Raw genomic sequence first — 57,671 nt, forward strand, 5'->3', positions numbered from 1 at the left:
TTACCGTCCCCTTTTTCTGGCGTGCTGCGCTCAATGGCGAAAGGTTTGGCCACATCAGCGGCAGGTTTTTCTGGTAATAGCTCAATCAGTTTTTCAAGGGATTCGTTAAGCTCACCCACCAAGCTTAGATCTGCTTTTGCACGGGCAGCCGCATTTGGATCTGAGGTTAGCTGCATCACCTTAATATCTGGATTGGTTAATACGGCGGCACCCCCTTCAACGTGGAAGGTAAATACTGGTGCACCAGCCACGACAACCAAGTCGTGACGCTCAAGCATTTTTGATAGATTTTCTGGAATAGCCGGTAAGAAGCCACCAAATTGTGGATGATCTTCAGGGAAAGCTGCTGCTGCTACTACTGGTGCAACATATGCGGTTGCGCCTGTGCGCTCTGCAAGCTTCACTGCATTATCATACGCATCAAAAATATCGATTTCAGTGCCCACGACTAACGCCGGACGTTTTGCTTTAGAGAGTGCCTCTGCAACGCGTTGAAGACCCTGTTGACGTGCTGGACCAAAGCCAATGGCATCGACGACTTTAACAGGGTCACAAGGCTTGTCCCAATCATCATTAGGTACAGAGATAAAGGTGGGACCATAGGGAGGCTGCATCGCAATCTCAAAGCAGCGTGCCAATGCTGCTGGTACATCTTGTGCAGTGGCCGGCTCTACAGACCACTTAACATAAGGCTTAGGGAAGCTTGCTGCATCGTCTGCAGCAAGATACGCCTCTGATGATAATAATGAGCGGCCTTGCTGACCTGCCATCACCACCATAGGCACTTGGTTTTTATAGGCGGTAAATAAGTTACCTAAACTATTACCAAGACCTGCGGCTGAATGCACGTTAACGAATGTCGGACGACCTGTGGCTCGTGCCATACCATCAGCCATACCAACGGCGGACGCTTCTTGCAGACCCAGCACATATTCAAAATCTTCTGGCCAATCGCCCAAAAAGGCAAGTTCTGTTGATCCAGGGTTACCAAATACCGTCTTAACCCCTAAATCACGTAATACCTGAATAACAACATCTCGAACTGTTAATTGATTAGATGACATAAATTTATCCTATTAGTTATTTTAACTCTATGTTTAGATTTTATTAAAAAAATAAATGGTGGGATCTGAAAACTCTTATGCGTCACTTCAGGTGCGTCAGTTTCTTACTAAATCAATATAAAACCGCTGTTGACAGGCACTACCGCATCTTAGTGATGAAAACTATACAACAATCTGTAAAAAACTGGATGACATTTTTTGTAATGAAAAAGTAATTTTCGTTACCGACTATTTTATTTTTTAATGTAATATTTACTTAACAATAATCAATAAACAGCAATAAGCTAAAATAAGCAGATGGTCTACACAGACAGCGGTTTTTAAAGCATTGATGACGAAAAGCAATGTCAGAAACTCTGATAGCCCTCAACCCTCACCTTGGTTACAATTTTTTAAAGTATGTCTATATGGTTAGTAACAGTGAGATGCTACTTTTAGCCCTAAGATAACCAAAGACCATAATCAATAACCATAAAATAAGGAGATAATCATGAATAAAATACTAAGTGCGGATGCCATGATGAAGGTATTGAACGATTGGGGAGTTAAGCGGGTATATGGCTTACCTGGCGGCTCTCTTGACTCAACCATGAATGCCATTTATAACTGGCGAGATAAGATTAAATATATCGGTGTTCGTCACGAAGAGGTCGGTGGTCTGGCCGCGGTGGCTGAGGCAAAGTGGACCGGTAAAATTGCAGTTATGCTAGGCTCTGCAGGCCCAGGTGCTGCCCATTTATTAAACCCGCTACATGATGCCGCTCTGGATAATATTCCAGTATTGGCCATTGTCGGTCAGGTACCAAGCGATAAGATGAATACTGACTACTTCCAAGAAATGCCCGAAAATCCTATGTTTGCAAGTTCTGCTGTCTATAACCGCACGGTAATGACCTCAGAGCAATTGCCAGAAATCATCGATACTGCCATTCGCAAAGCTTATGAGCTTAAAGGTCCGGCGGTGATTGTTATCCCTAAAGATTTTGGCTGGGTGGAGATTGAGGACAATTACGTCTCTTCTGCACAAAAATACAGCACACCGCAGTGGCAACTGCCTGCCAATGAGGAGGATGTCGAAAAGGTATTGGATTTACTTGAGCAGTCAAGTCGCCCTATTGTCTATTTTGGCCGCGGCGCCCAAGGTGCAGCCGATGAGCTGCGTGAGCTTGCTGCTTTATTGAAACTGCCAATGGTATCTAGCTATTTAGCAAAAGGCATTTTAGAGGGCGATGAAGAGTTTTATATGCTCTCTACTGGCCGCGTGGCGACCAAACCTGGGGTTGATGTTGCCCGTGCTGCAGACTTTGTGCTCTTTACTGGTACCAATTTTGAATTCCCCATGTTCTCAGAAGAGGCAACCTTTGTGGATGTCAACCTCAACCCTTCTGTCATTGGCGCCAGACACCAGACTAAGCTTGGTATCTTAGCCGACGTCCCGACATTTTTGCGTCAATTGCTTAACGCCGCAAAAAAACGTTATGGCGAAGACGGCGCAAACTATGCGTCTGCCCGAGCCCGTCAGCAAGATAGTGATTATCAGGCTTGGTACGCCGCGGCAGTAGAAGACAAAAAACAATGGGATGCATGGCTTGCAAAACGTGCTGAGCGCAACACCAATCCTGTTGGCTTTGAAAGCGTATACAAAGTCATTAACAAAATGGCGGCGAAAGATGCACTGTTTGGTGTGGATGTGGGTAATGTTAATATTGCCGTTGCTCGTCTACTCAGCTTAGGTGGCGGACGTCGTCAGGTGACTTCCCCGCTGTATGCCACCATGGGCTTTGGTATGCCAGCCGCCATTGCCGCAGCGCTAGAGTACCCTGATCGTGAGGTCTGGAGCTTATCAGGAGATGGCGGCTTGGCGATGGTGGTACCCGATCTAATCACCCAAGCAGAGCATGAGCTACCCATTATGAACTTGGTATTTACCAATGAGTCTTTGGGTTATATCGAGGCCGAACAAGATGATACCCATCAGCCGCATTCGGGTATTAAACTACAAAATGTTGACTTTGCAAAAGTCGCAGAAGGCTTCCAAGTGACTGGCTTTACCGTACACAAAGCTGAGGAGCTTGAATCTGTGTTACAACAAGCTCAGCAAGTCACCCGCAGCGGCAAACCGGTACTGGTAGATATAAAAATCACCAATGAGCGATTACTGCCTGTTGAACAGTTCCCGCATCGCCGCTCTGGTGAGCCAGATGTGATTGCTGATTTTGATAAATTTATTAAGCATTTTGAAGCAGAAGCACTTGAGCCATTTGGTGAGATATTAGATCGTCATGGCGTAACAAGCTTTTAGAAGCACCGCTCATCACATCTTTAACATCACAGCTGAAGCTGAAAATACCCTACTCAACATCAGCTGCTATAGAAGATACAACCTGTAAAACATGGAGCAAAATAGAGAACGGAGCAAAATAGACAACATAGTTGGCCACAATAGAAATAGGCCAGAACACGCACAAAAAAAAGCAGCTAATTATTAGCTGCTTTGATGTGGTTCAATCTGAGTTAACAAAGGGTAGCCTTCTTTTCGAGCGGTCTGGTTGACCTTTTTGGCTTTAGTCTCTGCAATATCTTTTGGATAAATACCGGCAATACCACGGCCTTGATTGTGGATATTGAGCATAATCTCAACCGCTTTGTCCATATTATGGCGAAATTCAGACTGCAACACATACACCACAAATTCCATAGGCGTATAGTCATCGTTATACATGACTACCGCATACATGGGCGGCTCAGTAATCTCAGGTTCTGCTACCAAAACCTCAACTTCACCCTCTTCTTGTGTATGCTCATCGATAAGCTTCAAAGGACGAGCAATTGGCAGCGTTGCTGGGTGATGCCAGTCTGCTGACCCACCCTTATGACTTATGACCATAAACGTCTTATTTTGTTTCATAGTGGCTTGATAATCTTTGAGTTTGCGGCAAATAAAACCTATTTACTTGCCTGGGTGTTGCCTTTGCCTTCATTAACAGGGCGTTGGTCGGTTTCTGGCACTTCAGATAACGACATAGGCATTTTTTCTACCGGGGCTGACAACTGCCAATTGTAGATTTGTTCTACTTTTTGACCGTTGGATTCTAGATTTAACTTGGCTTGCTTAGGTTTAAAGCCACTTGGCATCACAAAACGACCTCTGATACGCGAAATGCCTTTAATATCATAGGTACTAGGCTCTAGTGGTACTTCCACCAAGCTGTCTTCGTCTAACAAGGTTAAAGTGGGCTTTAAGCGGTGCTGCAGGCCGTCTTTGGCCAACATAGCAACATCAAAGCGGTATTCAAAGGCATTCTCAGGTAACGGCTCCATCTTGGCGCCAACTACTTGTAGCGGCAAGCCACCTTGCTGAACCAAGCTTTGAGCATAGACATCGTTTACTTGGATAAGCTGCATATTTTTAACTTCCAAATCTTGGATGTCTTGGCGCATCTGACCTAAGTTATTTAGGCTGATGTCACGCTCTTGCTTGGCGGTATTGACCTGTTTGGTTAACGACTCTACATTCAGCTTAAGTTTTTTAATATCCTCAGCGGTCAGCTGCTGAGCATCACCTTTAAGCTTGGCTTCATTTTGCGAAGCCTGATAACCTCGGTAATAACCAAATTTATGGCCAAAAGCAGTGGCAATCACGCCTGTTAACAAGACTGCACTCGCAAATAAGACCAATATCAGCGGACTCATCACACCAGAGGATGATCGCTTCACAATTTTTGGAGTGGATTTGCTGATTTCGGTGGGCATGTGTTCTAGGCTCGTATCTTATGAATCGGCAATTAGTTAAGCAGCCAAAGTTAAAGGCCATTTTAAGGCAAGGTATTATACCTAACTCTTAAAGCAATAACTAACATCAGATTAGCTTCAATAACATATTTCTATCATCAATCTGTTATAAAGCATAAACTATTCGGCAAATATATCGCTATCAAATCTGTACCAAATGGGTTTAGTTTATACATAACTGACGACTAATCAAGAGATTATCGTAAGCGGTCTGACTCAAAAAACCCTAAGTAACAGACCGAATGCTGCAATATCTATTTAAAAAACATACGTTTAAGACAACCCTTATCCTATAAAGTATCACCTAAGGCACGACGGGCACATGATTAAGTCCTAACGACTCCTCGAAGCCAAACATCACGTTCATACACTGAACTGCTTGCCCTGCTGCACCTTTGACCAAGTTATCTTGCACCACTAAAATTGTGGCTTCTTTGTTACTGTTGTTTTGATGTACGGCGATACGTAGACGGTTACTGGCTCTTACGCTACGGGTATCGGGAAATTCACCCGCCGGCAACACATCGATAAAGGGCTCATCTTTATAGGCCTGCTCATAAATTGCTTGCAAATCAAGCTGACAGCCGGCCTCGGTTAATCCCAGATGAATTGTACTAAACATACCACGAATCATAGGCACCAGATGCGGTACAAATCGAATATTTTGGGTGAACTTGCTTTGTAATAACACATGCACGCCCTGCTCAATCTCTGGCAAATGACGATGCCCTGCTACGCCATAGGCACTAAAGTTATCTGTGGTTTCTGCATAATTTAGTGACAGCTTGGCTTGACGGCCAGCCCCTGATACCCCCGACTTGGCATCAATAATAATGCGCGGCTCAATTAAAGCGTCACTCGCTAAGTTTTGGGCCTCGATAACTGGCTTTAGACCCAAAATAGCTGTGGTTGGGTAACAGCCAGGGTTGCCAATCACACTGGCAGACTTGATCGCGTCACGGTTAATTTCAGGCAAACCATAAGCCGCCTGCTTGAGCAAATCTGGGCAAGCATGCTTATGCTTGTACCAGTGCTCGAAGTCTTGTAACGACTGCAACCTAAAGTCAGCTGCCAAGTCAATCACTTTGACCCCAGCCGCTACTAGAGCTTCAGCTTGCTGCATAGCCACACCATGGGGGGTAGCAAAAAACACCACATCACATTGTGTCAGTGCCGATAACGTATCTTCACCCAAATCACTGTAGGTGAGCTCAGAGATGCCTCTTAAGCTTGGAAAAATGCTTGCCACAGGTTTTCCGGCCTCTGATCGTGAAGTTAACCATTTGATGTTCACTTTTGGGTGCGAAGATAACAATCTAATAAGCTCAACGCCGGTATATCCGGTACCTCCCACTATGGCTATTTGTAACATATCCTATCCTACTGTTTTGAAAGTCAATTAAATAAAATCCATCTTATGCTTAATCAATCTCACTTTGAGATCTATATTTATAAACTAGACGCTGGGCTGTCCCTGTTGGTTTTAGCATAGCCACTGAGTACTGAGTGTAAAATAGGCTTATCTAAATAAGCCTATTTTATAGTGTAAATGTTTTAATTTATCACTGTAATGCTGTGATGTTACAGCTTGTACTCATGCACGGCATCCACAAAGACCCCTGCATTTTTTGGGTCTACCCACTGAGTAATGCCATGGCCTAAGTTCGCAATATAGCCTGTCTTCTCACCACCGGCATAGGCATCATCTAGCATGGCATTGACTGACTGTCTGATTAACTCAGGTGAACCGTATAAAGTGGCCGGATCTAGGTTACCTTGGACAGCAATCTTGCGTTTGCCAGTAGCTAAAATAGCACGGGCTTTATCTAGTGGCATACTCCAATCTAAGCCCAAGCAGTCCGCTTCGCTGTCCATCTGAACATCAAGCCATAAGCCGCCGCCCTTGGTGAAGACCACCACAGGCACTTCAGGATGACGCTGTTTTAGCTCGGCCACCACACGCTTATTATACTTATGTGAGAACTCAGCAAATTGACGGTGTGCAAGCGCACCACCCCAGCTATCGAATAGCTGAACAATTTGGGCACCGGCCACAATTTGGGCGTCTAAATAATCGATAATCGCTGTGGTGATATGGTCTAGAATTTGATGCAAAAATTCAGGTTTGCTGTACAGCAAGCCTTTGGTATAGCGATAATCTTTAGAGCTGCCGCCTTCAATCATGTAAGTGGCCAAGGTCCAAGCACTGCCTGAAAAACCAAACAAAGGCACTTTGCCATTAAGCTCTTTACGAATACTGGTTACCGCATCCATAACATAGCTTAGTGAGTCTGCTGCATTAAAGGCTTCTAACTGATTAAAGTCGGCCTCTGTGCGTAACGTGCGCTTAAACTTCGGTCCCTCACCTGTTTCAAAATATAACCCTAGACCCATAGCATCAGGAATGGTCAAGATATCGCTGAACAAAATGGCGGCATCTAACTCATAACGTCTTAAAGGCTGCATGGTGACTTCTGTGGCACGCGCTGTGTCTTTGCACAAGCTCATGAAGTCGCCGGCTTCCGCTCGCGTGGCTTTATACTCAGGTAAATAACGACCCGCTTGGCGCATCATCCATACTGGCGTGGTGTCGATGGGCTCAAAGCGTAAGGCTTTTAATAAGCGATCGTTTTTTAAAGGAGCAAAATTGTGAGTATTTTCAACAGAATCAGAATTCATTATAGACATTAGTATCTCTTTAAAGTCCTAAATTATAATCAAAATGGCCATGTTAACGGACGTACTGCCTTACAATGGTAGCAGGTTATGCCACCCTCGGCACCTTTTAGGCGCTTTTATTTATTACGCCATGTGTTTTAGCTCATTGGCCACTATTTATTTAATATGGCCATGTCATCGCGATGAATCATAACCACGCGCTCCTCTGAACCCCCTAATATTTTATCAAAGTTATGGGTTCTATTACGCGCCACACGCTGCGCATCCTCTGAGGAGAAATTGACTTGACCCACGGCAATACGCTCTTTGGTCGTCTCATCCACCACAGCCACCACGTCGCCTTCATCAAAGTCGCCTTGGATATCTACCACGCCTACAGGTAATAAGCTCTTGCCTTGTACGGTAATGGCATGTACCGCACCGGCATCGATATACAACGTGCCTGCCATACGCAAATGCGCAGCGAGCCACTGCTTACGGGCAATAATCTTATCGGCCTGATTGGTTTTTAATAAAGTGCCCACCGACTCACCCTCAACCACTCGGGTAATGACTTTATCGATACTGCCATTGGCAATCACAGTCGGGCAACCACCCATCGCAGCCAATCGACCCGCCCGAATTTTGGTGAGCATACCACCACTACCGAGTTTGCCGCCCTCTCCTGCAATGTCAAACAAGTAATCTGCCATTGCTCGCTCTTGACGAATCATTTTGGCATCGGGATTTTCGCGTGGATTATCGGTAAACACCCCATCTTGATCGGTTAAGATGATGTACAAATCGGCGCTGACCATAGCCGCTGCCATAGCGCCTAGGGTATCATTATCACCAAACTTAATTTCATCGACAGTAATGGTGTCATTTTCGTTAATAACAGGGATCACTCGCCAAGACAGCAGCTTATCTAAAGTATTGGCGGTATTTAGATAACGCTGCCGGTTGGATAAATCATCATGGGTCAATAGAATTTGAGCACTACGCACCCCACTTTGAATCAAGGCTGAAGACCAAGTTTCAATCAGCCCCATTTGACCAATAGCAGCACATGCTTGTAGCGCCTCAAGCTTTTTGGGACGCTCATCAAGACCCATTCTTACCAAACCTTCTGCCACAGCACCCGAGGAAACCAAAATTACCTCTTTGCCTTGATTGTGTAGCTTGGCAATTTGACTGGCCCACTCATAAATGGCGGTGCGGTCAAGTCCTTTACCATTATTGGTAAGCAGTGAAGAGCCAATTTTTACAATAATCCGCTGCAAATCAAATGATCGATCTTCTGTAGCAAACCGGTCGTCATCTAAAGCGGTGGGCTTAGGGATACTTGGCTTTACGGTGTGTAAATTTTTCGGTTTCTTCTTAGCACTCATAATTCTTCCCAAAATTGATGAATAGAATAGTTATATGCTGGTTAACACAGTGATCTATCATTGATTGATGGTCGATACGATATCATTGGTGTTGGCGATACTAAGCAAGGCTTTATAGGCGAAAGCTTAGCTCACCACTAAAGGATTAATTAAGGCGCGTATACCACTTCCACGCCATCGTCATCATCGTCATCTAGCTCATTATTAAAGGCCGCTTCACGCGCTGCACGACGCGCAGCGCGATAAGCCTCTTTTTGTTCTTCTGTGTTGAGGCGAACTTCCGCTTCTAGACGCTCAAATCTCTCTTTTTGCGCTTGAGCAAACATCGGATCTTCTTCTTCACGCTCTTGCTCACGCTCAATTTCATTCATTAAGTGATATTTGACATCATCGACGCCTGCACCGGTTAAGGTAGAGGTTCTAAATACCGCGCCTGTCCAGCCAAGTTCAGCGACAATATGCAGACACAGCTCATTTAACTCATCTGCGTCCGGCACCTGATCGATCTTATTTAAAATCAAGATTTGCGGTAAGTTAGCAAGCTCAGGTGAGAAGCGCTCAAGCTCATTAAGAATAACTCTACCATTCTCAACCGGGTCACTACCATCAATGGGCTTGATATCTAAAATGTGCAGTAAGCGGCGGGTACGTGCCACATGCTTTAAGAAGCGAATTCCTAAGCCGGCCCCTTCTGAGGCACCCTCAATAAGACCTGGAATATCCGCCATCACAAATGAGCGGTGCACACCCACATCCACCACCCCTAAGTTCGGTACTAAGGTGGTAAAGGGATAATCGGCTACTTTTGGCTTGGCTGAGGAGACTTGACGGATAAAAGTAGATTTACCAGCGTTGGGTAGGCCAATTAGGCCGACATCTGCCACAACTTTTAACTCAAACTTTAGCTCTTTTAGCTCACCCTCGAAGCCAGAGGTGGCCTTACGAGGTGCTTGGTTGGTTGAGCTTTTAAAATGGGTGTTACCCAGACCGCCATCACCGCCTTTGGCAATTAGCAGCTCTTGACCGATTTCTGTTAAGTCACCGATCACCTCACCGGTCTCATTATTCACAATGGTGGTACCAATAGGCACCCGCAGATAGATATTATCCGCCCCCTTACCAGAGCAGTTTTTGCTGTGACCATTTTCACCACGGCCTGCATCATAGCGGCGGGTGTAACGATAATCTACTAAGGTATTGGTGTTGTCATCGGCCACAACAAATACGTCGCCGCCTTTACCGCCGTCACCGCCATCTGGCCCGCCGCGGGGTACATATTTCTCCCGGCGAAAGCTCACAATGCCGTTACCACCATCCCCTGCTTTGACAGTAACAATTGCTTCATCAATAAATCGCATTGGTCTTGCTCCCTTAAGTTCTCTTAAATTGGTGTATCTTAATGGACTAACGACAGGCCGCTTAACTTAGTTTGACGTCACGTCAAAATACGTCAATGGCCTGCTTAGCAGAATAATAATATCTTATAGAACGGTTTTCTAAAAAATAAAGTTAAAAATCATAACGCCGTATTCTACAGCATTATCAATCAAAACGAATAATAAAAAAGATACCCGATAACCTTAACGATTATCGGGTACCGTTGCAAATCGTGCCAGTCACTAGTTTAGTTGACTTTTATACATCCAATGCTTTACAACAAACTTAACAGATACTAGGCCATTAAGCGCTGATGTTGGTGTAATGCACGCCTGCCATCTGTGCGGCTACTCTTAATACTTGAGTGCTGTAGCCTACTTCGTTGTCATACCAGATATATACTGTGGCATGGTTGTCGGTCACGATAGTGGCTTGCGCATCAACAATACCCACTTGCTTGGTGCCCACAAAATCTGAAGACACGGCTTCAGTTGAGTCGGTATAAGCAATTTGAGACTGCCAAGCATCGCTTTGAGAAACTTGCTTGAAGAAAGCATTTAATGCTTCAGCGCTCTCTGGTGCTTTTTCTAAGTTTAGGTTTAAAATAGCCATACTTACGTTTGGCGTTGGTACACGGATAGCATTACCTGTCAGCTTACCGTTTAACTCAGGTAGTGCTTTACCTACTGCCTTGGCCGCACCTGTACTGGTGATAACCATGTTTAATACCGCACTGCGGCCACGGCGATCGGCTTTGTGGTAGTTATCAATTAGGTTTTGATCGTTAGTAAAGGCGTGGATAGTTTCTACGTGACCATTTACGATACCATACTCATCGTTAAGTACTTTTAGTGATGGGGTAATCGCGTTGGTGGTACAACTGGCGGCACTGACGATAGTGTCATCGCCAATCGTGTTGTTGTTGACACCATAGACGACGTTTTTGATATCGCCTTTTGAAGGGGCCGTTAGCAATACTTTTTTCACGCCTTTGGCTTGAAGATGCTTACCAAGACCTGCTTCATCTTTCCAGATACCGGTGTTGTCAATTACGATAGCGTCATTGATACCATAGCTGGTGTAATCAATTTCGCTTGGATCATTGGCATAGATAACCTGTACAAAACGGCCATTGACGATAAGGCCTTGGTTGGCTTCATCTACTACCACTGAGCCTGCGAAAGTGCCATGTACTGAGTCGCGCTCAAGTAATGAGGCACGCTTCGCTAAGTCACCCTCTTTACCAGGACGTACAACGAAAGCTTTTAGCTGTAAGCCTTTATCAGTTGCGGCCTCTTCAAGCAATAAGCGAGTTAGGATACGACCAATACGGCCAAAGCCATATAACACAACGTCAGTAGCTTCACTGGCAGCAGGGGTCGATTTGTCCGCTTTTGCAAAGGCATCGGCCACACTGACTTTATTTTTTACCAATTGACCAGCATCAACTACTGCCGTCGTAATGTCTTGACTGTCTGCCACTTCTTTTACAGTAGTAACGATGTCATCAATACTAAGCGCAGTACCGTCATTGCGGGTAGCGGTCTGTTGAACTTTAGTTAATAAGTCCGCTGTTGATAAACCGTTAAGTGTTTCACCAAATAAATTAACTTTTACATCTTTATTAATATAAAGGTTATGTAATTGTTGGGCCAGCTCATAAGCTTGAGTTTGTTGTTGTTGGTAGGTGGCTAAATGAACTTGGTGTAACTCACGGCGCGTATTAGCATTACTCACAATAGTCATCCTTTGGGTAAATGAAGTGAAGGGGTAAATGAAGTGAAAATGGGTACTCATCGATCTGTGCTGCTCGCCATTTTAAGTTACGACTTAGCCTCAGAGCTTAGTAACCAAATATAAGATTTTGATGGCTTTGTCTGAGTTTTAACGACAAATATCCTTAAAATGAGCAGCAGCTTTATTATTCTGGGTAATTTTAAATCATCTTGCCGATTTTAGCCAGTCAGATACCGTCAATTCATACCGGCTTAGTAAGATTTGCAGGGGCTTTTAGCCACAAGCAGCGTGTTGATGACAACATGAGGAGTAGCCAATAGCTTAGCACAAGGCCATCACTGACAGCAGCAATGGCCAAAAAGAGGACTACTGTGTTACCGTTTGCGCCGCTCCACTGTGTGAGGTAATTTCAAGTTTACTCACATCATAGCCTTGGATTTTTGCCGTATTTACATACTTATCATAAGTGCTTTGCGATAAGGTGGGTGTACGTGACAAGATCCACAGATACTTATTATCTGGCGTGCCCACTAACGCACTCTTATAATCTTCATCAAGTGCTAATACCCAATAATTCGCTTTACCCACCGGCAGCCATCTAAGCCAGCTGGGTAAAAAAGTCACCTTGAGCTGGCTACCGGATTCATTGGCTGGCTTAGCAATTCCCGTAGCACTCATCATTGAGCCATCTGCTTTTTTACACTGATTAATCACATCCACAGACTCAATCTTGCCAGCGTCTGTTTGATTAAGATTATAAGTGGCGGTCACATCTGAGGCACAGTTGCGTTGAAAATACATAGGCAGGCGTGCAATCTCATACCACTGACCTGCGTATTTATTTAAATCAACACTGGGCACAGAGTGCGGGGTGCTCGCGGCCGTCGCTGGCGTGACCATATTGCCTGTTTCGGCATGTGAAAACGTAGAATAGGCCGCTAAGGGAACCAACAATGCCAAAGCTATACCTGTATGCTTGAGTAACGCTTTCATAAAGGCTCTTTCTGAGACGTCATGATGATATTTATTCATAAGGGTATCTGTTATCTATTAATTTGAAAAATGAGAGTTTTTGACTTAAAAATGTCATAATAATCTTCTATTATTTTGGCAAGCCATCCACTGTTTTTACGTTTAACTTGTCTTTTACTTCAGTTCAGTACTTGTCTTTAACTTGGCTGATTTATTCATCTTCATCTACAGTGCCGCTCTTTGCCATAACAACATTCTAGGGTTGCCCCTTGCGATTTACTATCCCCAAAATGTAGTAATACGCTACGGTTTGTAAACTGCCTATACTGTTTTAAATCTTTTGGTGTTCTTGCGTTAAAAATTGGCGTATTCCTGCTACTTTATCTCCATTATTGCGCCTTACTGTCGCCAAATCTTGGGGCGCCAGTCCGCCTAGAGCAATCACAGGTACTTCACAGTGCTCAGCCAATATTGCAAACTGCTCCCAGCCCAAACAGGGTTGCTCTGGGTGGGTCTGTGTGGGCTGAACAGGAGATAAATACGCACCAATCACAGGCGCCAGCTTATGATTGAGCTGATATTGCGCCAGTGTATTGACTGCCTGTATCTGATACTGACTGTGACAGCTTACGGTGATGGGTAAGCTTAGCTGTGATATGGAGGTGTTTTTGCCATGCTGTAGTTGCTGTAGTTGGTGCTCTAGCATGGCTTGTGTTAGGTGCTGGGCGATAACTTGCACAGGCAGCTTATTGGTCTGTGATAGATAATCTGCTAAAGGCTGCTGGATGATTACGTTTAAGTCTGTACGCCTAGCACACAGCTTAAGTACAACACGTGCCTGCTGCTTTAAGCTGCTGGACGCCAAACGCACATAGACCGTCGCTGACTGCGGTAGGCTTTGATGGTGATACTCAAGCCACTGTACTAGGCTTTGTTCAGTGACTGCATCTAACCCTTGGGTGTCATTAAAGGATAACTGATTGGTAATACAGATCACATCATCTAGGCGTAACCACTGCAAGATACTTTGATTGGCTTCAGGTAACACATACTGATTGTCCAGTAGACGTTGTTTATTGACCCAGTGCAAGCGCTGTCCCTCACAGCCTTGTGTTTTGTCCCTAAAGACAGAGAATTGATCAGGGCTAAGCTGTACTCGAAATACATGCAGGCATACCGTTTTTGAACGATCAGTATCTGATATATCCAGATACTCATGACGCAGTACCCCAAGCGGATTGATACAGCCATCGCTTGTAATATCAAGACCAATCTCTTCATACACCTCACGTATCAGTGCTTGCTTAGGTTGTTCACTGGCTTCTATTTTACCCCCCACAAATTCATAGCGATCCCCTTGGTGCTGATGGCTGCTGCGATAGCCCAGCAAATACTTGTCTTGATAATGGATGACGGCCACGGCCACATCGATATACTTCATGCGCTCTCCGGATGCTGTTGACACATTACTTGTCACTCAATAATTTTAAATAAAAAAGTGCTTGCAATGACGTTTATAATAAATAATAATGAAGTTAATGATAATCATTATCAAATAGACATTTGATCTATTTTTTGATGATGATTTTACACCGTACCTCAAAACTTAATTTAGGTATCATTTTGTTAAGTGTTATTTAAAATGCAATTTTTGTTAACCATAATATAAAGGATGACCCCATGGCTACTATTATCTCTCGTGCACTACGCCTTCGTGACAACCAGCTGCCTATGCTGCAATCAGAGCATCTATTTGCACTCACCAAAGAGGTGCGAATTCAACATGAGGGTGAAGAATACCGTTTACGACTTACCCGCAATAATCGCTTGATTTTAACCAAATAATTTATTCCATTAAGCCCCTGCATAGGGGCTTAGCTCATAATGAGAGTATCGTCTAATATTGGCACAAGACAGGTGATAAAAAAGAAGGGACAAATCAATTGTCCCTTCTTTTTTTGTCTGTGATTTATTTAAAACCTAAAGCTATACACCACATCCACTGCATTTTCTAATGCGGAGGTCGCCTCTACATAAATACGCCGCGTCAACTGATAACGCAGCGACAAGCTGCTTTGTGCATTAAATACGCCTACCCCATATCGGATATATAAGTCTGGGGTAATATAGCCGGTTACGTTAACGTTGGTGTCGCTATCGGTGCCTGAAGCATCGATGGTCAAGCGCTCAAAGCCAAAGGCATCGCCTATGGTATTGGTCAGGCTACGGGTACCGCTTAAGCCTAAGCTTAACCCGGCGGCGGCTAAGTTATTGGTTACCTCCGACTTAAAGCCCTCTTCACTAATCTGAGTGGCGCCTGAGTTTGAAATACGGCCAGTCACCAGTGCATTCATTGCTTGCTGCTGCGTTAAGCCGGCATCGTTAAATACCACAATGTTTGGATCAGAGACACGTCCCTTGACACGCACACCCACAGTGCTGCTCTCGATATCTTTGGCCGCCTCGATGCTCAAGCGTGGATTGGTCACATCGCCATTAAAGCGTATTTGGGCATAGTTAAGCTCGAGATTTTGACCGAAGGCATCAATGGTACTACGGCGACTCACCTGTACCACACCCAGCGCATTCATCACCCCTTGACCTTGCTGAGTGATATGTACTGCGCCTGCCAGCGGTAGAACGGCACCAAAGCCGCGGAAGTTAACATTACTGCCTAAGTCTACCCCTATATCAGCATTAATAGACCACGGCTTAGAGATGGCCAGTACCTCATCGATATTGCCGATAAGCTGACGATCTAACACCACCACATCTTCTGATTTGGTCACTACTTCTTGGTTGGCCTCAGGCGGTCTGATGGTGGCTGTGGGTACTGAGACTGCACCCACAATATTAACGTATTGCTGCTGCGGCTTAATGATGATATTAAAGTCAGGATTAACCTCAGCGAACAATAACGGCGGCTGAGTAAGCACCAACCGCTCACCGGTAACTCGAATTTTAGCTTGTAACTCTTGCTGCCAATCTATGGTACCGCTTAAGTCGCCCTGACCTTCACCACTCATAAAGGTGCCATTTAAAGTGGCGCTTTGGCCGCGTATTTTTGCTTTGGCATTAATATTGGTGAGGTTCACCGGCAAATCAAGCATGGCAACCGTGGCATCTTTTAAGTTGACGTCACCATAAAAGACTGGGCTAGATAAAGTGCCACCCAAACCACCTGCCAGCGTTATATTGCCGCCAAGCTTACGCATGCCTGGAAAGAAAGGTTTTAAAATCGCTAAATTAAACTCGTTTAATACCAAGGCACCCGATAATGGCTTGCCCTCTTTATACGGGTCTACCACCACGTCCGCATAACCTTTAGCACCATTACCACTATCGATATCGGTACGTACCTTTAAGCCTTCCTCAAAGGAGCGAACAATTAACGATATGCGCTTATAAGGTAAGGTAATGGGGTCGCTATAGCCATCTTGTATCATGCCTATGTTGCCATTGTCCGAGTACAACGTGGCATTGATGGTGGGCTTAACGCCTTTGCCCCATTCCATCACTGCTTTACCATTTAAAGCGGCGTTCCAACTTAAATCTTTGGGTAAAAAAGGCGCAAATAAAGTGGTGTCAATTTGCTGTATGGCTAAATTGACCTGACCTTGTTCACTAGAGGCCACCAAATTCTCCCGCAGACACACCTTACCTGACTCATCGGTAGCAGCCCAGCAGTGCGCTGCCAGTTGTATCTTAGGAGTACTACCGCCAAATGAGGCAATCAGCTGTGCCGGCTGGCTTTGTGCCAAGGTCACGTATTCGGTTGAAACCTCACCGTTACCGACCACACCGCGCCAGCCCATATTTTTACGATCAAAGGCACCTTTTATTGTGGCAGCAATGCTTACCTCATTATTGGCACGACTGGTCTGTGCTTTAAGCGTCAAGGTATGATCAAGCTCGGTACCATTAAATACCGCATAGATATTTTCAAACTGACTGCCGGAGGCTTGAAGGCCATCGGCAAGGATCACCAGATTACTGGGACTCTTAGCGAAATCGACAATCTTGCCTTTAATAACGCCTTTTTGTAGCAAGATCCCCGGTAAAGCCAGCTTCTCCCCACTCAAATCCACATAAATGGTAGGCAGTGCCTGACCTGCAGACTGCACAAGGGTTAATCCACCAATCACACTACCGGCGAAGTCTCTGCTGATTTGACTTAAGTTGCGAATATTGACTTTGGCATCTAAGTTTTGTGCATCGCCATTAGCAACAACTTGGTTATCCCCCCACTGCACCATGAGATTATCAGCATTGAGCGTCTCAATCACACTTTTGACTTTTTGGAGCTGGGTATTGCTATCGGCAGCTTTGAGCACTTGTAAATATTGAGCCATATCTTTGGGCAAATGCAAGGTGCTATTTAAGCTGCCTTGCGCCAATAACGGTTCACCGTTAATTTGGCCACGTAGCGCCATCTGGCTGATATTGATACGCTGTACGGTATCTTTCCAAAGCCCAGTGCTAGAGATGCGTCCGGTAATATTGCTGGGCACATCTTTAACAAAGTAGCCTAAATTGAAGTCCTCCATTGCCGCATTGATATTCCAAGCGACACCATTTTTGACATCCACGCTACCTTTAGCAATCAAGCTACCTGCTTCGCCCACATGGCTTAGGTTTTTAATATTAATGACCTGAGCATTACCATTGGCATCAAGCTGCAAGCGCCCTTTGGGCAACTGCGGCGTATCGATAAAGCCACCGAATTTAACATCAAAAGCACGCAGGTCGCCAAGCTTAGTCTGGTTATCACGCCATTGACCGGAGGTGACCAAATCGCCTGAGACAATCCCTTCGGTTTGCGGCGCAAAAAAGCCAACATTGAAGTTCTCGGTATGCGCTTTGATATCCCACTTAATGCCATCGCTTAGGCCTACATTACCTGTCGCATTGATACTGCCTGCTTCACCCACATGGCTTAGGTTTCTGATGGTAATGGCCTTAGCATTACCAAAAGCATCCAGCTTAAGCCGACCTTTGGGCAATTGCGGCGTATCAATAGAGCCATCAAACTTGACATCTAACGCGCGTAAATCCCCGAATTTGGTGTTGTTATCTCGCCACTGACCGGAGGTTACCAGACTGCCTGAGACGACGCCCTCGGTTTGTGGTGTGAATGAGCCAAAATTAAAGTTCTGAGTGTTGGCTGTTACATCCCACTTAATACCATCTGCTAAATTGACATTTCCGGCAGCACTGATGCTGCCCGCCTCACCCTTGTGACTAAAAGATTTAATATTGATATTAGTGGGTGTGCCATTGGCATCAACGATAAGGTTGCCTTGAGGCAGCCCTTGGGTGGTGAGTTGGCCGTTAAAGCGCGCATCAAACTGCTGCAAATCGCCTGCAATCAGCTCTACTGACCCATCGCCCTTGCCTTGGATGGCCACATGGCGATTTTCAGTAATGGTTTTTTGAGTTGCAGGATCAGTGCGGGTAACTTGTGCGGTTAATAGTGAGTCTAAGTCACTAGAATTGATGGTAAAGACATGGCGCTGACCGGTCACCAGCTTGCCATTGACACGGCGACGTATGTCGATCATTTTTCCTGACGCATTGATGCTACCCACAAGATTGCTGACCGGTAAGCTGTCATTAAACACTTTCGGTTTAAGCTGCTGGGTTTTGGCATTAATCGCCCAGGTTAACGGATTATTTTGGTTGGCCAGTACAATACTGCCATTACCCACCAAATCACCCATCACCCCATCATAATCAAAGGCATTGATATTAATGCGATCGCCCAGCTTATCGAGCTTGACTTTGTAATCGCCCGCAGGTGCGGCATTTAATTTATTAATCTGGGCATCGGCATCAACCCACAGATGCTCATCACGCAGCTGCACATTGGCCTTACCAATAGGACTGTCAATATCGCCCACTTGAGGCACATTACGGCGGCGTAAATGTTGCCAATTGGCATCCACATACCAAGGCGCAGCGAATCTTGGGTTCTTAGGTGTGGCGCCTTGTACGACTTTGGCTTTTATAATCTCGCCGTCACGTTGACGCAGGCTGGCATTAATTTGCATTAAGCCGTCTTTATTTTTTAGATTATATACCACAGCCAATCGGCCATCTAAGCGCTCAGGTGCGTAAGGTGCTGCCGCTTTAGGTAATAAAGCACGTACTTTATAATTACTACTGTAAATTAAAGCTTGGGTGGTGAAACTGTCTTCCCAGTCAAGCACGCCTTTGGCCAATAAGTCACCTTCTGGCGTCTTAGCGGTAAGCTGATGGACATGCATCTGTTTGGTGTCTATGATATTGGCACGCGCTTGATAGCGACCACTTGGGATGTCCTTAGCTGACAACTGACTGTTAATACGCAGCTCAATATCTGATAACACCCCTGAAGCGATGGCCAAACCTGCCTGTAATTTAATATTTTGGCCTTCAGCATAGGGCAAGGTAATCTCATCCCAAGTCAGCTTAGCATCGAAGGGGGCATTGTCATCTAAACCTTGAACCGTAAAGTTACCTTTGACATTGCTGTCATTATATTTACTGCGTAAGGTGCCATAAGTACGCTTTAAGCTGCCTGTGGCATCAACATAAATCGGATCCACATAAATTTTTTGTAAACTATTCACCGTCACTTGAGCGGACAGATCTAGCGGATAGTTGCCCGTTAGGTCCACAAAGCCATTTAAATTGGCAATGTGCACCACATCACTGTACTGCAAGGCGGCTTTGTCCACGGCAAGATGCGTGTCTACCCACTTTAAGTCGGAGGCACTAATATCAGTCACTTCAATAGGATCTTTGCCAGCTTGCTTGTAAATGATGCTCTTGATGTGCGCTTTATCAAAGCGTAAGTCGACAGGCAGCTCAAAGGTTCTATAGTCAAAAGGCTCACCGGTGGCCGGCTTGCGGTTTTCTATCACAATAGATTCGATATCGGCATCACGCAGGTGCACTTCTCTGGCAAACATGGCGCGCCAGCCAATTTTGACATAGGTATTTACGAAGTGAACATCAACATCTTCAGACGCTTTCATGCTGATGTCTTTGACCAACATGCCATCGCGCAAGTTGCCCTCAGCATACTGCAGCTTTACGCCAGTTTCTGAGACAATCTTCTCTAATATAAACTTAGTGCCTCGCTCAGTACCCGCCATGACATACAAAATGATGCACATCATTAAGAACAGCACTAACAACAGCGCCAATAGCTTTAATAAAAAAGACAGCGGATAGTGGTATTTGAGCCGCGCAGCATCACGCTGGGCAGGATCTTGCTCTTGATTAGGTGGCGGGGTTTGCGAAGTGGTCATGAGTTAAGTAATTTTGTTAGAAATAACACAAGCTTTGGCGCCCCAAGGCGGCGAATAATCGCCTTTGACAGCCATCACGCTTGTGCCATTTACGGTTAAAATGGCCTGTTTTCACAAGATAATCAAAATGCTGTCATAGTAAATGATATTCACTATCACAGCAACCTTCATAGCAGGCTAATGATAGCCTTAACGAAAACCTTATAGCAGGCACCGAGTGCTTGGCAATGACACTGCAGTGACGCTGATCATTTCGATCACAGCGAAGCGCCATAACGGCTGCCTGGTAACTGCTTTACATTCAATAGCCACTACTGCAAAGGCGACCCAATAAAGAAGTGCAATCGAATAGGCACACTGTCCTCTAACACGCCTGCTGCTAAGTCTAAGCGTACCATGCCCACAGGTGAAGCCCAGCGGACACCAAAGCCAACCCCAAGCTTGGTTTCAGTCTCAAAATTGGTGTCATAAGCATTACCAAAGTCGGCAAATACCGCGCCACGCAGACCCGGTTTAAATTCATAGTTGTACTCTGTACTACCCACCGCCAAGACTTGCCCGCCCACCAGATAGCCTTTTTCTAGTGTCGATAAGCTGTTGTAGTCATAACCTCGAATACTGCGGTCACCCCCAGCAAAAAATCTGAGCTTATAAGGCACGTTTTCAAATTCATCCGCCCAGATGTACCCCCCATCTAAGCTGGCCACGACCTGATGCTTATTCATCTCACCAAAACTATAGACACCACTTACCCCCGCCCGCGCAATGGCCATATTGGTATCGGTCAATGCACTATCTGACCCAGCTTCTATAGAATAGTATTGACGCCAGCCCTTACTTGGATTGGTGACACTGTCGGTTTTGGTTTTATCCAGTTGATAACCCAGCAGCAGCGCCTCTTGGTCAAATTGAGCGCCTTCGCGGTTAAAGGGCACCGGTAAGTTCTCACGATCAGTGCCAGTCACCCCACTTTCTAGCTCATCCAAGCGATATCTTAAAGAGTACGTACGATTCCAGCCCTCATCACGACGAATGTTACGCGCGATACCAGCTTTAATGGTATTGGTCTCTAGATCTAAGTTACCATCACCTTGGTTGATGTTTTCTTGCTCATAGCTGATATTGGCGCTTAGAGTATCATTTAAAGGGTGCTTCCACGGGCGGCTTGCGTGCAGATTAATGGACTTGTTAATTTTTGAGGCGCCCACACTGATGCCTGCCTGATAGCCATCTCGATTGATAAGGTTATTCTCAAGACGTGCCACTGCGCGCACGCCGGTATCGGTACCATATCCAATACCTAAATCCACATCTTTTGGTTTATCCGCCGTCACAAACACATACAAAGGTACCGACTTGGTCTCAGCCACTTGCTGCGGCGTTTTGCGATTCGCCAAGAAGGTTTTATCCAAGTCGCTGGGTAATGAGTCGGTATCGGCCAAAGGGTCTTCCTCATCGGGAAATATCTTTTTGACTGTGCCACTAATGGCATTGGAGATTTTACCCAATAAGCTTTTGGCCTGCTCTTCGGTTTCATCTAGCACTCGGTCATCAGGTAGTCTGGATAATCGCTGTGCTTTGGCGGTGATTTCTTGTAGCTTCTCAGTGGTTTCTTGATCCACAGAATATTCAAGAGGCTTAAAGGCATCATTGGCACCGTTTTCGGCCGTTTTATCTGAGTTATTATCAGCCAGTAGATTGCCTTGCTCATCATATAAGCCATCCGTATTGTTCTCGGCCGTATCTTGCTCTTGAGCAGCTCGCTCAGATGAATTATCAAAACCTAAAGTGCCCGTGCTGCGGCTAGGACGTATGGTCTCAACGTTGACTGAGTTGAAATAACGGGTGGCAGATAAGTCATTGGTAAACTTAGTCACTTCCGGCGCATAAAAATTATCTCCGGCTCTAAATTCATGTAGCTGATGCAGCAATTCAGGCTTAACAGGCAGCTTATCTGGATCTGTGGTGAGCTCACCTGTGTCTTTGTCAATGGTAAAGAAAATCACCTCATCAAAATGATAGCGCTGACCTGTGTCATAGATTAAATCTACATCTGCGGTATTATCAGGCAAAATCACATCCACGGATTTGTTCAGCCACTGCCCATCAAAAAAGCCAAATTGCTCTTTGGTGGTCTCAATCTGACTTTTGGCAGTTTTATACACCCCATGGTTAAAGATATCGCCCTCTAAGGGTGCTGTTTTTTCAGCAATTTGTTGAAACTCTGGCAACTGTGATCCCTCACCGCGAATATCAACAATGCGGCTACTCACTTTTACAGGCTCACCAAGATGCTCAATAATCACCGCAATCTCATCTGAGGCAACCCGCTTAAAGCTCAGCTTAATATCATAATAACCTACCGCTTGCGCCGCATCGATGGCCTCTTGATGCAGCCTAGGCGTCACCGCCACGAAGTCTGAAATGGACTCGACGGTGATGTTCTCCATAGCCGCTTTGATGTTGGCAGCCGGCTGGGTGTCTTTGTCTGCCTTAACAAGCTGAGGCGGGGCATTTTTTTTGCCTGAGGCTGCAGGCTGCTGCAAATATATCTTGGCACTAATACGCGGTAAGCCTGCATAGCCATCATTAAAAAAGCGGTTATATAACCCCTTAATAAAGCCAGGCTTTGCTTTGCTGCTATCTTCATCAGCCGTCTCAGTCACAACAGAGCCTACTGGCGCTTTAGTGGGGCCGCCTTCATACTGCGGCAAATAATCATCTGGATTAATGCCAACCTCGGCAGCATTTTGCTGCGAGTTATCTACCACATCATCCGTAATCTCACCTGATTGCTGCTTAATCTGAGCATCTACTTTACCAATACTGGTGTTTTTTACCGCTTGCTCCGCCGACTTTTCGGCCGCTTTGGCTTTTGTGCTGTCAGGATTGACCACCACATCTGTGGCTTGATATACAGGCTCGGTGGCAGCATTTGGCTCTGAGTCATCGACTATACCAAGCGTCTGCTGGTTGCTGGGATTGATTTGGGCACTTTGATCTAAGCTATTGTCAAAGCCTAGCGGCGGCGAAGTGGCATCTAGACGGGCGATAGGCTGGGTAAAATCAGAGGGTACTTGACTACCAATCTTTGCCAGCACCTGCTCTATTTGCTGCGGGGTCTGCATGATGGCCGCATTGGCCAAATCTGTGCCTGCTTGAGGCTTAGTCGTTAAGCTGTTGTCAGCAAATACACGATCAAAGGTGGCTATGGGGTCAGAATTTGGGTCGGCGCCGTTATTATTGGCCGTTTTTGTCGCACTGCTCACAGTACTGGCTGTATTTGAATTGGATGGCTGCGTTCCAGCAGAGCTGAGCGTTTCGCGCTGATAGTCTTCTAATACACTCGGGTCAATCAGCCCCTGCTCAACTGCTTGCTTGAGCTTTAGTGCAATCAGTGCTTCTTCAAGCTGTGAGTCAGTAGCACGACTTGGTTGATCTACTTTGGCACCTGTGCCACTAGCAGCGGCATACGCTGATATAGGGGTGTAAGCTTGCAGCAATAGGCACGCAGATAGAGCACACGCCATTTTAGAATAGCGAAAGGGCAGCAGCACTTTGAATCGACTGTGCGCTGTAGGGCTCATAGTAGAGCTAAAAAGGCTATCGGCTCGTTGGTTTACCACGAACAGGGGCTGGTGTGTATTACGCATTACCAATCTCTTATCTAGAATAACTTTCTATAGTAAATTCCTACCGCAAAGACTACCGCCTGAACCAAGTCTATGCAAATCGGATTTTTATAAATCGAAAAACAAATTTAATTTAGTTGTGATAAATTGTCGCTATGATACCTTGACTGAACATAATTATCAGTGAAAAATTATCGCTCAAATCTTGATAAATACGATGAGCTATTTAAGATAGCCACTATTTTGTACTTATATTAGGAAGCCGCATATGGCATCACAATTTACCCTGTTTCGCAGTCGCCGCTTTACGCCGATGTTTTTTACCCAATTTTTGGGTGCTTTTAACGATAACTTTTTTAAACAAGCGCTGCTTTTGGTTCTAACCTATAGTGCAGCGGCCAAGTTAGGTGCCTCAGTTAGTTTACTGAACAATTTGGCCGCCATGTTGTTTATTTTGCCTTTTTTCTTATTTTCTGCCCTAGCAGGACAATTGGCCGATAAATATGAAAAGTCACGCCTAACTTGGTATATCAAAGTGTTAGAAGTGGTCATTATGCTACTGGCCGCTTTTGGGCTGATTTTTGAAATTTATTGGCTGCTATTTTTGGCGCTATTTTTATTAGGTGCCCAGTCCACTTTCTTTGGCCCCATTAAATACGCTTATTTGCCTCAAGCGATGCAAAAAGATGAGCTGGTCGGTGCCAATGGCCTGTTTCAAACCGGCACGTCCCTGTCGATCCTAACCGGTATGATGTTTGCCGGCTTATTTACCCAAATGGAAAACCATTTGTATTGGGTCAGTGCCATGGCGTTACTGATTGCCGCTTTGGGCTTGTTGGCCGCTAAATTTATTCCAAGAATGCCTGCCGTACAGCCTGACTTAAAAGTGAACTGGAATATCTTTAGCACCAGTATGGACACCATTAAGTATCTGTATTCGCTGCCATTGTTGTTTTTTATCATCTTAGGTAACAGCTGGTTTTGGTTCTATGGTGCTACCTTTTTGACCCAGACTCCTGAGTTTAGTAAGGTTATTTTACAAGGCAATGAATCTGTGGTTATCTTTTTACTCACCTTATTCTCAGTGGGGGTCGCTTCAGGGTCTTTGTTATGTAAAACATTGACCAAAAATCAGGTAAGCTTTAAGTTACTGCCCTTTGGTATCGCAGGGCTCAGCCTATTTGCCATAGATTTATATTTTTCGTTATCTGCACTTACTATCAGTACTGGCAGCTTATTAGGTATTGCAGAGTTGTCTGAGGTGAGCGGTAGCTTTCGGGTATTTGCAGATCTATTTTTCTTAGGCTTTAGTGGCGGTATTTATATTGTGCCTTTGTATGCGGCGATGCAGGCTTACTCACCTATTAGTCACAGAGCGCGAGTCATTGGCGCCAACAATATCTTTAATGCCATTTTTATGGTCAGCTCCGCCATCTTTTCTATCGTGATTTTAAATCTATTAAAAATGCCTTTGCCGCAGCTGTTCTTAGTGACGGGTATCTTAAATATCTTATTTGGGATAATGCTATATTTTAAATTAAAAAAATATCAAGGCACCCTGAGTATTCAAGAAGACGCGCTTATCTAAACGGACAAAGCGTTCACAACCACACACATTAGAGATTTAAGCGAGCCGCTGCTTTGACGTGGTAAACCCATAAAAAAGCCAACCTTTAACAATAAAGGTTGGCTTTTTTATTTCGGTCTTATTTTATACCGTCATTATGACTCAATACGGTTGATTTTTTTGGTCACTATCAAAGCAATAGGAATGGCCACTAAAGCACCCACCACAGCGGTACTAATAATATGTGGAATGTCATCGAAGCCAGTTACCAAAGCGGCCACCATAAATACGCCAATAATAACTGTCGCTGCCATTCCCCAGATCATACTTAATAATTGCCAGTTCATAATCTCACCTTTAATTAATAACCTTAGTTTATGATTTATTGTCTATAGGTATAGTTATACACCATATCCTTATTTTTTTTAAGGTTTTTTACGATTATTTTCATAACCGGCTGGGTCTCTTATTTTTAAAGACCTAAGCCCAACTAAATGCTATAATAAAATCCACGACCGCTCATAAAAACACATAGATTTAAGTTCGACAATTCACCCAATCAAAAAACAATAGTTATCAGTAAAACCACTGCATCAGTAAGGCTTTGTTTTATCAATAATTTTTAAATCCTCCCTTCATGTCAGCTGTTTTTTACAGCCCACCTCTTTTGATATTTATGGCCCAGTTCTACGTTATCACGACACTTATTGACCTAAATAAGCATTGCGTGTGTGTTATTTTTGCAAACACCGATAGATTTTGAAGCCAATTGACTTTAAATTAACGGTTCTGAGTCAAAGCGGCATTATTTTTATTTAAAATAGCTTAGCGTGCTTTGATATAACCCACCTAACTTGATAATCACAGGCGCTTATATGAGCTCACCCTTGTCTTCTACCCCCAAAAAAGACAGCGACAACCTAGGCATGATTACGGTACCGTATTTTCAATTTGTGCCCAATGCGGCAAGCTATGCTTTTGACAAGGTAAGCTATAAAGCGGTGCCCAATAAAAAAATTCATTGCCACTGCCCCCTTATTATCATTGAGGCAAGTTGGATAAATGAGCCTATGATGGATGTGGCGGTGGCAAGCTTGGAGGAAGAAGAGGCAGCAGCAGAGCAGCAAATAGCGGCCAAAGAAAAAGAGCGCTTGGACTATCTGGCAAACCAAAAAGCCGATCCGAGTAATAAGACTCAGCAAGCCGTGTTGGCAGCTAAGCAACTGATCACTGAAGCTGAAGATGTTGAGGAAGCAGGGTTAAACGCCCCAGATTCTGATAGCGATGTTCTGGATACTCAAAATCCAGAGACTCAACATCTTGATACTCAGAGCATGGCGGCCGTTGAAGCTGATGAGCCTGAGTTACCTGAAGAGGATAAGCCGTCAGAAGAGATCAGTGAAGAGGATCAATTAAAAAAGGATAAAGAAGCCAAGCTTGAGTCTTATAAGCAGTTCGTTGCTGAGCAGCAAAGTCAGGTAGATATCGACTATCAAGGCATACGGGTCAATATCGAGGCCAATGCTCTCCCCAGTCGCATGTATTTTATTATGAATGCTTTGTCTGCCATTATTGCCAGCTACGGCTTGGTGATTAACTCAGCAGCAGTGGTCATTGGCGCTATGCTGGTGGCCATGATGCTAGGCCCGATAAGTGGTGTGGCCTTGGCGATTATTGATTATCGTATGCCTTTTTTACGAAAATCACTTTTGACGGTACTTGCTGGTGGCGCTATGGTGGTAGTCATCGGCTTTGTGGTGGGTTTTATACACCAAGATACCCCTTTAACCAATGAGATTTTGTCGCGTACTCAGCCCACGTCAATGGACTTAATGATTGCCTTGGCTGGTGGGACTGCAGGCGCATACGCCATGATCTCTCCGCACCTATCTGTGGCTGTGGTCGGTGTCGCTGTGGCAACCGCTTTGGTACCGCCGTTAGCTGCCAGTGGTATATTGTTTGCGCATGGAGAAGGTACGCTTGGCTTAGGTGCCCTGTTATTGGCCCTGACCAACATCATTGCCATCCAATTTACCAATGCCTTGGTATTGTGGTTTACTGGATTTCGTAGGCTGATGGAAGACGATTACAAAAGCAATCCAACTTTGGCCTTCTTACGTCGTAATGCGGTGCCTTTATTACTGTTGACCAGTATCGGTGTGTATTTGACCTATAACTTTAATGCCATTACCAAAAAGCAAAACTTTGAAACTCAGGTCAAAGAAAGTATCAATGATTATTTTATCGACCAAGGCAACTCGCTAACAGCTACCCAGTTTGTTAATCGAGATGGCTATCAAATGGTTCGTGCTGTGGTACGCGGTGAGACTCGCCCCTCGCCTAGAGATGCTCAGCAATTAGAGCGCCAGATTAATGACAACCTCATGCCAGCTTATCCCAAGCAGTCTCCTGTGCGTATCCAGCTGCGTTATATGCCAGTGGTGGTCATTGACTCTAGCCCCGGCCACGGTGAGGAGCTAGATAAGACCGATGCGGCTATTTTGGCCAATGAATAACCGATACAGACACTTAAGTCATATGCCTTAATAGCAATTTATGCCAATAGTCATGTTTTGGCGTTAAATATGCTAAACTTTGTCGCTATTATTTATAGCTGCCCGGTCAACGGCTCTGGTCGCCAATTTTTAGACCTTATTTGCACGTCAATACCGGCAGCGATAACCACTTTTGAATGAGTTTTTATATTAATCTCACTAAACCTTTAGCCTACTAGCCATTCTTTAAGGAGTTCATGTGACTCACTCTGCGCCCTCAAACCCTACTCAACTACCTTCTGATAAATTCTTACGCACAGCCGATGTTCGTAAAGCGTTTATAGACTTCTTCGTTAGCAAGCAGCATACCCATGTGCCCTCCTCAAGCCTTGTGCCGTACAACGACCCCACTTTATTATTTACCAATGCGGGTATGAACCAGTTCAAAGACTGCTTTTTGGGCATCGATAAACGTGACTACACTCGAGCGGTCACCTCACAAAAATGTGTGCGTGCTGGCGGTAAACACAATGACTTAGATAACGTTGGTTATACAGCACGTCACCACACCTTCTTTGAAATGTTGGGTAATTTCTCATTTGGTGATTATTTCAAAAAATCAGCCATCGCTTATGCTTGGGAATTTTTGACTTCAAAACAGTGGTTAGGCCTAGACGCTGATAAACTTTACGTGACCATTTATGAAAGCGATGATGAAGCCTTTGATATCTGGCACCAAGACATTGGCTTAGCTGCCGAGCGCATCATTCGTATTGGGGATAACAAGGGCGCCCCATATGCCTCAGACAACTTCTGGGCCATGGGTGATACTGGCCCTTGTGGTCCTTGCTCTGAAGTATTCTATGACCACGGCGAGCATGTAGAAGGCGGCCTACCTGGAACGCCTGAAGAAGATGGCGACCGCTATATTGAGGTTTGGAACTGTGTATTTATGCAGTTCAACCGTCAGCCTGATGGCACCATGGAGCCACTGCCTGCACCTAGTGTCGATACCGGTATGGGTCTTGAGCGTATCAGTGCTATCTTGCAAGGCGTGCACAGCAACTACGAAATCGACTTATTTGTTAACTTAATCAACAGCGCTGCAGACATCATTGGTATCAAAAATGACAACCAAGCGTCGTTAAAAGTGGTGGCCGATCACATCCGTGCGGTCAGCTTCTTAATTGCTGATGGCGTATTGCCAAGTAATGAAGGCCGTGGTTATGTATTGCGCCGTATTATCCGCCGCGCTGTGCGTCATGGCAACAAACTGGGTGCAGAAGACAGCTTCTTCTACAAAATGGTAGCGCCTTTAGTTAAAGAGATGGGCGACGCTTATCCACAGCTGGTTGAAAAACAAGCCTTTATCGAAAAAGCAATCGAAAAAGAAGAAGTGCAATTTGCCAAAACCTTAGCTCAAGGTCTGCGCTTATTAGACAGTGAACTTGAAAGCTTAAAGTCAGGTGATGTGCTCTCAGGCGAGGCGGCTTTTAAACTGTATGACACTTATGGCTTCCCTGTTGACTTGACCGCAGACATCACCCGTGAGCGCGGCATTGGTATCGACGAGGCCGGCTTTGATGAGCAAATGAACATTCAGCGTCAGCGTGCGCGTGATGCAGGCAAATTCGATGTGGATTACTCAGCGGCCATTAAAGTTGAGACCCCTACTGAATTTGTAGGCTACGAGCAGCTTGATGAAAAAGAGGTAAACATCATCGGTCTGTATCAAGACGGCAAAGAGGTTGAGCTATTAAACGAAGGTGACGAAGGCGTTATTGTCTTAGACCGCACTCCATTCTACGCAGAAGGGGGTGGTCAAGTGGGTGAAATGGGCGAGATTCGCACGTCATCAGGGGTGTTCAATGTTGAGGACACCAAAAAATCTGGCCAAGCCTTTATCCATCACGGTGTGGTGAATATGGGATCGCTACAAAAGAGCCAAACTGCTGACGCTCAAGTTGTCTCAGCAATTCGCTCAGCCAGTGCCCGTAACCATTCAGCCACTCACCTGTTGCACGCAGCACTGCGTAAAGTATTGGGAGATAGCGTATCGCAAAAAGGCTCACTGGTATCAAGCGAAATGTTACGCTTTGACTTCTCATACGACAATGCGGTCTCTCAAAAAGATCTGGCCACCATTGAGCGCTTGGTCAACGAGCAAATCCAAGCCAACGTTGAGACCCATATTGAGCTGATGAATATTGATGATGCGATGGCCAAAGGGGCTGCTGCTTTATTCGGTGAAAAATACGGTGAGACAGTACGCGTATTGACCATGGGCACCACTGAGATTGAAGATGGCATACAAAAGCCCTTCTCTATTGAGCTTTGTGGTGGTCTGCATGTGAAGCGTACCGGCGATATTGGCCTGTTTAAAATCACCTCAGAGTCTGGTATCGCTGCCGGTATCCGCCGTATCGAAGCCTTAACGGGTATGGGCGCTCTGCGTTATATACAGCAAGCAGACAGCCAGTTGACAGCCCTTGCTAATCAATTAAAAGCCAAACGCCCTGAAGTGGCTGACCGTGTACAGACCATGGCAGACAAACAGCGTGAACTTGAAAAACAGATTGAGCGTTTGAATCAAAAAATCGCCAGTGCGCAAGCAGCAACCTTGGTGGATAATGTACAGACCATCGCTGATAAAAAAGTGCTTATTGCACAAGTGGCTGGTATCGATGGCAAAGCAATGCGCGGGCTTATTGATGATATCAAATCCAAGCTACAAGATACCATTATCATCTTAGTCGGTGAAAAAGATGGCCAATTGGCACTTGCAGCCTCCGTGAGCAAGTCTTTAACTGGCGACATCAAAGCCGGTGATATTATCCGTCATTTAGCTGGTGAGCTTGAGGGTAAAGGCGGTGGTAAACCAGACTATGCTCAAGGCGGCGCGCCAAGTAGCGATAAACTGACCGGTGTGATGCAAGCGCTGCCAAACTGGGTGGCAAGTCAACTGAGCTAACCATTGACCCAACATAAATCCTGTATATAAATGGGTCATATAACGGATTTATATAAAAATTGCAGCGCTGTGGCTTAAGTTAGGTCAGTCCTCAGCGCTGCTTTAAGCCATCGGTTATTAACTATTGCGATAAGTTTAGTGATTAATAACTATTTACCATCATTAAAGTCTGTTGCATGCTTTGATGGCACTGTGCGGTTGTGTTATAAAGTACGTTTGTCTAAGGCGAATGCTGGGATAAGTGACTATCAGTGATCAGCCACTTAAGCCAACACAGCACCGTCAAAGGCAGGTTTCCATAAACTAGGCAATGACCGTTTTTTATTATTACTCTCTAAAATAACTTATGTACTCAAGGCATGCGGTACACTTTGGCCAGATAGAGTCGATATAAGTTGGCGCGATAGTAGTAGAGATAATGGGCAAAACCAAACTTTCAATTCAAAGGGTTTCACATGGCATTGATTGTACAAAAATATGGTGGTACGTCGATGGGCAGTATCGACCGTATCAAGAATGTTGCAAAGCGGGTTAAACGCTGGCATGACCATGGGCATCAAGTAATTGTTGTCGTATCAGCCATGAGCGGTGAGACGAACCGTTTAATCGACCTGGCCACTCAAATTAGTAAGTACCCTGATCCGCGTGAGTATGACCAAATGGTCTCAACGGGCGAGCAGGTATCCATCTCCTTATTGTCTATGGCAATCAAAGAGTTGGGTATCGGTGCACGCTCCTTTACCGGCGGTCAAGTGGCGATTAAAACTGATAATAAGCACAATAAAGCACGCATTGAATCCATTGATGCCGAAAAAATTCAAGCACAGCTCGATGACGGCAATGTGGTCGTGGTAGCAGGATTTCAGGGCATAGATGCCGAAGGCAATATCACCACCTTAGGTCGTGGCGGCTCAGACACCACAGGTGTTGCCCTAGCGGCAGCGTTAGGCGCTGATGAATGCCAGATTTATACGGATGTAGATGGGGTGTATACCACCGATCCTCGCGTCACCTCAAAAGCACGTAAGCTTGATAAGATTACGTTTGAAGAAATGCTAGAGATGGCCAGTCTGGGCTCAAAAGTTCTGCAAATTCGTGCCGTTGAGTTTGCTGGTAAATACCAAGTACCTTTAAGAGTACTGTCGAGCTTCGATGAAGGTCAAGACGGTAGCTTTGATGAAGAATTCCGCCAAAACGTTGGCACACTGATTACAGTAGACGAAGGAGACGACATGGAACAGCCGGTCATTTCAGGCATCGCATTTAACAGAGATGAAGCAAAAATTGTGGTGCGCGGTGTGCCAGATCATCCAGGCATTGCCTCTGGTATCTTAACCCCCATTAGTAATGCCAATATCGAAATCGATATGATTTTGCAGAACCTATCTGATCAAGGCTTAACTGACTTTAGTTTTACTGTCAATCGTCCTGACTTTGATAAGGCCATTACTATCTTAGAGAGCATCAAAGGGGACATCGAGGCCAAAGAAATCCATGGCAATACCGATGTGGTCAAAGTCTCACTTGTGGGTGTTGGCATGCGCTCTCATGCCGGTGTGGCCAGTAAGATGTTCCAAGTATTGGCCGAAAACAACATCAATATCCAGATGATCTCTACCAGTGAAATCAAGATCTCTGTATTGATTAAAGAGCAGCATCTAGAAAAAGCGGTTAAATCATTACACACCGCCTTTGGCCTAGATCGTGCAGATGGCGAAAGCAAAGTTGCGGGTCTGTAATTGCTAATATGTCATGACTAGCTTGTCATTGCTGACTATCTAGTGATACTGCTGTTTTTTATACACCAAAGCCGGCTTTAACTTAACAGTTAAAGCCGGCTTTGTATCTGATGTCATTTATATTTTGAATATATGTGACTTAAGTTCAACAGGAAATAACTGGCATATCATGACTAATCTGCGGTAGATTAGAGCTGTCAGACTAAATATCTTGCCCCTGTTAGCCGATAAAACGCTAAAAAGGGGGATTGCTAATGACATATAGCCCATAAAGCCTTATAATACTCTGTTCGAATACGGCCTATGTGAGATTATTTAAGATAACAGCGTACCACGCTTTAGCTTAGGGCAAATATCTCAGTCAAACACAGGTCGCCTCTATTGAGGGCAAACTGAATGGGCAACATTATGACTATTTCATCATTTGGCATTTGCCAATTTTTTTTACTGCGACATAAGGAGTGTGACGCATGTTAATTTTAACTCGCCGTGTGGGTGAAACTTTAATGGTTGGTGACGAGGTAAGTGTCACTGTATTGGGCGTTAAGGGCAATCAAGTTCGTATTGGGGTTAATGCACCCAAAGATATTGCGGTGCACCGTGAAGAGATTTATCAGCGCATTCAACATGAGCGTGCTATGCAGTCTCAAATGCAGCATTTAGAACAAGGTAACTTCCCTACCTCATTCGATGATGACGATTTTTTTAATAGATAGCCTATAGCTTTTAGCGTATTATCTTTGTCAGCTATTTTTTTAGCTGACAAAGCGCCCAAGCTTACGGTTTTTATTGCGTATAATACTGCGCTTTTAACAGATCGTTTTTTAATTGATAATGAGGCCATTATGAGTATCCGACATTCTGACGTGTCTGCATTGCTAAACGGACTAGACAAAAAAGCCATTGCCTTTAATGATGTGCTTAACTTTATTGATGACTTTTATCGCTATACCCCAGTCAAATTTAGTAATGGTGACTTGGTCAATGCTGTGGGTCAAAACGAAGGTAGCGCAAAGGTATTTGGCTTTGCCAAGCACCATGGTTTAAATCAATTAGATACCCTAAAGCTGTTTGCAGAGCATTATGATGCTGTTGTTGCAGCGCCTAAAGGCACAGACCACCCGAATATCCGTAACTTTATTCATTGGGGCTGGCAGGGTTTTTTGATGGAACACAATCCATTAACCGCCCGTCCGAGCGTCGATGTAAAAAACATCTAAAGCTTAGATAAAAATCAGATAAATGATAAAAAAGACCAACTTGAAGTTGGTCTTTTTTTATGAGTAGTGATCAGTATTAAGGCTTATGAGCGGAATTTAACAGGCTGAATAGCGCCTTTAGGATTGGGCAAGTTAGGATAGTGATGTTCATGCTCAACATCACACTCCTCACCCACGACAGTGCCATCTTTTTTTACTGGCTTGTGGATATAGCCCACACGCTCTTGTGGCGGTAAATGCTCATGTTCCCACACCATAACCGCTTGCATGCACGTCTCGCGCTGCTCTGGGCTCAGCTTTCTGCCATCAGGCCATTTACCAAGCTCAATGGCTTGGCGAAAAGAGGCGACCAACTCAGGGGTCATGACCGCTAAAATTTCTTCTTTATTCATTATCCTACCTCATTGAATACAAACAAATAGTTAATTGATGACCTCTCTTTATAACTCGTCATCTTCGCCATCTAGAGCAAATTCTTCAGCATGAACATTCCAATTAAGCTTGGTGCGACAGGCTTCATAAAAATCAAATCCAGGTGGGTGTAATAAGGTTAGCTTATCGGGGTGCTTGCGAATATATAGTCGCTGGTGCTGATCTAATGCCACACTTGGCTTGCCATCGGCACTGACCATGGGCTGAGTACGATTGTCTTTGTGAATACGAATGATAATCTCGCTTTTGTCACTGACCACAATAGGGCGACTAGACAGGGTATGCGGATGCATGGGCACCAGACAAATAGCATCTAAGCTTGGGTGAATAATAGGACCACCCCCAGATAAGGCATAGGCGGTGGAGCCTGTCGGAGTAGCCACAATCAATCCATCACTGTGCTGACGATACACATCTAGCTCATCGATGGTAAGCTGAAAGTCTATCATATGCACCGACTTACCGGCATGCAAAACCACATCATTGAGCGCCATGTCCTGATGCACAATTTTGCGCCCTTCTCGGATTTCCATGGTCAATAAAAAGCGCTGATCAAGCTGATAGTCGCCCATTAATACTTGGCGCAGCTTCTCACCCACCTCATCAGGATTAACATCGGTCAAAAAGCCAAGGCGACCTCGGTTAACGCCCAATACTGGGACACGATATCGAGCCAGCGCCTGTGCGGCATGTAAAATGGAGCCATCACCACCCACCACAATGACTAAGTCACAAATCTCGCCCAGTAGGCTACGTTTTACAATTTGCAGTTTATTTAATTTTTCAAGCTCAAGATCAGGCAAGGTGGCGGTCTCAGAGTCCACATAAAGACTCAATCCCATCTCATTAATTCTTTGCCCAATCTCATGAATGGTGGTAATGACCCCACGTTTGCGGGCACGACCCATCAAGCCAATGCGTCTAAACGCTGGGTTTTTGATAGAATGAAAAAGAGAAGAGTCGGATAAGTTCGGCAGCTTATCGGACTGCTCAGAGCGTTCCATAGGCTTCAGCTTCAATAAATAGGTCATTAAGATTAAATTAAAGAGCCCTAAGCAGCAGCTCTCACATCATTTAAGGGACTTTATCGTTCAAGATTATAACAAGCGTAAGCGTACCACATTATCGATTTTACTGCATTAGTCGCCCGGTGAGTTTTGTGCTGATTGTCATCTCTTGTCACTCACACAGCCATCTTGCAACCGCCGCGATTTACCCCCATATACAGTATACATACCGCTTTTATCGTCTCTACTAGCTGCCACAATTATTCACAGTCGTTAACCGCCCTTATCCACTATTATGTTATGTCATTTAGCAGGCTATCCAATCTGAGTTATTCATCCAACAATCATAATAGATACTTATCATTTAACTCAGTTGGCCTTTTGATTTCTCCATAGGCTCATTGTGCCTTCACACTACAGCGGTCAGTTTTTGCCACCCTTAACGAAATAAGCTATTATGGTCGATAACTGGCTGTAAAAAACAGCTAAGACTGACTTGAAATTTACAGCATCTTATTAAATAAATTATTAATCAACCTCATTAATTAAAGGATTCAATGATTATGGCAAACCCTATTGTCAGCCGTACCGAACTTGCGGTGGGTGGTAAAACCATGACCGTCCAAGGCGTGGTACAAAAAACCAGCTTTTTATTGGGACTGAGCGCTATTGCCGCTTTGGGCTTTTTCTTCTTTATCATCCGTGGCGGTATTAGCGGTGGCATGGCACAAATGATTACCTTTGGCAGTATGTTTGCCGCCTTTGGTCTAGCCTTGTTTATTACATTTAGACCCCAAAAAGCCAAAGCTTTGGCCGCCCCTTACGCCATTTTACAAGGTCTATTTTTAGGCGGTGTCTCTATCATGTTCATGGGTATTGATCCAAGTATTCCTGCTAACGCATTGGCCGCTACCTTTGTCACAGCTGCTGTTATGCTGGGCTTGTATCGCTCAGGCATGATTAAGGTCAATGAAAAATTTCGCTCAATCATGATGTCGGCTATTTTTGCCATCATGCTGATCTACATCGTTCAGTGGGGCTTTGTATTATTTGGCTCAACCCTGCCTTTCTTGTTCCAAACTGGCGGTCTTGTGGCTATCGGCTTTAGCTTATTTGTGGTGGTGGTGGCCTCATTTAGCTTGCTGCTGGATTTTGATAACATTGAGCGCGGTGTGGCAGCGGGCGTATCAGAAGAGTACGAATGGATTTTTGGTATCGGTATATTAGCCACCCTAGTATGGATGTACTTTGAATTTATGCGTCTGTTAAGCCACTTCCAAGATTAAGCGGTAAACAAAGTAGCCTGCTTACGCTATTTTTTAATCAATAAAATCAAAAAGGTCGCCTCACTTGAGGCGATCTTTTTTTTATGCAGGCCATTTTACGCTTAGCGGTATAAGCAATAAGCACATTTAGGCTCGTTTCAAACGCAGTGCATTAAGCACCACCACCAAGGAGCTTAGTGACATACCGATGGCTGCCAGCCAAGGAGGAACATAGCCAAAGGCGGCCGGTAGTAGAACCACAGAGTTATAAGTTAAGGCCCAGCGCAGGTTTTGTTTAATAATATTTTGCGCCTTATCAGCGATGCGCTTGGCATCGGACACAGCTGCCACTTTACCATTTAAAATCACACTATCACTTGAGACTTGAGCTAAGTCAGCCGCCCCAGCAATAGCGGTAGAAATATTGGCTGCCGCCAAAACTGGTGCATCATTAATACCATCACCGACCATCATGACCACATGACCGGCATCTTGCAGCTGCTTAATGTGCGCCACCTTATCTGAAGGTGATAAGCCAAAATAGACCTTATCTACGCCAAGCTCTTGAGCCACAGTCTGCGCATGTGAGCTTGGATCTCCCGTTAATATTACAGTTTCAATGTTTTGAGCTTGCAGCTGATGGATCATCTGTGCCACACCATCTCGCACACTGTCATTGAAGTAATATAGCGCCAGTGGTTGCCAGATATCTGGTGAGGCCCCAGCAGCATCAGCTTGACGCTCACAGCGGGTCAACATGACCACCGTGCTGGCACGATGGCGCTGCAAGTCAATCTCATAAGGCACATTGCTGCCTGCCTTACTGTCATCACGATTTAAAGCAAAGTCCACATGACCGAGCCGATAAGTATGGCCGCCGCCGATATCACCTACCTGTGCCTCCACCCCGCCTGCAGTGTGATGCACCAATTGATTGACCACCGGTAAATGTAGCTGATACGCGGCATCCAATAAAGCGGTGGCTATCGGATGACGACTGCCCACCTCTAGCGCTGCTGCGATGGCCAATAAGTCATCTTTATCTTGAATGGCATCAGTCTGTAGACCAGCATCTAATTGAGGCTCATGACTCAAAGGCTCGATATACAGCAAGTTAGGCTTACCATAAGTGAGTGTCCCGGTCTTATCGAAGGCCACATGAGTAATTTCAGCTAAGGTCTGAATGGTATGACCACGAGTGGTTAAGAACCCATAGCTTGCCAGTCTATTGGTCGATACCGTTAATGCAATAGGCGTGGCCAATGACAATGCACAAGGACAAGTGGCAACCAAGACGGCCACGGTGGCCCACAGCGCTTCAGAGGGGTCGACCAAGTACCAGCCGATGAATACAAACACAGACAACACTAAAATCCGTGCCACAAACCAGCGCGCCCACTTATCTGCTTGCTCTGCCACTTTAGGCTTTTCACTCAGGGCTCGGTTCATTAAACGGTCAATTAAGGCAATTTGACTGTTCTCAGGCAAGGCGGTGACCAGCATAATAAAAGGCTGGCTATCGTTTTGTGAGCCGCCGATGACCTTTTCACCTCGATGTTTGACAATCAATAAACTCTCACCAGTAAGCAGACTTTGGGAGACGGTCGCCGTCTCACTACACAGCAGACCATCTGCCACTACTTCACTGCCCGCTTCAATCAAGATAACATCACCGATTTTAAGTGAGTGGGCGGTCACAGTATCGCTATGAGCAGCGTCACTCAGGTAGCGTCCCTCGTCAATCTCAGTGTCTGCTGATATGGTGTCAACAACAGGGGGTTGGCCACTTGAGAGCGTATCTGCAGCAAGTGCCGGCTTATTGCGCTGAGCCAAATGGATGAGGTTACCAAGCTGCTGTAATTGTTTATTTTGTTCAATGGTTAAATCAATTGGCGCATTGGCTTCATCCAGCTTGGTTTGTATGCCTTGTTTTTCAGCCTCCATGCTCGGCATGAGGGCCTCGACCAGTTGCGGCTCATGACCGATTTTTTGTACCAAGGTGGGTTCAACCACCACCAAGTCATTGGCCATGTTTGCCGCTTTAAGACGTGCATTGTGCTCGATATAACGCCCAGCGAGTAAAAAGAACACAAACATGCTCACTGAGTCATAATAGGTCTCACCATGTCCTGAAATGGTGGCGTACAAGCTGGCAAAAAAGGTAACGGTTAAGGCGATACTTACCGGCACATCCATATTCACCTGACGCACTTTTATGGCCGACCACGCAGAGGCAAAAAATGGCACGGCACAATAAAAGAACACAGGAATGCTAACAAACAGCGATACCCAGCGCAAAAAATCACGCTGTTCTATGAGCATACCGCTATAACTGGTGTAATTGCCAAAGTACATACCCACCGCGAACATCATGGCCTGCATAGCACCTAATGCCGCAATGCCCAGTCTTATCATCATCTGCTTATTATTGCGCGCCAGCATCGCCTCATGGGTGTCTTGTCGATAAGGCTTGGCATCATAACCAATCTGATTGATGGTGACCAAAATATCACTGATAGGCAGCTTGGTTTCATCCCAAATCACCCGCATACGCTGATTGGTCAGGTTCACCTGGCACTTATCTACGCCTTCAAGCTCATATAACCGCGTTTCAATCAGCCAAGTACAGGCAGCGCAGCGCAAATTACTCACCGACAACTCTGCCACCGATTTGCCCTCTGCGGCATACACAAATTGCGCTTGAACCTCTTCATGATCATAAGCTCGCAGACGCTCAAGCTCAGTGGGCAAGCTTGCGGTACGGTTAATCTCAGAGCGATCCAAATAATACTGCTCAAGCCCCGCCTCTACGATACTTTCAGCCGCCAATTGACAGCCCATACAGCACATAAGGCGTGATTCGCCCAGCACTACCGCAGTAAAGGGGGGTGTTGGTACCGGCTCAGCACAATGAAAGCAGCAACCTTCAGGCGGTAAAATCAGCTCATTGATGTCCTCAGACAAATAGCCGTACTCAGAGGAGGCAGCTTCAGGCGCTGCTAAAGGGGAGGAAGAAGGGTTTGAACGCTCATTAAGATGGGTCATAGCTGTCGTCACTACACATTGTCGCACAAAAAGATGCGCCTATTGTATCAGGTCTGCATGCCTTACAGCGTCACAAAGGTGATTAAGGGTGGCCGTTCGCAATAGCGCTTTAACCATTATGAGGGCGAAGTGTATTTTTGAAAGTTTGCGCTTGAATAAATCAGGCGCTTATGCAGCATGCCCTAACTCGTGAAAAAGCGATGAAAAGCTACTTTTAATGGGCATATATCGGCTATTAGATGGCAATTACATTGAAAAAAAGGCGGTTTTCAGTCATTATAATCGGGTCTTTTTTTATGTTGGTAAAACTATCGTGCATCACAAACCCTCTCGCGCTTCTTCTCATTTTGACCAATCATCTGCACAATTCTCCAAGTCCTCGTTTAGCGAAGGCAAACTTCCCAACCCGCAGCAGCAACGCGGCTCAGTGATTGGCTTTTTTTTACTGATTATCATCATTGTCGGTATGTTGATGCTGGCCATGTATTTGATCAAGCAAGACCGCGTTATTACTGCCAAATTTGAGGGCAAACGCTGGAACTTGCCAGCCAAGGTGTACTCGCAGCCTTTAGAGCTGTATCAAGGGGCAGCCCTCACCAACAAGAACTTAGATGCTTGGCTTGAGATGCTCAATTACAAATCCAGCTCTAATTACAACAATACTGGCACCTATAACAAGTCCTCCGGCCAGTATGTCATTCATACCCGTGGCTTTCAGTACAGCGCCAATGATGTTGACCCTGAGCAAGTGATTAAGATTAAAATCCAAGACTCTAAAGTCACCAGCATTCAAAGTACCGAACCCAATGATACTGGTATCGTGCGTATTGAGCCGGTTACCATCGGTGGTATTTATCCAGATAACAATGAAGACCGCATCGTGTTGCCTATTGATGAGATTCCGCAGCCGTTGATTGATGCGCTTATCGCCACCGAAGACCGCGGCTTTTATGAGCACAAAGGCGTGTCGCTCAAGGGTATCGGCCGAGCACTGTATAACAACTTAAAAGGCGGCTCGATGCAAGGTGGCTCGACCATCACTCAGCAGCTGATTAAAAACTTTTATCTAAGCTCAGATCGCACCTTTAAGCGTAAAGCCAATGAGGCGGTGATGGCCTTGCTACTCGAGATGCACTACAGCAAAGACCAAATTTTACAAACTTATTTAAATGAGATTAACCTAGGTCAAAATGGCAACCGTTCTATTAACGGCTTTGGGTTGGCTGCGCAGTTTTATTTTAATAAACCGTTAAAAGAGCTGCGTATTGATCAGCAAGCCATGCTGGTGGGCTTAGCCAAAGGCACAAGCTATTACAATCCACGCCGCAATCCAGAGCGTGCCCTCAATCGCCGCAATACAGTGCTGGCCAATATGCTTGAAACGGGCAAAATTGATCAAGCCACTTATGATGACGCCATTGCTCAAAAGCTTGATGTGGTGCCTAAACCAAGCGTAGGCAAAAGCCGATTCCCCGACTTTTTGGACATCGTAAAGCGTGAGCTGCATGATAATTATCATCCCGATGATCTAAAAAATGAAGGCCTACGCGTCTTTAGTACCTTAGACCCTATCGCTCAGATGTCGGCTGATGCAGCGGTACAAAAGCAATTATCAGGCTTACGAAAAAGCAGCAGCAAAACCAAGGGGCTACAAGCGGCCTTGGTCAGTGCCAATCCAGCTTCAGGTGAGCTGATTGCTGCTGTGGGTAGTGGTAGCGAATTTACAGGCTTCAACCGAGCGATAGATGCCAAACGTCAAGTGGGCTCACTGTTAAAACCCTTTATTTATATGACAGCGCTACAAAGTGGCAAGTACAATCTGGCCAGCCCTGTGAGCGACAACCCAGTTACGCTAACGTTACCAGACAACACCACTTGGACCCCAAAAAACTACGATGGCCGAGACCATGGTTACGTGCCCTTAACCACAGCGCTGGCCAAATCTTATAACCAAGCTGCGGTAAATACGGGTATAGAATTTGGTGTGGGCCCGTTCGTCGATCAGCTTCACCGCTTAGGTATTAAGGAGAAGATACCAACCTATCCTTCGTTGTTTTTAGGCTCAGTTGAGCTTAGTCCTATGGATATGCTTGGTATGTATCAGGTCATGGCTGCAGGTGGGTTTCGCACGCCCATTATTAGTATCCGCTCTGTGGTTGATGACCGAGGTCAAATTCTGCAGCGCTCAGGGCTAGATACCAAGCGCAGCGTGCCACCTGATGTCAACTATTTAACCAACTATGCGCTACAAGAAGTGGTGCGCAGTGGAACGGCAAGCTCGCTAAAATCCTTAGGCAGTGATCTAAATCTGGCCGGGAAAACAGGCACCACCAACGACTACCGCGACTCTTGGTTTGCCGGCTATAGTGGCAACTATGTCAGCGTAGTATGGGTGGGTCGTGATGACAATAAGCCCATTGGTTTAAGTGGTGGCAGCGGTGCATTACCTGTGTGGAAGGACTTTATGGGTCGTCTGCGCTTGACCCCTGTCGAGCTGGTGCAGCCGGACAGTGTAGAGTGGTTATGGCTAGAAAATGGCACCGGAAAACTGTCGCATGAAAGCTGTGATAATGCCCGCTACTTGCCCGTACTTAGCAGATATTTGCCTGAAGAGGCCAGTGACTGCGCCCTTGCCATCTATGAGCAAGAGCAGGCACGCCAAAGACAGCAGTGGTTCAATGATCAGCGCAAGGCTTTGCTGGATCAAAGCCGTCAGCTCGATAGTGTTCAAGAAGGTATGCCCGCCAATACTGATTCAAGCGCTAATGATAACACCGCTGCAGGCAGTGCTCCTGAGCAAGAAGCCTCAGAGCCTACCAATAATCGTGATACTTGGTATGATAAAGCGTTACAATGGTTTTAATTGGCCTAAAAATTTTATCTCATAATTTGGATGTGCTTTATGCTTATGCCCGCTCCTACCCCAACCGTTTGCGCTAAGCGTCACAACTTTTTTATGGCAGCTGTTATGGGGCTTGGTCTGGCAGCAGGTGGCCTAAGTGGCTGTCAGACGCCGCCTTCAATGACAGATAGCGCTCAAGGTGTACCACCTACTACCTCAACTATTCGTACATCGACTATTAACCATCCAGCAAATAAATATCCGGCCTCATCTAGCGCTCAACAAGCAGAAGATTATGAGGTGATAGATGCGGTGATAGAAGAACAAGACTTTGAGCCAGAGGACAGCGCAGACTATCCTGATGGCTCTAACAACTTTGATCATCAGCGCATAGCTGAAGACACCACTCCGTCATCTTCTGTACAAAGCACTGCTGAAACCCAGGAGGCGCAGACAACTGCGCCTGTATTGGAGGCGCCCATCGAGCCGACTCCGGCACCGCGCACACCGGTACAAGTGCGAGAGCCGGTCGTGATTGTTCGTCCGCCTGAGACACGAACCACGCAGCAAATATTACTAGATCAGGCCCGCCAAAACTCACAAAATACAGCGCGCAGTAACACCTCTACTCAAGATGGCAGTACCATTCCTGCATTTAAAAGGCTGATGGATACCGGTGTGGCCCAATTGCGACAGGGCCAAGTGTCTGCTGCCCAAAGCACCTTCACCCGTGCTCAGCGCTTAGCGCCTCAATCTTCTGCAGTTTATTTTTATTTAGGCCAAGTTGCTCTTAAGCAAAACCAACCGCTAAAGGCAGAAGCGATGGCACGCCGAGGTCTGGTCGTGGCAAAAACGGCCTCTCAAAAGCAGGCTTTGTGGCAAGTGGTGTTACGCGCCGGCCAAGCCCAAGGCAATACTCGGGTTATAAACGAGGCAAAAGCGGCTCTTTCAAGATAACCCCTATCAACACAGACGCTATCAAGCTAAAATAGAGCGTTTTATTAAACCGATTTATCTAAGGACACTTATGGATTGGCAACAACTGCACCTACAATGTGCAAAACAAGACGTTGACTTGGCAGAGAGCTTATTATTAGAAGAAGGTGCGCTTTCAATTAGCCTAGAAGATGCTGGTGACCAGCCGTTATTTGAGCCACTTCCAGGTCAGTCGCCTTTGTGGGATGAAGTTATTTTGACCGGCCTATTTACCGCCGACACGGCACAAGACATTGAGTCTATGGCACAGACTTTGGCTGCTCAAGTCAACGCTCGACGTGTTTGGACCACGGCACTGGCAGACACAGACTGGGAGCGTGAATGGATGTCGCATTACGTGCCTATTGAGTGCACCAACAACTTGTGGATTGTGCCCAAGTGGATGACCCCGCCCAATCCAGATGCGGTAAATATCATGATGGATCCAGGCTTAGCTTTTGGTACTGGCTATCACGCCACCACACGTCTTTGCTTAGATTGGCTCACTGATCAAGACTTAAGCGATAAAGTCATTATCGACTATGGCTGCGGCTCAGGTATCTTAGGCATTGCCGCCTTATTACTGGGCGCCAAGCAAGTGTACAGCGTAGACATCGATCCACAAGCGGTACTGGCCACTAAGCAGAACGCTGAGCGTAATGATGTCACCCATGCTCTTGAGGTGTATCTGCCAGAGGATTTTGCCAAAGCCTTTGCTGCCGGTGATATCCCAAAAGCGGATATTATTACTGCCAATATCTTAGCCAAGCCTTTAATGGAATTGGCACCCTATTTAGCCACTTTAATTAAGCCGAAAGGGGGTATCGTGCTGGCCGGACTTATCTCAGAGCAGCTTGAGGATATGGTCCGCGCGTATGAGCCTTGGTTCAATCTAGATACCCGCCACTCTTATGAAAAAAGTGATGATCATGATGACTCGCACTGGCACCGTTTATCAGGCACCTTTACAGGCTAAAAACACAGCCCAGTAGCTATCAAAAGCACAGCTGCAAAAGTAAGCAGCTGTGCAAATTTAACCACTCTCACGCTTTTTAACCTTCATTGTACAGACTTAACTATGAGTAACTCATCCCCCGCTTTTGGTAGTGGTGCTGCCCATGCTGCCAAGTATTACAATCAGAGCTCGATAGCACCTGAGCCACAAGGCGTTGACTCTCACGCCCCCCAAGACCGTGCTCCTCTACGTCATCATGTTCAGCAAGCCGTTGAGCAGTATTTTGTGGAATTAGAGGGCGAGTCTACGACCAACTTGTACCAAACCATTTTGCAAGAAGTAGAAAAACCTTTACTGCAAGTGGTCCTCAAACAAACCCAAGGCAATCAGTCAAAAACAGCAAAAATCTTGGGGCTCAATCGAGGCACATTAAGAAAAAAAATGCAGCAGTATGATTTGATGTGATAAAAACCTATCAAACGTTGTCTTTTAAGGCCAAATTTTTTGTCATACTGAATAAATTGCTCTAATATACTTCCTCGCTTAATTTGCAAAGATTAAGTGTTTTACTAAACCCTGACGATAATCTCAGAATATCATCACCCTTTTTACTGTCCACACTATGGGAAAAACTATGTCTGATAAGCCGTACGCTCTTATTTCTGTTTCTGATAAATCACAAATTGAAAGCTTTGCAAAAGGCCTCATCGAAGCAGGATACGATCTATTATCTACCGGTGGTACGTATCGCCTACTGTCTGACAACGGCATTGCTGTGACTGAAGTGGCCGACTATACCGGCTTCGCCGAAATGATGGATGGCCGCGTCAAAACCTTACACCCAAAAATTCATGGTGGTATTCTCGGTCGCCGTGGTCAAGACGATGCGGTTATGAGCGAACATGGTATTCGCCCTATCGACTTAGTCGTGGTCAACCTTTATCCTTTTGCGCAAACTGTGGCAAAGCCTGATGTGACCAAAGCTGATGCGATTGAAAACATCGATATCGGTGGCCCAACCATGGTGCGCTCAGCGGCCAAAAACCACGAACATGTAGCCATCGTAACCAATCCTGCAGACTATGATGTGATGCTACAAGAGCTAAAAGACACGGGCAGCATCTCTCAAAAAACCCGTTTTGATTTGGCAGTAAAAGCGTTTGAGCATACCGCTCATTATGATGGCATGATTGCCAACTTCTTAGGCAGTCGCCTAGAGTCATTTGAAGCGCCAGATAGCTTCGCTCGCACGTTCAACGTACAACTACAAAAAGCTCAAGATTTGCGCTATGGTGAAAACCCACATCAAAAAGCGGCATTTTATGTGGAAGCCAATGGCTCAGGTGAAGGCAGCATCTCTACCGCTCAGCAGCATCAAGGCAAAGAGCTGTCATACAACAACATCGCTGATACTGATGCCGCTTTAGAGTGTGTCAAATCATTTAGCGAGTCGGCCTGTGTGATTGTGAAGCACGCGAACCCTTGCGGTGTGGCGATCAATGCTGACCAGACTCAAGCATACAAAACAGCGTTTAGCACAGATCCTGAGTCATCTTTTGGCGGTATCATTGCCTTTAACCGTCCCCTAACTAAGCAAACGGCGCAAGCGATTGTAGATACGCAGTTCGCTGAAGTGATCATTGCCCCAAGCCTTGAGCAAGGTGTGCTTGACATTACTGCCGCCAAAAAGAACGTACGCGTCTTAACCTGTGGTGAGCTACCAAGCCCTGATCAACGTGCCGCGCAATTTGACTATAAACGTGTCACAGGCGGTCTATTAATCCAAAACCAAGACTTGGGTCTTATCACTGCCGATGACCTACAAGTGGTGACTGATCTAAAACCTACTGCTGAGCAGTTAAATGACTTATTGTTCACTTGGACTGTGGCCAAGTATGTTAAGTCAAATGCCATTGTTTATGGTAAAGATCAGCGCACCATCGGTATTGGTGCCGGCCAAATGAGCCGTGTGAACTCAGCACGTATCGCAGCCATCAAAGCTGAGCATGCCAACCTAGCAACGCAAGGCGCGGTTATGGCCTCAGATGCCTTCTTCCCATTCCGTGATGGTATCGATAACGCTGCTGAAGTAGGCATTAAAGCCATTATTCAGCCCGGTGGTTCTATTCGTGATGACGAAACCATTGCTGCGGCGAACGAGCATGGTATCGCTATGGTCTTCACCGGTATGCGTCATTTCCGCCACTAAGCAACAAGCTTTGTGTATCTGATAGACGCCCATAAAAAAAGACCGCCTCAGTGAGGCGGTCTTTTTTTATGCGTCGTTTAAGATTGGGTATAAGCTGAGCAGTGATGTGAGAGCAGATAAGACGTTAAATTCCACCAATCTCTTTAATCACCGCCTCATTTTTCTCAATCTTAGTGGCGCCGCGTAAGTACTCTAAGTAATCACTAAAGTGTTCTTGACCACGGATACTTCTCATATCGAACATGGCCTGCGACAGCTCAGCAGCAGGCACGTCCTTGATAGAGGCTTTACTGATTGGCCCCATCACCAGTACAGTTGCCCCACTGCTGGTTTTTTCAGCAACAGCCACTTGTTTGCCAGCAGGCGTGTTTTTACTAAAGGCAATGGCTTTTTCATCCATACTTAGCTGTGGGTTTTGGCGGTTTATAGTGCCTAAGGCTTTAAAGGGCACTTTTGCCGCTGACATACCACTGTTATTTACCGTTTCGCTCAGACGCTTGGCCTGTGCCATCGCTTGCTGAGCTGCCTTTTGTTTTACCAAAGTATCTTTAATCTGAGCACTCGCTTGAGCCAAAGTTAACGGCTTAATAGGACGGTAATTGGTAGGCTGTACCCACACTGTGCCAGTATTAACTTTAATACCTGGGCTGACCGACTCTTCTTGTAGAGCAAAGTCATCAAAGGCCGCTTCAATAACCACAGGTTGGTTAAGCTCAGTATTGTTATTAAGCTTGGTGTAGTTTTTGATTTTGTGGACAGTCAAGCCCTCTTGCTGGGCGATATCTTCAATACCCACACCATCTGTGGCCATGTCATTAATACTGGTGATTTTATCAGCAATCAATTGCTCGCGCTTTTGACGTTGAGCTTGTGCGGTCAGCTCGTCACGCATACTCTCTAAACTCGGTACGCTATCACCGCTTTTATCGGTCACTTTAAACAGCTGATAACCGAAGCTGGTTTTTACTGGAGCCGATACCTCACCTTTTTCTAGACCTGATAAAGCTTGAGCTACTTTTTGACCATCTGCACCGAAGGCGTCTGCATTAAAGGTACCAATATCACCCCCTTTGGCAGCACTCACCGGATCCTCTGACAGCTCTTTGGCAATAGCTGCAAAGCTTTCGCCTTTTTTCAGACGTTGCTCAATTTGCTGCATGGTCGCCTCAGCCTTACTGCCAGTCACTAGAATCTGGCTTACCTTTTGCTTGGAGTTACCCACAAAACGTGCTTTATAATCATCATATTGAGCTTGTAGCTCAGCTTGAGTGACTTTTTCGACAGGCAGCTTGCTCGGATCTAGGCTCACATAAGCCAAATCTACCATAGCTCGGCTATTTAGCTTGCTCTTATTCTCATTATAATAATCAGAGATTTCTTTGTCAGATATGCTCACCTTATCTTTGAACTGCTCCCAAGGTAGGCGATACACCCACACATCGCGCGTCTCAAGTTGCAGCGCCAGTAGATCATGGATTTGCGACTCAGGATACACAGCCGTCTGAGCGACACTGGCATAAAGCTGCATTAGGTTTAACTGCTGACGGTACTGGGCAAACAGCTGATCTTTGGTGATGCCCTGCTGCTGCAATGCAAAAGCAAAGCGGTCGTTTGAGAACTGGCCATTTTCATCTAAATACTGCGGATCTTGTAATAACAGATTATTAATCGCAGCATCGGATACGTGCATCCCCAAATGATCGGTTTGGTTTCTTAACAGCGCACGGTTAATCAAGCCTTTGAGCACTTCGCTATTTAAGGCTTGGGTATTAATAGCACTGGCCTCTACCCCGCCTTGCAATAGCTCATTTCTGCGCCCATTTAGGCCATCTTGGTATTCTGCACGGCTAATGGTTTGATCGCCCACTTTAGCCACTTCATTGACACTCGATGCCCCACTAAAGTAGCTCTCTAGCCCCAATATCACCAATGGTGATAAACACAGCATTAAGAAGATTCTTCCGGGCCAACTTTGGAGAAAATTACGTATCGATTCCATAGTACATATCAGTCATAGGTTAATAAAAGTTTAACGCAATATCATACGTGAAAATAACAGCTGACACAAAAAAAACGCACCCTAAGGTGCGTTATTGTCTACAAAGAGACATCGTGCTCGCTTAACTTAGCGCTCATTCGGCTTAGTTTAAACGATCTTTAAGGCCTTTACCTGCTTTAAAGTGTGGTACACGGCTTGCTGGAATTTGTAGCTCATCACCTGTCTTAGGATTGCGGCCAGTGCGTGCTTTGCGGTCTTTCACACTGAATGTACCAAAACCAACCAATGAAATAGTGTCATTGTTTTCTAGCGCTTCACCAACACTTTCCATCATAGCATTTAGAGCGTCAGCAGCTTGAGTTTTGTTAAGACCGCTTTTCTCAGCAATGCTATCTACTAATTCTGATTTATTCATAGAGAATTCCTTTAAAATAGATTTAAATTCGGGGGTAAATTCTATCGCTTAAAAACTAAATAAGCAATAACCAAGCCCTTAAATACTACACCATAGCGCAAAAAAATGCACCGTTTTTACTGCTAGTATTTTTTGACGTGGTGGTTGTTAAATGCAGTTATAACAAGGGGTTTAAAAATGTGCAAGTAAATTTACATATAATTGGCCAATAACCCACTTAATACACCTTGTGACACCACTTTCTAGTGACTTTATACCTGCAAACCACTGTGTTTTCAAGTGCTATCGTATATTTTAGCCCCGTTTGCGCCTCTATTTTACACAAATAAACCAAGAGCGCTAATATCACCACTTTGCTTTTGCAAAAACCACACAGCAGTTACAGATTTAAATGACATAAATAAGGGATGCCTATGGCGCATTGGCCGCATTATGCTATTATTTACTTCATTTAACCCTTTTAGTCATTAAAATTCCAAGTATTTTAATAGCGAGGGCTCTCCATAATAAGTACACTAGGGTTAACAGCTTAGATAAAGCGCTTACTTTTTAACACTTAAATAGGTTTAGTATGAGTCAAAATTCAATATCAAACTCTTTACTTAATGTCGTACTGGTACTGGCAGAGTCCGCCATTACCCTGGTATTAAGATTCGACCCGAACCTACGCAAAGCTGTTTATCCTTTGGCTCAAAAAAACACTGTGGTGTGTGTGCGCAGCTATTTACCCCACACCCAATTCTATGCCACCTTTACTACCAAAGGCGTTTTGTTAGATAGTAACCTACCCGCCTCTGTCTCAGAGCTAGATGTGGTTATTAATGCCTACTCTCACCAACTGATCAATTCATTCATTAGCAATGATGCCACTCAAATCAATAAGCTGACTATGCGCGGCGGTACTGAGACAGTGACCGAAGTACGTCACTTCCTATTACAACTGGGTGTGGCCAGCTTATTCCAAGGCATTATTAAAACGGTGAAAGGCAAAGACAAGGGCCGCGGCAAAAAACACGATGGGGACAATGCTAATAAGCCTGATTATAAAGCACGCATTGAAGAGCAGCAGCAGCAGCTAAATATATTAAGCATGCGCAACCGCGAACTTGAAGTCAGCTTAAAAGAGGCTCATAGCAAACAAAAAACCACATTAATTGCGTTAATTGTGGCGTCATTAATTGCAGTTGCCTCAGTCATTGGCTGGCTGACTCAATAATTGACTCATACCCAAGTCACCGTATTATCACTTATTGGTATATAAAAACCTTTAAATGTCTTCATTTAAGGGTTTTTTTTGGTGTATATATAACCGATATGTTTAGAGCCTACGCCGCCACCTCCCTAAGTTTATAGCCTCTGTCATCATCTGCTTTATACCTGTATTTTATTAGCCGTTTCATGGCCTATCTTTGCTATACTATGCACGCATTTTTTATGACGGTTTTGCCCGCTTTTATTAAAGCTATGGCCTTGTTTTTATAAGCTTTGCCCCTAGTATCTAATAAGGCTTTGCCATGTCGGTATGTGAAGCCACTACGCTGTATGTTGTCGTCATGACTTTTTGTTTGCGCTAATCGCTTGTTGCTATCAAGGCGCTTTGTGACAGTAGGCTATACCCATGCCCTATCGGCCAATGCTCTGTGGTAATGCTTGGCTTCGACCTTCATAAGGCTTGGCTTTGAGGACGCTATTTTATGGTGGATGTGGCTCTCAGTGTATAAGGCTGAGAGTTTGCCTTACAAATTACTCACCGATTAATCTTGACTAGTTTACTCGGGATTAACTATAATAGGCATCATATCAACTTATAGCGACATCGTGGAGGCATTGAATGCGTTTAACAACTCGAGGTAGATACGCCGTTACCGCGCTACTAGATCTGGCTATTCAAGATGGCGACTCAACAAATGCTGTCTCTTTATCAGACATAGCAAAGCGCCAATCTATATCCATTTCTTATTTGGAGCAGTTATTCTCTAAGTTAAGAAAAGCAGGATTAGTGACCAGTACTCGAGGCGCCTCTGGAGGCTATCATCTAGCAAAGCCATTGGCCGATATCGACGTAATGACCATCATTACCGCGGTAGATGAGTCTGTGAATGCCATGCAGTGTGGTGGCCAAGGCAACTGTCAGGGCGGCGCTATGTGTCTCACCCATGATTTATGGTGTGCCTTATCTAAGCATATTGAACAGTATCTAAAAAACATCTCATTAGAACAATTACTACAGATGGAAAATGTAAAAGACGTCTCAGACCGTCAACAACTTATTTATGATGTGGCGACAGAAAGCACCACATCTCATTCAAATCCTAATATGATATTCTCAGCCAGTGAGGTTAATCCAGCATGAGTAACTTGAACCGCCCTATCTATCTTGACTATGCAGCAACTACCCCTGTAGATCCGCAAGTGGCCAAAAAAATGACCGAGTATATGACCTTTGATGGCATGTTCGGTAACCCCGCTTCTCGATCACATGGTTATGGTTGGCAAGCAGAGGAAGCTGTAGAAAATGCGCGTCAGCAAATCGCTGATCTGGTTAATGCTGATCCTCGTGAAATCGTATTCACCTCAGGGGCTACTGAATCAGACAACTTGGCCATTAAAGGCGCCGCTCATTTCTATGAAGGCCGCGGTAAACACATCATTACCAGTAAAATTGAACACAAAGCGGTACTAGATACGTGCCGTCAGCTTGAGCAAGAAGGCTATGAAATTACTTATATCGAGCCTCAGCCTAGCACTGGTCTTATTTTGCCTGAGCAGGTAAAAGATGCGCTTCGTGAAGATACTATTTTAGTATCTCTTATGATGGTGAATAATGAGCTTGGCACGGTCACTGATGTCAAGGCCATCGGTGAGATCACTCGTGAAGCTGGCGTAGTATTCCACGTGGATGCGGCACAAGCTGCAGGTAAAGTTGAAATTGATCTTGAAGCGCTAAAAATCGATTTAATGAGCTTCTCAGGTCACAAAATTTATGGTCCTAAAGGTATCGGCGCTTTATATGTTCGCCGTAAGCCACGCATTCGTTTACGTGCTGAGCAGCATGGCGGTGGCCATGAGCGTGGTATGCGTTCAGGTACGTTGGCGACGCATCAAATCGTTGGTATGGGTGAAGCCTTTGCTATTGCCGCTGAGCGCTTAGAGCAAGATCGCGCACATGCACAAAAGCTGCGTGACAAATTATGGGCAGGCGTCCAAGACATCGAAGAGATTTATTTAAACGGTGACTCTGATAACAGCGTACCAAACATTGTCAATATCAGCTTTAACTTCGTTGAAGGTGAGTCATTAATGATGTCCCTAAAAGATATGGCTGTCTCTTCAGGATCTGCTTGTACATCAGCGACGTTAGAACCCTCTTATGTACTACGAGCTATCGGTCGTCCTGATGAGTTGGCACACAGCTCAATTCGCTTTAGCTTCGGCCGCTACACCACCGAAGAAGACATCGATATCATCCTAGCTCAGATTCATGAAGCCGTAGATAAGCTAAGAGATTTATCACCCTTATGGGATATGTATAAAGACGGTGTGGATCTAACCTCTGTAGAGTGGACTGAACACTAAGCATAACCGCCATTTTACTGAGTCAGCTTTAGGACAGTAAATGTGCTATGTACGACCCTTTTAGACAGTATTGATTGAATACTGTTCCCTTATTTATCTAGGTTAAACCCCAGGAGAAACACCATGGCTTATAGTAATCAAGTAATTGACCATTATGAAAATCCGCGTAACGTTGGTAATTTGGACAAAGACGCTAAGAACGTAGGTACTGGTATGGTTGGTGCCCCAGCTTGTGGTGACGTTATGCGTCTACAAATCCAAGTTGGTGATGACGGTATCATTGAAGATGCTCGCTTTAAAACTTATGGTTGCGGCTCAGCAATTGCCTCAAGCTCATTAGTCACTGAGTGGCTTAAAGGTAAAACGTTAGACCAAGCCTCTGAGATCAAAAACAAGCACATCGCAGAAGAGCTTGCCCTACCCCCAGTAAAAGTTCACTGCTCAGTACTGGCAGAAGACGCTATTAAAGCGGCGATTGAAGATTATCGCGCCAAAAGCGGCACAGTGGAAGCTTAAGTTAGCGACCACTTAAAGCGTATCATTCATCACCTTGTCAGGAACAATGCTGTGACAAGGTGATGGCTTGAAGCTTGATGGATTATCCCCATTAACGTTGAGAACCAATAATAAAATTTTTAACATTAGGAAAGTCTTAATGATTGAACTGACCGAACGTGCTGCCAAACACGTAAAAGATTATCTAGATAACCGTGGTCATGGTGAAGGCATTCGTGTGGCTATTCGCACCGCTGGATGCTCAGGACTGGCCTACGTGTTAGAATTTGTTGATGATCCCGATTCAAGCGATGAGAAGTTTGAAAGCAACGGAGTTAATATCTTTGTTGATCCAAAGAGCATGGTATATCTAGATGGACTATTAATGGATTATGTGACTGAAGGTCTAAACGAGGGCTTCAAATTCACCAACCCTAATCAAAAAGGCGAATGTGGCTGTGGTGAGTCCTTTACCGTTTAGTATGAATACCTTTAAGTCTTCATGCTTATATTGATTGTTGATTGATTACTTTATACTGATTAATCACTGTCTTATAGTACCAGCACTTATCTTATAGTTAGTGACTGAGTTTGAGCCCTTGCTGACGACCTTGCTCGTCAGCTTTGAGCTTTTAAACCAGTATAATTCGCCTCAACCCACAGTAAGCATCCTAATCCTATGTCTGATACTGCCCCTACTTTTGCCAACTTCTTCGCTTTATTTGAGCTGCCTGTTGCTTTTGACATCGATAATAACAAGCTTAGTGAACGCTTAAGGCAACTACAAAGCCAGTTCCATCCTGACAAGCTTAGCGCTTTAGATAAAGCCTCATCAGAGCAAAACTCTGCGGTTATCAACCATGCTTATGACATCCTGCTACACCCTGATAGCCGAGCCAATTATCTATTAGAGCTGTCCGGTCAAGAGCTTAATACCGATCATTCTATTGCTGATTTGGATTTTTTAGATGACGCGATGGACATGCGTATGGCCTTAGATGATGCCGAAGCTAACACAGATTTGCTACGTATTGAGCAGCTCAAAGTTACCGCAGATGATCGCATTGCTACCCAATCTCAGCGTTTTATCCAAGCTTATGACCATCATGACTGGCCAATGGCGATGGATGCGACTCAAAAGCTTAAATTTTTGGTCAAGCTAAAAAAAGATATGGACACAGCGGTAGATAACAGCCAGCGTCAGCCAGATGATGATGACTTATATCTGTAACATCATCTACGTATTTACTGAGCGTCTTATTTTTTGATCATGATCGTACCGACTGTGTTATTTTAAATTCTTTTATCATTTGCTATAAATAAATTGAGTGTGTTATGTCCTTATTACAAATTGCTGAACCCAACCAAAGCGCAAAGCCGCATGAACATAAATATGCTCTAGGTATCGACTTAGGCACAACGCGTTCTATGGTCGCTGTGGTACGCTCAGGTAAGGCAGCACTTCTTGAAACCGCTGATGCTAAGACCAAAGACAAATTACTGCCTTCGGTGGTTTATTACGGTACTGCTAATGATACTAACGCCCCTATCGTCGGTAGCGAGGCACTGTCTTATTTTGAGACCGATCCCGTTAACACCATCATCTCAGCCAAGCGCTTTATGGGCCGTAGTGTTAAAGACATTAAGTTCTCACATCCGTATCAGCTCAAATCAAGCGAGACTAGCGCAGATGCTATGCCCTCGTTTGTGACTGGGCAGGGCAATGTGTCCCCTGTTGAAGTTTCGGCCGACATCCTTCGCACCCTAAAAGATCGGGCTCAGCGTGCTCTACCAGACGATAGTATTCAAGGTGCAGTGATTACCGTGCCTGCCTACTTCGATGAAGCTCAGCGCCAAGCGACAAAAGATGCTGCTCAATTGGCCGGTCTGAAGGTGCTTAGATTATTAAATGAGCCTACCGCTGCTGCCGTAGCTTACGGCTTAGACCGTGCTGCCGGCTCAAGCGATGAGGCTCAACAAGAGCGACTGTTTTTGATTTATGATCTTGGCGGTGGCACGTTTGATGTGTCTTTGCTTAAGATGAATGAGGGCGTGTTTGAGGTGCTGGCCACAGGCGGTAACAGTGCTTTGGGCGGCGATGATATGGATCGCCAAATTATGGGCTGGCTGTTAAAACAGGCCAATCTAAACCCAAAAGACTTAACCGCTCAGCAGCGCACCCATATTGCACGTCAGGCAGAAGGCTTTAAACAAGCACTTACGCATCGTGATCGTGTTGATGTGAGTATTGATATCGCTGACATCGAGTGGTCAGGCACATTAACCGCTGCAGACTTGATCCAAATCGTCGAGCCCATCACTCGCCGTACGTTGGCCACTTGTGAGCAAGTTATGCGTGATGCCGGCGTAAGCATTGAGCAACTAGATGAGATTATCTTGGTCGGTGGCTCGACGCGTATGCCAGTAGTACAGCAAGCGGTTGAGCAATTTTTTAACAAAACCCCTTTATCTCATCTTAACCCTGATGAAGTAGTGGCATTGGGTGCGGCGCAAGTGGCCGATCAGCTGATTAAAAAAGACAAGTCAAACAACGTATTACTGCTTGATGTCACCCCACTGTCTTTAGGCCTTGAGACCATGGGCGGCTTGGTAGAGGTGGTTATTCCACGTAATACCCCCATTCCTGTGGCCAAAAAACAGACCTTTACTACCTATCAAGATGGCCAAACTGGCATGGTGGTGCATGTGGTACAAGGCGAGCGTGATACGGTTGAGCATTGCCGCTCATTGGGCCGCTTTGAATTATATGGTATACCACCCATGAAAGCAGGGCTTGCCCGCATTGAAGTGACCTTTGACATCGATGCCAACGGACAACTATCAGTCAGCGCTTTTGAAGCGACCTCTGGGGTTAAGAGCGATATCAAAATCACCCCATCGTATGGTTTAAGCGATGAGCAGCAAGAACAACTGCTGCGTGCAGGCTTTGAAAATGCCGCTCAAGATAAGTTATCTCGCAGTCTTATTGAAGCCAAAGTAGAAGCTGAGCGTGAAGTGTTGGCGTTACAGTCTGCTCTACAAGAGTTTGGGGCTTTATTGTCTGACACTGAGGTGACTGACTTACAACAAGCCATGAGCGCACTAAGTGACTCTCTAAATCAGGTGTCCTCTAGCTTGAATGCTGAGCCAGAACAGCTGCAGCAACTTAAAGCCGATGTGGAGGCAAAACAGGCCGTGTTAAAGCCTTTAAGTGATACCTTTGCCGCCCGAATTATGGATCAAAGTGTTAAGCAATCACTTGCTGGCACCAGCACAGAATCTTGGTAACAGCTGCTAGACCCTAGGCCCAGTGATTCATATTCTAATCGATACAAATCTGACTTTATTAAAAATACCTATTGGAAAATCTTATGCCAAAAATTACCTTACTGCCGCATCACGAAATCTGCCCTGAGGGTGCGGAAGTTGAATTAGAAAGCGGTGTGAACCTTTGTAAGGGTCTTCTTGAAAAAGGCTTCAAAATTGAGCATGCGTGTGAGATGTCTAAGGCATGTACCACTTGCCACGTTATTGTACGCAAAGGCTTTAACAGCTTAGAGGAGATGGATGATATCGAAGCTGACTTGCTAGATAGAGCTTGGGGCTTAGAGCCTGACTCTCGCTTGTCTTGTCAGGTACAGGTTGATGATACCGACCTGGTAGTGGAAATTCCAAAATACACGCTAAACCACGCAAAAGAGAACCATTAAGCCATCCATTACAGCGAACTGTTTCATCTAAAACTATCGCCATAAAAAAAGACACCGCATTAATGTGGTGTCTTTTTTTATCACGATAAATTTATAAAAGCTTACTGCATTTGCCAATCAAATGGCATCTGATTGTGGCCTCTGAGCGCCATCATAAGTGTCTGCTGCATGGCCAAATACACCTCTTGGGTATAAGGTACTGCTGGCGTCCCCCAAACTGGGTTTGGCCAAGCCAAATCATTTTGATAACGTACAATGTGATGAAAGTGCAGCTGTGGGACTTGGTTGCCTAAAGCAGCCACATTCATTTTGTCCGCATTAAAGGTTTTGGCCATTTGACTAGATAACCAGCTGGACTCACGCAAAAATTGTGCTTGGTCGGCTGGAGATAATTCATAAATCTCTTGTACGCCCGCCACTCTAGGTACCAAAATCAACCAAGGAAACTGGCAGTCATTAATTAGACGACAAGTTGATAGCGGGAAATCTCCAACTAAAAACGAATCTTTAGCAAGCGTTGGATGAAGTTGAAACATATTGGCTCTCTTATTTATTTTAATGATTCTGCAGTTCGATATTTTATCAGGTATTGCCCCGATATTATAGATGCAACACCATGTTTAATATTTTTGCCAACTTTGCTTAGATTTCATTAGCCAATGCCGGTGCATCATGACTTGATGATTCACTTGATGCTTAGTGCATAACCATTAATCTTTAACCAAAAAAAAAGCCTTGAGAGCTCAAGACTGTTTTATGCATCAAGATGGGGTCACCTACTGTTTACCAGCTGACTGACTCAAGCCAGCAAAACCAACCAACCCATCGACCTTGAG

The 57,671-nt window shown here is 45.2% G+C and carries 41 protein-coding genes (1 of these 41 cut by a window edge); 22 read left to right on the forward strand and 19 right to left on the reverse strand.

The features are described from left to right. Window positions 1-1,064, reverse strand: partial view of a benzoylformate decarboxylase gene (gene mdlC / locus DLE54_RS07360; protein ID WP_110816745.1) — the 5' portion only. 541 nt of this gene lie to the left of the window's left edge; only the first 1,064 of its 1,605 coding nucleotides appear in the window; the start codon lies at window positions 1,062-1,064; its stop codon lies off the left edge, out of view. A gap of 490 nt (window positions 1,065-1,554) precedes the next feature. Between mdlC and spxB the strand changes: the two genes are divergently transcribed. Beyond that, window positions 1,555-3,366, forward strand: coding sequence for a pyruvate oxidase (gene spxB, locus DLE54_RS07365; protein WP_110816746.1), 1,812 nt, complete (start codon window positions 1,555-1,557; stop codon window positions 3,364-3,366). Between the two features lie 183 nt (window positions 3,367-3,549). On the opposite strand, the gene clpS is transcribed toward spxB, so the two are convergent. The 9 genes from clpS to DLE54_RS07410 form a co-directional block, all read right to left on the reverse strand. Continuing rightward, the gene (gene clpS, locus DLE54_RS07370; protein WP_110816747.1) at window positions 3,550-3,972 is read right to left on the reverse strand and encodes an ATP-dependent Clp protease adapter ClpS; all 423 of its coding nucleotides are present in this window, start codon (window positions 3,970-3,972) and stop codon (window positions 3,550-3,552) included. 38 nt (window positions 3,973-4,010) lie between these two features. Continuing rightward, on the reverse strand, window positions 4,011-4,817 hold the full coding sequence (locus DLE54_RS07375) for a hypothetical protein (protein ID WP_110816748.1): 807 nt from the start codon (window positions 4,815-4,817) through the stop codon (window positions 4,011-4,013). Between the two features lie 343 nt (window positions 4,818-5,160). Then, window positions 5,161-6,228 (reverse strand): N-acetyl-gamma-glutamyl-phosphate reductase, encoded by a 1,068-nt coding sequence (gene argC, locus DLE54_RS07380; RefSeq protein WP_110816749.1) that lies wholly within the window; start codon window positions 6,226-6,228, stop codon window positions 5,161-5,163. A gap of 209 nt (window positions 6,229-6,437) precedes the next feature. After that, window positions 6,438-7,544 (reverse strand): uroporphyrinogen decarboxylase, encoded by a 1,107-nt coding sequence (gene hemE, locus DLE54_RS07385; protein WP_011960821.1) that lies wholly within the window; start codon window positions 7,542-7,544, stop codon window positions 6,438-6,440. Window positions 7,545-7,687: 143 nt separating this feature from the next. Then, on the reverse strand, window positions 7,688-8,905 hold the full coding sequence (gene proB / locus DLE54_RS07390; RefSeq protein WP_011960822.1) for a glutamate 5-kinase: 1,218 nt from the start codon (window positions 8,903-8,905) through the stop codon (window positions 7,688-7,690). A 149-nt stretch (window positions 8,906-9,054) separates the two neighbouring features. After that, window positions 9,055-10,263, reverse strand: a complete 1,209-nt coding sequence (gene obgE / locus DLE54_RS07395; protein WP_011960823.1) for a GTPase ObgE — start codon at window positions 10,261-10,263, stop codon at window positions 9,055-9,057. A gap of 322 nt (window positions 10,264-10,585) precedes the next feature. Next, window positions 10,586-12,028, reverse strand: a complete 1,443-nt coding sequence (locus DLE54_RS07400) for a glyceraldehyde-3-phosphate dehydrogenase (RefSeq protein ID WP_011960824.1) — start codon at window positions 12,026-12,028, stop codon at window positions 10,586-10,588. A gap of 357 nt (window positions 12,029-12,385) precedes the next feature. Beyond that, entirely contained in the window at window positions 12,386-13,012 is a 627-nt protein-coding gene (locus DLE54_RS07405; protein WP_227535677.1) for a lipocalin family protein, read from the reverse strand. A 310-nt stretch (window positions 13,013-13,322) separates the two neighbouring features. Next, complete coding sequence (locus DLE54_RS07410) at window positions 13,323-14,456, reverse strand: NUDIX domain-containing protein (protein WP_162617740.1); 1,134 nt, start codon at window positions 14,454-14,456, stop codon at window positions 13,323-13,325. A gap of 215 nt (window positions 14,457-14,671) precedes the next feature. Between DLE54_RS07410 and hemP the strand changes: the two genes are divergently transcribed. Beyond that, the gene (hemP, locus tag DLE54_RS07415; RefSeq protein ID WP_011960827.1) at window positions 14,672-14,836 is read left to right on the forward strand and encodes a hemin uptake protein HemP; all 165 of its coding nucleotides are present in this window, start codon (window positions 14,672-14,674) and stop codon (window positions 14,834-14,836) included. Window positions 14,837-14,964: 128 nt separating this feature from the next. Here the strand turns inward: hemP and DLE54_RS07420 are convergent, their stop codons facing one another. Next, window positions 14,965-20,286, reverse strand: a complete 5,322-nt coding sequence (locus tag DLE54_RS07420; protein ID WP_110816752.1) for a translocation/assembly module TamB domain-containing protein — start codon at window positions 20,284-20,286, stop codon at window positions 14,965-14,967. 311 nt (window positions 20,287-20,597) lie between these two features. Beyond that, entirely contained in the window at window positions 20,598-23,939 is a 3,342-nt protein-coding gene (locus DLE54_RS07425; RefSeq protein ID WP_110816753.1) for a BamA/TamA family outer membrane protein, read from the reverse strand. Window positions 23,940-24,186: 247 nt separating this feature from the next. Here DLE54_RS07425 and DLE54_RS07430 point away from each other — a divergent pair, with 247 nt between their 5' ends. Beyond that, window positions 24,187-25,506 (forward strand): MFS transporter, encoded by a 1,320-nt coding sequence (locus tag DLE54_RS07430; RefSeq protein ID WP_011960830.1) that lies wholly within the window; start codon window positions 24,187-24,189, stop codon window positions 25,504-25,506. Between the two features lie 134 nt (window positions 25,507-25,640). On the opposite strand, the gene DLE54_RS07435 is transcribed toward DLE54_RS07430, so the two are convergent. Further along, on the reverse strand, window positions 25,641-25,832 hold the full coding sequence (locus DLE54_RS07435) for a hypothetical protein (protein WP_011960831.1): 192 nt from the start codon (window positions 25,830-25,832) through the stop codon (window positions 25,641-25,643). A gap of 528 nt (window positions 25,833-26,360) precedes the next feature. Here DLE54_RS07435 and DLE54_RS07440 point away from each other — a divergent pair. From DLE54_RS07440 to DLE54_RS07460, 5 genes are all read left to right on the forward strand, one after another. After that, entirely contained in the window at window positions 26,361-28,001 is a 1,641-nt protein-coding gene (locus DLE54_RS07440) for a DUF389 domain-containing protein (RefSeq protein WP_110816754.1), read from the forward strand. A gap of 238 nt (window positions 28,002-28,239) precedes the next feature. Next, window positions 28,240-30,951, forward strand: coding sequence for an alanine--tRNA ligase (alaS, locus tag DLE54_RS07445; protein WP_110816755.1), 2,712 nt, complete (start codon window positions 28,240-28,242; stop codon window positions 30,949-30,951). 455 nt (window positions 30,952-31,406) lie between these two features. Further along, on the forward strand, window positions 31,407-32,690 hold the full coding sequence (locus DLE54_RS07450; protein ID WP_011960834.1) for an aspartate kinase: 1,284 nt from the start codon (window positions 31,407-31,409) through the stop codon (window positions 32,688-32,690). Window positions 32,691-33,160: 470 nt separating this feature from the next. Then, window positions 33,161-33,406, forward strand: a complete 246-nt coding sequence (gene csrA, locus DLE54_RS07455; protein WP_011960835.1) for a carbon storage regulator CsrA — start codon at window positions 33,161-33,163, stop codon at window positions 33,404-33,406. Window positions 33,407-33,535: 129 nt separating this feature from the next. Beyond that, window positions 33,536-33,910 carry a HopJ type III effector protein gene (locus DLE54_RS07460; RefSeq protein ID WP_110817353.1) on the forward strand — a complete coding sequence of 125 codons (375 nt, stop codon included), beginning with the start codon at window positions 33,536-33,538 and terminating at the stop codon, window positions 33,908-33,910. Between the two features lie 83 nt (window positions 33,911-33,993). On the opposite strand, the gene DLE54_RS07465 is transcribed toward DLE54_RS07460, so the two are convergent. Beyond that, entirely contained in the window at window positions 33,994-34,302 is a 309-nt protein-coding gene (locus tag DLE54_RS07465; protein WP_011960837.1) for a YeaC family protein, read from the reverse strand. A gap of 48 nt (window positions 34,303-34,350) precedes the next feature. Beyond that, on the reverse strand, window positions 34,351-35,373 hold the full coding sequence (locus DLE54_RS07470; RefSeq protein WP_011960838.1) for an NAD(+) kinase: 1,023 nt from the start codon (window positions 35,371-35,373) through the stop codon (window positions 34,351-34,353). A 539-nt stretch (window positions 35,374-35,912) separates the two neighbouring features. On the opposite strand from DLE54_RS07470, the gene DLE54_RS07475 reads away from it, so the two are divergent. Beyond that, the gene (locus DLE54_RS07475) at window positions 35,913-36,635 is read left to right on the forward strand and encodes a Bax inhibitor-1/YccA family membrane protein (RefSeq protein WP_110817355.1); all 723 of its coding nucleotides are present in this window, start codon (window positions 35,913-35,915) and stop codon (window positions 36,633-36,635) included. A 126-nt stretch (window positions 36,636-36,761) separates the two neighbouring features. Here DLE54_RS07475 and DLE54_RS07480 read toward each other — a convergent pair whose 3' ends face one another. Further along, window positions 36,762-39,659 (reverse strand): heavy metal translocating P-type ATPase, encoded by a 2,898-nt coding sequence (locus tag DLE54_RS07480; RefSeq protein WP_110816756.1) that lies wholly within the window; start codon window positions 39,657-39,659, stop codon window positions 36,762-36,764. Between the two features lie 217 nt (window positions 39,660-39,876). Here DLE54_RS07480 and mrcB point away from each other — a divergent pair, with 217 nt between their 5' ends. The 5 genes from mrcB to purH all read left to right on the forward strand — a co-directional run bounded on the left by mrcB (window position 39,877) and on the right by purH (window position 46,640). Continuing rightward, a complete protein-coding gene (gene mrcB / locus DLE54_RS07485; RefSeq protein ID WP_110816757.1) occupies window positions 39,877-42,522 on the forward strand; it encodes a penicillin-binding protein 1B in 2,646 nt (881 codons plus the stop codon). A 39-nt stretch (window positions 42,523-42,561) separates the two neighbouring features. Continuing rightward, window positions 42,562-43,458 (forward strand): tetratricopeptide repeat protein, encoded by an 897-nt coding sequence (locus DLE54_RS07490; RefSeq protein WP_110816758.1) that lies wholly within the window; start codon window positions 42,562-42,564, stop codon window positions 43,456-43,458. 70 nt (window positions 43,459-43,528) lie between these two features. Next, the gene (prmA, locus tag DLE54_RS07495; protein ID WP_011960843.1) at window positions 43,529-44,452 is read left to right on the forward strand and encodes a 50S ribosomal protein L11 methyltransferase; all 924 of its coding nucleotides are present in this window, start codon (window positions 43,529-43,531) and stop codon (window positions 44,450-44,452) included. A 102-nt stretch (window positions 44,453-44,554) separates the two neighbouring features. Beyond that, entirely contained in the window at window positions 44,555-44,896 is a 342-nt protein-coding gene (gene fis / locus DLE54_RS12110; protein WP_011960844.1) for a DNA-binding transcriptional regulator Fis, read from the forward strand. Window positions 44,897-45,065: 169 nt separating this feature from the next. Then, a complete protein-coding gene (gene purH / locus DLE54_RS07505) occupies window positions 45,066-46,640 on the forward strand; it encodes a bifunctional phosphoribosylaminoimidazolecarboxamide formyltransferase/IMP cyclohydrolase (RefSeq protein WP_110816759.1) in 1,575 nt (524 codons plus the stop codon). Window positions 46,641-46,764: 124 nt separating this feature from the next. On the opposite strand, the gene DLE54_RS07510 is transcribed toward purH, so the two are convergent. Together DLE54_RS07510 and DLE54_RS07515 are read right to left on the reverse strand one after the other, a co-directional pair. After that, window positions 46,765-48,639 carry a SurA N-terminal domain-containing protein gene (locus DLE54_RS07510; protein WP_110816760.1) on the reverse strand — a complete coding sequence of 625 codons (1,875 nt, stop codon included), beginning with the start codon at window positions 48,637-48,639 and terminating at the stop codon, window positions 46,765-46,767. 142 nt (window positions 48,640-48,781) lie between these two features. After that, window positions 48,782-49,054 (reverse strand): HU family DNA-binding protein, encoded by a 273-nt coding sequence (locus DLE54_RS07515; RefSeq protein ID WP_007395246.1) that lies wholly within the window; start codon window positions 49,052-49,054, stop codon window positions 48,782-48,784. A 571-nt stretch (window positions 49,055-49,625) separates the two neighbouring features. On the opposite strand from DLE54_RS07515, the gene DLE54_RS07520 reads away from it, so the two are divergent. The 8 genes from DLE54_RS07520 (at window position 49,626) to fdx (ending at window position 56,835) form a co-directional block, all read left to right on the forward strand. Then, the gene (locus DLE54_RS07520; RefSeq protein ID WP_110816761.1) at window positions 49,626-50,270 is read left to right on the forward strand and encodes a hypothetical protein; all 645 of its coding nucleotides are present in this window, start codon (window positions 49,626-49,628) and stop codon (window positions 50,268-50,270) included. 615 nt (window positions 50,271-50,885) lie between these two features. Next, entirely contained in the window at window positions 50,886-51,407 is a 522-nt protein-coding gene (locus DLE54_RS07525; RefSeq protein WP_011960849.1) for an Rrf2 family transcriptional regulator, read from the forward strand. Window positions 51,408-51,412: 5 nt separating this feature from the next. Next, on the forward strand, window positions 51,413-52,630 hold the full coding sequence (locus DLE54_RS07530) for an IscS subfamily cysteine desulfurase (protein ID WP_110817356.1): 1,218 nt from the start codon (window positions 51,413-51,415) through the stop codon (window positions 52,628-52,630). Window positions 52,631-52,753: 123 nt separating this feature from the next. Then, a complete protein-coding gene (iscU, locus tag DLE54_RS07535; protein ID WP_011960851.1) occupies window positions 52,754-53,146 on the forward strand; it encodes a Fe-S cluster assembly scaffold IscU in 393 nt (130 codons plus the stop codon). 139 nt (window positions 53,147-53,285) lie between these two features. Further along, window positions 53,286-53,606: an iron-sulfur cluster assembly protein IscA gene (gene iscA, locus DLE54_RS07540; protein ID WP_011960852.1), complete on the forward strand. Its 321-nt coding sequence runs from the start codon at window positions 53,286-53,288 to the stop codon at window positions 53,604-53,606. A 198-nt stretch (window positions 53,607-53,804) separates the two neighbouring features. Continuing rightward, window positions 53,805-54,356, forward strand: coding sequence for a Fe-S protein assembly co-chaperone HscB (gene hscB / locus DLE54_RS07545; RefSeq protein ID WP_110816762.1), 552 nt, complete (start codon window positions 53,805-53,807; stop codon window positions 54,354-54,356). 104 nt (window positions 54,357-54,460) lie between these two features. Then, on the forward strand, window positions 54,461-56,413 hold the full coding sequence (gene hscA, locus DLE54_RS07550; protein WP_110816763.1) for a Fe-S protein assembly chaperone HscA: 1,953 nt from the start codon (window positions 54,461-54,463) through the stop codon (window positions 56,411-56,413). Window positions 56,414-56,496: 83 nt separating this feature from the next. Further along, a complete protein-coding gene (fdx, locus tag DLE54_RS07555) occupies window positions 56,497-56,835 on the forward strand; it encodes an ISC system 2Fe-2S type ferredoxin (protein WP_011960855.1) in 339 nt (112 codons plus the stop codon). Window positions 56,836-56,936: 101 nt separating this feature from the next. On the opposite strand, the gene DLE54_RS07560 is transcribed toward fdx, so the two are convergent. After that, a complete protein-coding gene (locus tag DLE54_RS07560) occupies window positions 56,937-57,371 on the reverse strand; it encodes an HIT domain-containing protein (RefSeq protein ID WP_007395256.1) in 435 nt (144 codons plus the stop codon). Between the last annotated feature and the right edge of the window lie 300 nt (window positions 57,372-57,671).

Origin of the sequence: Psychrobacter sp. YP14 (assembly GCF_003209315.1) — a bacterium.
In the GTDB taxonomy this organism is placed as follows: Bacteria; Pseudomonadota; Gammaproteobacteria; order Pseudomonadales; family Moraxellaceae; genus Psychrobacter; species Psychrobacter raelei.

What these genes read in the sequence shown, in the direction of transcription:
- iscA (WP_011960852.1), top strand. Translation starts at nt 53,286, where the DNA reads ATGATTGAACTGACCGAACGTGCTGCCAAACACGTAAAAGATTATCTA.
- hscA (WP_110816763.1), top strand. Translation starts at nt 54,461, where the DNA reads ATGTCCTTATTACAAATTGCTGAACCCAACCAAAGCGCAAAGCCGCAT.
- DLE54_RS07520 (WP_110816761.1), top strand. Translation starts at nt 49,626, where the DNA reads ATGAGTCAAAATTCAATATCAAACTCTTTACTTAATGTCGTACTGGTA.
- hscB (WP_110816762.1), top strand. Translation starts at nt 53,805, where the DNA reads ATGTCTGATACTGCCCCTACTTTTGCCAACTTCTTCGCTTTATTTGAG.
- DLE54_RS07375 (WP_110816748.1), bottom strand. Translation starts at nt 4,817, where the DNA reads ATGCCCACCGAAATCAGCAAATCCACTCCAAAAATTGTGAAGCGATCA.
- DLE54_RS07490 (WP_110816758.1), top strand. Translation starts at nt 42,562, where the DNA reads ATGCTTATGCCCGCTCCTACCCCAACCGTTTGCGCTAAGCGTCACAAC.
- DLE54_RS07480 (WP_110816756.1), bottom strand. Translation starts at nt 39,659, where the DNA reads ATGACCCATCTTAATGAGCGTTCAAACCCTTCTTCCTCCCCTTTAGCA.
- clpS (WP_110816747.1), bottom strand. Translation starts at nt 3,972, where the DNA reads ATGAAACAAAATAAGACGTTTATGGTCATAAGTCATAAGGGTGGGTCA.
- DLE54_RS07430 (WP_011960830.1), top strand. Translation starts at nt 24,187, where the DNA reads ATGGCATCACAATTTACCCTGTTTCGCAGTCGCCGCTTTACGCCGATG.
- mrcB (WP_110816757.1), top strand. Translation starts at nt 39,877, where the DNA reads ATGGGCATATATCGGCTATTAGATGGCAATTACATTGAAAAAAAGGCG.
- spxB (WP_110816746.1), top strand. Translation starts at nt 1,555, where the DNA reads ATGAATAAAATACTAAGTGCGGATGCCATGATGAAGGTATTGAACGAT.
- DLE54_RS07435 (WP_011960831.1), bottom strand. Translation starts at nt 25,832, where the DNA reads ATGAACTGGCAATTATTAAGTATGATCTGGGGAATGGCAGCGACAGTT.
- csrA (WP_011960835.1), top strand. Translation starts at nt 33,161, where the DNA reads ATGTTAATTTTAACTCGCCGTGTGGGTGAAACTTTAATGGTTGGTGAC.
- argC (WP_110816749.1), bottom strand. Translation starts at nt 6,228, where the DNA reads ATGTTACAAATAGCCATAGTGGGAGGTACCGGATATACCGGCGTTGAG.
- prmA (WP_011960843.1), top strand. Translation starts at nt 43,529, where the DNA reads ATGGATTGGCAACAACTGCACCTACAATGTGCAAAACAAGACGTTGAC.
- DLE54_RS07560 (WP_007395256.1), bottom strand. Translation starts at nt 57,371, where the DNA reads ATGTTTCAACTTCATCCAACGCTTGCTAAAGATTCGTTTTTAGTTGGA.
- proB (WP_011960822.1), bottom strand. Translation starts at nt 8,905, where the DNA reads ATGAGTGCTAAGAAGAAACCGAAAAATTTACACACCGTAAAGCCAAGT.
- obgE (WP_011960823.1), bottom strand. Translation starts at nt 10,263, where the DNA reads ATGCGATTTATTGATGAAGCAATTGTTACTGTCAAAGCAGGGGATGGT.
- DLE54_RS07405 (WP_227535677.1), bottom strand. Translation starts at nt 13,012, where the DNA reads ATGAAAGCGTTACTCAAGCATACAGGTATAGCTTTGGCATTGTTGGTT.
- iscU (WP_011960851.1), top strand. Translation starts at nt 52,754, where the DNA reads ATGGCTTATAGTAATCAAGTAATTGACCATTATGAAAATCCGCGTAAC.
- fdx (WP_011960855.1), top strand. Translation starts at nt 56,497, where the DNA reads ATGCCAAAAATTACCTTACTGCCGCATCACGAAATCTGCCCTGAGGGT.
- DLE54_RS07515 (WP_007395246.1), bottom strand. Translation starts at nt 49,054, where the DNA reads ATGAATAAATCAGAATTAGTAGATAGCATTGCTGAGAAAAGCGGTCTT.
- purH (WP_110816759.1), top strand. Translation starts at nt 45,066, where the DNA reads ATGTCTGATAAGCCGTACGCTCTTATTTCTGTTTCTGATAAATCACAA.
- DLE54_RS07400 (WP_011960824.1), bottom strand. Translation starts at nt 12,028, where the DNA reads ATGACTATTGTGAGTAATGCTAATACGCGCCGTGAGTTACACCAAGTT.
- DLE54_RS07525 (WP_011960849.1), top strand. Translation starts at nt 50,886, where the DNA reads ATGCGTTTAACAACTCGAGGTAGATACGCCGTTACCGCGCTACTAGAT.
- DLE54_RS07420 (WP_110816752.1), bottom strand. Translation starts at nt 20,286, where the DNA reads ATGACCACTTCGCAAACCCCGCCACCTAATCAAGAGCAAGATCCTGCC.
- DLE54_RS07510 (WP_110816760.1), bottom strand. Translation starts at nt 48,639, where the DNA reads ATGGAATCGATACGTAATTTTCTCCAAAGTTGGCCCGGAAGAATCTTC.
- DLE54_RS07450 (WP_011960834.1), top strand. Translation starts at nt 31,407, where the DNA reads ATGGCATTGATTGTACAAAAATATGGTGGTACGTCGATGGGCAGTATC.
- hemP (WP_011960827.1), top strand. Translation starts at nt 14,672, where the DNA reads ATGGCTACTATTATCTCTCGTGCACTACGCCTTCGTGACAACCAGCTG.
- DLE54_RS07470 (WP_011960838.1), bottom strand. Translation starts at nt 35,373, where the DNA reads ATGACCTATTTATTGAAGCTGAAGCCTATGGAACGCTCTGAGCAGTCC.
- DLE54_RS07440 (WP_110816754.1), top strand. Translation starts at nt 26,361, where the DNA reads ATGAGCTCACCCTTGTCTTCTACCCCCAAAAAAGACAGCGACAACCTA.
- DLE54_RS07475 (WP_110817355.1), top strand. Translation starts at nt 35,913, where the DNA reads ATGGCAAACCCTATTGTCAGCCGTACCGAACTTGCGGTGGGTGGTAAA.
- fis (WP_011960844.1), top strand. Translation starts at nt 44,555, where the DNA reads ATGAGTAACTCATCCCCCGCTTTTGGTAGTGGTGCTGCCCATGCTGCC.
- DLE54_RS07425 (WP_110816753.1), bottom strand. Translation starts at nt 23,939, where the DNA reads ATGCGTAATACACACCAGCCCCTGTTCGTGGTAAACCAACGAGCCGAT.
- DLE54_RS07465 (WP_011960837.1), bottom strand. Translation starts at nt 34,302, where the DNA reads ATGAATAAAGAAGAAATTTTAGCGGTCATGACCCCTGAGTTGGTCGCC.
- DLE54_RS07460 (WP_110817353.1), top strand. Translation starts at nt 33,536, where the DNA reads ATGAGTATCCGACATTCTGACGTGTCTGCATTGCTAAACGGACTAGAC.
- hemE (WP_011960821.1), bottom strand. Translation starts at nt 7,544, where the DNA reads ATGTCTATAATGAATTCTGATTCTGTTGAAAATACTCACAATTTTGCT.